Annotated in this window: 35 protein-coding genes and 1 pseudogene; 35 read left to right on the forward strand and 1 reads right to left on the reverse strand. The window is 38.2% G+C overall.

The genetic code is table 11. The annotated features are described in order from the left end of the window. Positions 1-2,284: type VI secretion system Vgr family protein (locus I6F48_RS18580; protein WP_197120034.1), on the reverse strand; the 2,284-nt coding region annotated here is incomplete at its 3' end. Between the two features lie 336 nt (positions 2,285-2,620). Here I6F48_RS18580 and I6F48_RS18585 point away from each other — a divergent pair. The 35 genes and pseudogenes from I6F48_RS18585 to I6F48_RS18760 form a co-directional block, all read left to right on the forward strand. Further along, positions 2,621-3,055: a hypothetical protein gene (locus tag I6F48_RS18585; RefSeq protein WP_165729448.1), complete on the forward strand. Its 435-nt coding sequence runs from the start codon at positions 2,621-2,623 to the stop codon at positions 3,053-3,055. A gap of 21 nt (positions 3,056-3,076) precedes the next feature. Next, positions 3,077-3,544 carry a type VI secretion system lipoprotein TssJ gene (gene tssJ, locus I6F48_RS18590; protein WP_197120035.1) on the forward strand — a complete coding sequence of 156 codons (468 nt, stop codon included), beginning with the start codon at positions 3,077-3,079 and terminating at the stop codon, positions 3,542-3,544. Further along, on the forward strand, positions 3,544-4,884 hold the full coding sequence (gene tssK / locus I6F48_RS18595; protein ID WP_165729450.1) for a type VI secretion system baseplate subunit TssK: 1,341 nt from the start codon (positions 3,544-3,546) through the stop codon (positions 4,882-4,884). Before tssJ ends, tssK begins: the two co-directional genes overlap by 1 nt. Before the next feature lie 15 nt (positions 4,885-4,899). Continuing rightward, positions 4,900-5,622 (forward strand): type IVB secretion system protein IcmH/DotU, encoded by a 723-nt coding sequence (gene icmH / locus I6F48_RS18600; RefSeq protein ID WP_007584493.1) that lies wholly within the window; start codon positions 4,900-4,902, stop codon positions 5,620-5,622. A gap of 8 nt (positions 5,623-5,630) precedes the next feature. Next, on the forward strand, positions 5,631-9,302 hold the full coding sequence (tssM, locus tag I6F48_RS18605; RefSeq protein WP_197120036.1) for a type VI secretion system membrane subunit TssM: 3,672 nt from the start codon (positions 5,631-5,633) through the stop codon (positions 9,300-9,302). Between the two features lie 11 nt (positions 9,303-9,313). Beyond that, the gene (gene tagF / locus I6F48_RS18610) at positions 9,314-10,306 is read left to right on the forward strand and encodes a type VI secretion system-associated protein TagF (RefSeq protein WP_007584486.1); all 993 of its coding nucleotides are present in this window, start codon (positions 9,314-9,316) and stop codon (positions 10,304-10,306) included. Further along, complete coding sequence (locus tag I6F48_RS18615; protein WP_197120037.1) at positions 10,303-11,871, forward strand: TssA family type VI secretion system protein; 1,569 nt, start codon at positions 10,303-10,305, stop codon at positions 11,869-11,871. The genes tagF and I6F48_RS18615 overlap by 4 nt, the downstream gene beginning before the upstream one ends. A 76-nt stretch (positions 11,872-11,947) precedes the next feature. Further along, complete coding sequence (gene tssB, locus I6F48_RS18620) at positions 11,948-12,469, forward strand: type VI secretion system contractile sheath small subunit (protein WP_165729453.1); 522 nt, start codon at positions 11,948-11,950, stop codon at positions 12,467-12,469. A 10-nt stretch (positions 12,470-12,479) separates the two neighbouring features. Continuing rightward, on the forward strand, positions 12,480-14,006 hold the full coding sequence (tssC, locus tag I6F48_RS18625; protein WP_024594497.1) for a type VI secretion system contractile sheath large subunit: 1,527 nt from the start codon (positions 12,480-12,482) through the stop codon (positions 14,004-14,006). A gap of 178 nt (positions 14,007-14,184) precedes the next feature. Then, a complete protein-coding gene (locus I6F48_RS18630; RefSeq protein ID WP_197120038.1) occupies positions 14,185-14,493 on the forward strand; it encodes a hypothetical protein in 309 nt (102 codons plus the stop codon). Continuing rightward, on the forward strand, positions 14,486-14,977 hold the full coding sequence (locus tag I6F48_RS18635; protein WP_165729454.1) for a hypothetical protein: 492 nt from the start codon (positions 14,486-14,488) through the stop codon (positions 14,975-14,977). The genes I6F48_RS18630 and I6F48_RS18635 overlap by 8 nt, the downstream gene beginning before the upstream one ends. 144 nt (positions 14,978-15,121) lie before the next feature. Beyond that, positions 15,122-15,607: an Hcp family type VI secretion system effector gene (locus I6F48_RS18640; protein ID WP_007584479.1), complete on the forward strand. Its 486-nt coding sequence runs from the start codon at positions 15,122-15,124 to the stop codon at positions 15,605-15,607. Between the two features lie 56 nt (positions 15,608-15,663). Further along, entirely contained in the window at positions 15,664-16,068 is a 405-nt protein-coding gene (gene tssE, locus I6F48_RS18645) for a type VI secretion system baseplate subunit TssE (RefSeq protein WP_197120039.1), read from the forward strand. A gap of 25 nt (positions 16,069-16,093) precedes the next feature. Further along, positions 16,094-17,812 (forward strand): type VI secretion system baseplate subunit TssF, encoded by a 1,719-nt coding sequence (gene tssF / locus I6F48_RS18650; protein ID WP_197120040.1) that lies wholly within the window; start codon positions 16,094-16,096, stop codon positions 17,810-17,812. After that, a complete protein-coding gene (gene tssG / locus I6F48_RS18655; RefSeq protein ID WP_197120041.1) occupies positions 17,809-18,792 on the forward strand; it encodes a type VI secretion system baseplate subunit TssG in 984 nt (327 codons plus the stop codon). The genes tssF and tssG overlap by 4 nt, the downstream gene beginning before the upstream one ends. An 18-nt stretch (positions 18,793-18,810) precedes the next feature. Next, positions 18,811-21,546 carry a type VI secretion system ATPase TssH gene (gene tssH, locus I6F48_RS18660; protein ID WP_197120042.1) on the forward strand — a complete coding sequence of 912 codons (2,736 nt, stop codon included), beginning with the start codon at positions 18,811-18,813 and terminating at the stop codon, positions 21,544-21,546. A gap of 25 nt (positions 21,547-21,571) precedes the next feature. Beyond that, positions 21,572-23,593: a type VI secretion system Vgr family protein gene (locus tag I6F48_RS18665; protein WP_197120051.1), complete on the forward strand. Its 2,022-nt coding sequence runs from the start codon at positions 21,572-21,574 to the stop codon at positions 23,591-23,593. A 17-nt stretch (positions 23,594-23,610) separates the two neighbouring features. Continuing rightward, positions 23,611-24,027 carry a hypothetical protein gene (locus tag I6F48_RS18670; protein WP_165729459.1) on the forward strand — a complete coding sequence of 139 codons (417 nt, stop codon included), beginning with the start codon at positions 23,611-23,613 and terminating at the stop codon, positions 24,025-24,027. Positions 24,028-24,031: 4 nt separating this feature from the next. Continuing rightward, a complete protein-coding gene (locus I6F48_RS18675; RefSeq protein WP_165739410.1) occupies positions 24,032-25,192 on the forward strand; it encodes a hypothetical protein in 1,161 nt (386 codons plus the stop codon). Next, positions 25,182-26,213 (forward strand): DUF2169 family type VI secretion system accessory protein, encoded by a 1,032-nt coding sequence (locus I6F48_RS18680; protein WP_165739412.1) that lies wholly within the window; start codon positions 25,182-25,184, stop codon positions 26,211-26,213. Before I6F48_RS18675 ends, I6F48_RS18680 begins: the two co-directional genes overlap by 11 nt. After that, on the forward strand, positions 26,203-27,102 hold the full coding sequence (locus I6F48_RS18685) for a hypothetical protein (protein WP_197120043.1): 900 nt from the start codon (positions 26,203-26,205) through the stop codon (positions 27,100-27,102). Before I6F48_RS18680 ends, I6F48_RS18685 begins: the two co-directional genes overlap by 11 nt. Then, on the forward strand, positions 27,099-28,217 hold the full coding sequence (locus tag I6F48_RS18690) for a DUF4150 domain-containing protein (protein WP_231615261.1): 1,119 nt from the start codon (positions 27,099-27,101) through the stop codon (positions 28,215-28,217). The genes I6F48_RS18685 and I6F48_RS18690 overlap by 4 nt, the downstream gene beginning before the upstream one ends. A 1-nt stretch (position 28,218) precedes the next feature. Further along, positions 28,219-31,254 carry a hypothetical protein gene (locus I6F48_RS18695; RefSeq protein WP_197120044.1) on the forward strand — a complete coding sequence of 1,012 codons (3,036 nt, stop codon included), beginning with the start codon at positions 28,219-28,221 and terminating at the stop codon, positions 31,252-31,254. Then, positions 31,247-32,314, forward strand: coding sequence for a hypothetical protein (locus I6F48_RS18700; protein WP_101163521.1), 1,068 nt, complete (start codon positions 31,247-31,249; stop codon positions 32,312-32,314). Before I6F48_RS18695 ends, I6F48_RS18700 begins: the two co-directional genes overlap by 8 nt. A gap of 346 nt (positions 32,315-32,660) precedes the next feature. Further along, on the forward strand, positions 32,661-33,434 hold the full coding sequence (locus I6F48_RS18705) for a hypothetical protein (protein ID WP_231615262.1): 774 nt from the start codon (positions 32,661-32,663) through the stop codon (positions 33,432-33,434). 151 nt (positions 33,435-33,585) lie between these two features. Continuing rightward, positions 33,586-34,560 (forward strand): transposase, encoded by a 975-nt coding sequence (locus I6F48_RS18710; protein ID WP_165741724.1) that lies wholly within the window; start codon positions 33,586-33,588, stop codon positions 34,558-34,560. Positions 34,561-35,033: 473 nt separating this feature from the next. Then, on the forward strand, positions 35,034-36,221 hold the full coding sequence (locus tag I6F48_RS18715) for a hypothetical protein (protein ID WP_197120045.1): 1,188 nt from the start codon (positions 35,034-35,036) through the stop codon (positions 36,219-36,221). 4 nt (positions 36,222-36,225) lie between these two features. Then, positions 36,226-37,149, forward strand: a complete 924-nt coding sequence (locus I6F48_RS18720) for a hypothetical protein (protein ID WP_197120046.1) — start codon at positions 36,226-36,228, stop codon at positions 37,147-37,149. A 58-nt stretch (positions 37,150-37,207) separates the two neighbouring features. Beyond that, complete coding sequence (locus I6F48_RS18725; RefSeq protein WP_197120047.1) at positions 37,208-38,194, forward strand: hypothetical protein; 987 nt, start codon at positions 37,208-37,210, stop codon at positions 38,192-38,194. Between the two features lie 184 nt (positions 38,195-38,378). Next, positions 38,379-39,548 (forward strand): hypothetical protein, encoded by a 1,170-nt coding sequence (locus I6F48_RS18730; protein ID WP_231615263.1) that lies wholly within the window; start codon positions 38,379-38,381, stop codon positions 39,546-39,548. A 101-nt stretch (positions 39,549-39,649) separates the two neighbouring features. After that, complete coding sequence (locus I6F48_RS18735) at positions 39,650-40,423, forward strand: hypothetical protein (RefSeq protein WP_197120048.1); 774 nt, start codon at positions 39,650-39,652, stop codon at positions 40,421-40,423. Positions 40,424-40,730: 307 nt separating this feature from the next. Beyond that, positions 40,731-41,516, forward strand: a complete 786-nt coding sequence (locus I6F48_RS18740; RefSeq protein WP_231615264.1) for a hypothetical protein — start codon at positions 40,731-40,733, stop codon at positions 41,514-41,516. A 184-nt stretch (positions 41,517-41,700) separates the two neighbouring features. Continuing rightward, on the forward strand, positions 41,701-42,870 hold the full coding sequence (locus I6F48_RS18745) for a hypothetical protein (protein ID WP_231615265.1): 1,170 nt from the start codon (positions 41,701-41,703) through the stop codon (positions 42,868-42,870). 335 nt (positions 42,871-43,205) lie between these two features. Then, positions 43,206-44,192, forward strand: a complete 987-nt coding sequence (locus I6F48_RS18755) for a hypothetical protein (protein ID WP_197120050.1) — start codon at positions 43,206-43,208, stop codon at positions 44,190-44,192. Positions 44,193-44,288: 96 nt separating this feature from the next. Further along, positions 44,289-44,811: pseudogene (locus I6F48_RS18760) on the forward strand (hypothetical protein); the annotation flags it as partial.

A 44,811-nucleotide genomic window follows, 5' to 3' on the forward strand; every position in this document is an offset into this window, starting at 1 on the left:
GTTGTTGCTCATCAGCTTGAGTGGTTGCGCGCAGCAAAACATCACTTTTACCTTGCGGTAAATTAGCCAAGGTGGCTACACCGTTTGCCAGTGAGCCGGTATGTTCAATGCCCTCATTATCTATAACGATATAGTCAATACCATCAACGGGTGAACCATCATCATAAAGATATTCAAGTTCAAGCTGAGCGAGTGAACCTGCGGATAGCGTATTGTCACCCAAATCAAACGCAGTCACTTGGCTAATACCGACAGGGCTTGCGGTGCTTGGGCTACTGGATGTTTGTGGGCTGGTTATGTCGTAATCAACCGGGCCATCAAAGGTTATAAATGTGCCATCGAGTGTGAGTACGTTAGTGGCGGTAATATCAACATTGCCTTGGCTGTCGAGTTTTATCTCGCCGCCCGCGTTGTGAATAATTAAATCGCCATTACCAGAACCCGTTATGCTTATATTATTGTTTGTTTGTAAAAACGTAGAGCCAGTAGGTACATTAAGCTTTAAGTCGCTGTTATTGGTTTTAAGGAGTATGTCGCTCTGTGCATGCACTTTTACTGCACGTCCGGTGAGGAGTGATATTTCATTCTCGCTCGTAAGGGTTGCATTTTTACCACTGAACGCCTGGCTGCCACCACTTTGATAATTTACATGGTTGTTAGTTGTGGTTTGCGATACGGTATTTTTAACATCAATAAATTGATTGTTTTTAATAACAAACTGAACATTGTTTTGTTCGGTTTCAAGGCACAGGTCGCGCCCTGCGTGTAAATTTATAGTACCGAGTTGACTTATCCATTGAATAAATTGGCGGCCTGATTTTATAGCATTTAATTCAATATAGTGCTCACTGGCGAGTGTTTGTAAGATGACTTTGGGTACATCTTTATCGTCATCAAACATGAGTTCATTTTGCGCTGCGCTTAATAAGCGATTATGCGTTGGGTTAGCGGCTGTAACTACGCTTGGCTGGTCGGCGTTTAGTGCAAAACCCATTATAAATGTATTATTTGGGTCGTTATTAATACACCCAATAAGTACCTCAGAACCACCAACGAGTGGAAAGTGCCAGCCAGTGGCTTGAGGTTGATTTTCACAAGCATATAGCGCTAGTTTTTTTAGTGCAGGGCTTGATTGAATTACTGGGCGAGCTGTTTTATCAAACTCGGTACGAATACGGTATTGGCCGTGTTCATCTACAAATGCATTACTTGTGAGAGATTCTACGGTTGCTGGAAATACCATAGGCTTAGGTGTATGAGGCTCCGGCATTGCTTTGTAAGGTGTGCCTCGCTCTATAAATTGCGCTACGCAGTGATAGTGCGTTTCACCTTCATGGCTGCTTTCGTCATTTGCTTGATTAAGGGTGTGCTCTATTGCAATGCATAGCAAATCACCACTAGCAAACCCCATATTATCGTCAAGCGAAATTGAGCAGCCTGCAAATACATCAGATACATTACCCGTAAGCGTAACCAGTTTATTGTGTGTGGCTAATGCATTGCTAAAGCTTTGTGTTTGCGCTGATGCTTCGGCGTCTGAGTTTGCAGCAGGCTCGAAAAAAGATTGACTGTTACTGGCTACTTTTTGAAATTGTCCATGGGCATTACTTTGCGCTGCATTATTATATAAGGTTTGTGTTACTTCACTGTGCATAAAGCCGACAAAGTTACCCCAGTACTGGGCGTTCATCCCCGCGTTTGCTTTAACTTCTAATACACCCGTACTTAAGTAGGGGCTATTGAGGTTGCTGTCACTTATAACAAGTGTTTCGGTGTTTGATTCACTTTCAATCCAGTAAAAAAGACCATGCTGAGACATCAAGCGATTAAAAAAGGCCCAGTCACTTTCCATTGCTTGCACACATTGCTTTAAATGCGGTAAGGCGGAGCTTGTCCTAAAAACGATTTGTCCTGATGAATAACCTGCTTTTTGTGCTAAGTAATTTAATACATCTTGTACGTTTACGGTAATAAAGACTTTACTGTTTGAGGTGTCTTTTAAGGTGGATAATCGATCTTGAATGTTTATTTTAAAGCGATGTAGATTGTTGAATACACCCATATTGGTTACAGATGTAATCAGGCCGCATTGCTCTCGATATTTTTTGTTTTTATTAACAAAAATCACACTGGCATTAGCAAGTAGTATATCTGTATTGATTTTTACTGAAGATTCAACGGTGAGTAAATAACTAAAGCCTTTATTAATTTTTTCGTAGCCATGTAGGTAAGTAACATTAAAGTCTTTGTCATTAACCTTCAAAAAAAAATTAGATTTAGTCAAAACGTTGCAATCCCTGCTCGGTAAAATTAGTGGCGTAAACATACCTTTTTGTGTGTTAATGATCAACTGGATAATTGTAACTCTAAAAATAAATTGAATTATCTTTTTGATTGTTTCATAAATGGGGATTGTTTTGTTTTATTGCGTATTATTCATTTATAACTGTTTTTTAGAGTGTTTATTCTAATTCGTAAATCGCATTAATATTCTAATATTTTAAACCTTATATAGGTTGACAATAGCGGTTAGGTGTTTGTATTATGCGCCAAATAAATGGATTTATTACTAGCCTTAGACTAAGAGTTTTTTAGTTTAACTGATGACAAGGAGCATGTTGTGAATAAAAAAGAGTTTATAAATCAAATAAATAGCTTGTACTCCTTAGCTTGGTCACTTACTGCCAGCGTTTCTTCGCTGCTAGATCAGGTAGGTATTCCTGCCCATCGCGTTTTTTCTGAAAATTCTATAGAACACTTTTTCTTTTTTTTAAATAATCCTCCTAAAAGCAATGAAAAAGTTACTTTAATTAACGGTGATGTTTCTGTTTATATAAAAGAGCTTTCGCTAATAAATACTAAGTTAATTATGTCTATAGATGATGTTGTTACGCAGTCTTTGCTAGTTGATTCTCAAGAAAAAAGCAGAAAGAAGACCTTGTTCGGATTTTTTAAAACTAATAAATGGTCTGATTGTGCGAATGTAAGATTCAATAAAGTTATTTGCCCAGTTTATGAAGCTACTCTTTGCAAAACTAATTTTAATTTTAAATAAAAATATTTATTGAGGTAAAAAATGCGCTTTATTTTAAATGCGATTATAGGTTTATCACTTTCTATAATGTTAGCTGGTTGTATGAGTACTAACGTAAGTTTAGATGTTAAGGCAACAGATAACTTAAATTTAAACCAATTTGATGAAGCGTTACCAGTCGTTTTAAAGGTATATCAATTGTCGGATATACAAACCTTTAAAACAGCTACGTTTGAAGAATTATGGAAGTCAGATAAGTCAGTTTTAGCTAATAGTTTAATTACATTAGAAGAGCGAACAATTCACCCTTCTGAACAATCTAAAATTAAGTTTGAACAGGCTGAAAATGCAAGATTTGTTGCTATTGTGGCTTTATTTAGAGACCGCAGTGGAGACAACTGGAAAGCGTATTACCCGCTTGCAGATGGCCCTGTTAAGTTATCTACATCATTAGATGTTTTGGTTACCAATAACGAAGTTCAGTTACCTGGCGTGGATAAGGCTGAGTAATGAATTTAAAAGCTCCCGCAAAGCCCGTTTGGGCTGAAGGTGTTTTGCTTGCCCAGCAACATTTTCAACTATTTGACGATTATCACGATCAAAATCAGGTTGTACGTCAAGCGCTAATATCACCGTTGGCATTTGGTTTACAGCATTTTGCTATTGATGAATCAGCACTTGCTCGCGGCATATTAAAAGTGACCAGTTTTAAGCTACTTTTAGAAAATGGCCGTTTGCTTGATTTCGATCGTCAACATCAAGATGATTTAAAACTAGAGCTTGATAATAACCACCAAGAGAGTGTTATTTATATTGCTATTGCTGCAAATAAAACAGTTAGCAATATTGAAGGTTATGCGGCGAGTGGGCAATTGAGCGCATATGAAGCGGATTATATTGATTTAGAAGATAATCATGATGCGTCGCGTAGTCGTGAGGTATTAGTTGCAAAACCTAAATTTATATTACTGTCTGACTCAGATGTAAAAACTTATTTTGACACCATTGCCTGTTTGAAAATAAGTCGCTCGGAAGATGGATCATTTGTTTTAAATAAACAGTTTGTGCCTCCTTTATTAAATATTAGTGCGTCTGCTTATTTGACTGAATTATTAAACAGAACTGCTAATTTAGTTAATGCAAAAGTTAACGTGCTGCTTAGTAGACGTAAAAATTATGGCTCAGTTACTGACTTTGGGCCAAATGAAATGAATACATTTTTGTTACTTAATGCAATGGCTCCATCAGCCAAGCGTTTAGATCATCTTAAAAACTTGTCATTGGTTCATCCGGAACGTTTGTATTGTGAGCTTGTTGATTTAATTAGTTCAGTTTCAATGTTTGAGCACAGCGATTTAGTTAACCAAGTACCACCATACCAGCATAAAAATTTAAGTAATGTATTCGGTCAGCTTGATGGCCTATTAACTCGTTTACTTGAAGGGGTTGTTCCTAAGAAAATGGTGGGCTTGAAACTTGAAAAAACCTCTAACGCTATTTATCAAGTTGCCACTATTGATTCTGCCACTTTTACAAATAACGACTTTTATTTAGCTGTGTATTTTGAATCTGAAGACACAAAATGGATTGAAACATTTAGTGACCAAGTAAAAGTTGGAGCAAGCGAAAAGCTCGATATCATGATTTCATCTGCTTTAGCGGGTGTACAACTAACGCATTGTCAGCGACCTCCGAATAAGCTGGCCATAAAAAGTGGGTATGAATACTTCAGGCTTGAGTCGCATGGTTTCATTTGGCAGCAAATTATTGAAGAGCAATCATTAAGCCTATTTGTACCATTTGGATTGCAAAGTGCACAAATTGAAATTGTTACCGTAGCACGTAATTAACGTTGAGTTGAAATTATGCAAGAAGCACAAAAAGAACAAGATTTAGTCGCGTGTATTTCGCCTGTAATTAATGCGCTAACACCATTAAAACTAAAGCAATCTACTAACTTAGAGCTTGAAGAGTTTAGAGAAAATTTACTAACTAGTTTTGATGACTATGAGCGTAATTGTTACTCGCAACAGGTAACAACAAGTTTAATGCAAGAAGTTAAGTTTGCTCTTACGGCTATGTGTGATGAATTTGTTATGAGTTCAGGTGCTCATTTTAGAATGGATTGGATGTCTCGACCGCTACAGCTTGAATTTTTTGGTAACAACCGAGCTGGTGAAGAATTTTTTGAACGTTTAGGTAAGTTGCGTACCGGCGGAGAGCAAAAGCTAGCTGCATTAGAGGTTTATTATATTTGTCTGCAGCTTGGCTTTGAAGGCATTTACAAAGTTAAAGGCATTGAGCAATTAAAAGCGTTAATTGTTGATGTTAGAGCTCAAATTGAAGATATAAAAGGAACACCGAGTTCTCAATTATCTGATAACGGTATACCTGCAGAAGGGTTTGCTATGAAGGTGGGGCGTAATATTCCTTATTGGGTGATTTTGGCTATTTGCTTGGGTTCTATTGCCTCATTATTTGCTGGATTTCATTATGTAATTAATAAGCAAGCAACGCAGAGTACTCAGGTAATAGACAACCAAATTGAAGTGCTGACTCAGCTCAATAAAACCAACGAAACACGATAGGTAACACAATGCAGGGAAGAGTTAATAAAAGCGGTTTAGTTCATTTTTTATTGGGCTTGGTATCATCGCGTGCAACGGGTCAACTTATTGGCTTTATAGCCGTTTTGAGTATTGTGTGGTTTGCCGGTCGCATGGTGGGTTTAGATACTACCGATAAAAAATTAATTGCGATGGGTGCTGTAACCGCTGTTTTTGTTTTATTTATTTTTATTCGTTGGTTATGGACTAAGCGCTCAGGCGATAAGTTAGCTTCTGAATTAGCAAGTCATAATGCCGGTTCGAGTGCTGAATTAAGCGAAATTAAAGAAAAAATGCAAGAAGCATTGGGGTCTTTAAAAGCATCTCATTTAGGTGCGGGTTATCGTGGTAATACCGCTTTATACGCTTTGCCTTGGTATATGATTATTGGCCCTTCGGCTACAGGGAAAAGTACTTTATTTGCAAATTCGGGCTTACATTTTCCTTACTCTAATTCGAGTGAATTGCATATCCAAGGTTTTGGTGGAACGCGCAATTGTGACTGGTGGTTTTCAGATCAAGCTATTTTAATTGACACCGCAGGGCGTTACACAACTGAGCAGTCAGAAAACAAAGAGTGGTTGTCATTTTTAGCGCTCCTTAAAAAATACAGGCCAAAGCTGCCTATAAATGGCGTAATGGTGGCTATTAGCGTTGCAGATGTATTAACTTCCGACAGTGAAGAAATCCGTCAACATGTAAAATTAGTACGTGAGCGTATAGAGGAGCTAATTACTCAACTTGGCGTTATCTTTCCTGTATATATTACTTTTACTAAAACTGACTTAATAAGTGGTTTTGAACCTTTTTTTAGCGACTTATCTGAAAAAGAGCGTGAGCAAGTATTTGGTGCTTACTTACTCGATATTAGTGAAGATCAAAAAAATGATCCTGCGGAAATGTTTGAAGTTCGTATGCAGGAGCTATATGAGCGACTGTGCGAGCAACGATTAAGTAAAGTTGCACGCGAGCGCAATGAGCATCGTAAGCAACTAATACTAGATTTTCCTAACCAATTTCAATCGGCTTCAACTAAGTTAACTGAGTTTGTTAACTTGCTGTTTAAGTCTAATCCGTATCAAGAAGTTCCTTGGTTTGCTGGTGTTTATTTTACATCGGGTACGCAAGAAGGAACGCCTATTGAACGCATTACTAATGGTGTACGAGATCAATTTGGTGCGGTTGTAGTTGACCAAAAACAAGAAAGTATTACTCAAAGTTATTTTATTAACCGCGTATTTAATGATGTTATTTTTAAGCTGCAGGATTTAACGCGAGGAAACAGAAAAAAACGGTTAGTAGGACGCTGGTTAAAAGGTTTAACCGTTACTTCGGGCTTGGCATCTATTGCCGCAATTACAGCACTTCTTATTACGTCATACACGAGTAATCAACTATTACTTAATCAAGGTGAGTCACGTGTAAAAGCTGTTGTTGAAGCTAATGTAAGTAAGGCTAAAGATGAGCAAAAGCTCGCGGCTACGCTAGCTTTATTTGAGCACTATGGTCAGCTTAAAACTTACGAAGATTCACTTCCGTGGTATTTTATATTTGGTATTTATGAAGGTGATGAAACCTTAAATAGTGTTGCAAATGTACTATTTAATCAAATGAATCAACTTATTACTTACCCAGGTGAAGAGCATCTACTTGCACAAATAAAGCAGTACGAAACTCAGTGGTTTGACAATGAAGATGAAGCAAAAGCAACTATTCGTCAGCAGTATTATGATGCACTAAAAATGCATTTAATGATGAGTACGAACCCTGAGCATATTTCAACGGAGTTTGCTAAAGAGCAATTGCTTAATTTTATTGCTGAGCATTTTCATATAGACATAAATGCACAAGAGCAAGCGCCAATTTATACACAACTGAGTAGCTTAGTTGATATGTACCTACAAAATATGGGTAGCGATATAGAGCAACCAGGTAAAATTGCATTTTGGCAAACTAACGAAACATCAATAGCACTCGCGCGCGATAACTTAAATACCCAGCCAGAGGCTTTCCCGTTATATCAACAAGTAATTACAAGTTTTGCTGAACGTAAAAAGCCATTGTTATTAAACGATTTTATGATTTCTAAAAATCGTGATGTATTTAAAAGTAAGTATAAAATCCCATATGTTTATACAAACTTAGGGTGGCAGGAATATGTATTCCCAGAGATTAAACGTATTTCACGTTTGGTATTCTCAGGTGACTGGGTTATGGGTTCAAGCGATGAAAATGGTCAAAATGTTGTTGACGAAGCACAAGCTGAAACCTTGGCAAAGGCTATGCGTGCATATTACTTTAAAGACTACGGCAATACCTGGTTCGCTTTTATAGATAGCATAAAAGTACCTGCATTTAGAGATCTAAACGATGCAAGTATTGATTTTGCACGCCTTTCATCGATGGACGGCCCTTTTAACGATTTAATGAAACTAATTAACGACAATATTACGCTTGCTGACGCGCCTTTGAAAAGCCAGGCTTCAATAGGTAAGACGGCTGCTGATGTTGCAAATAAATTAGCTTTAAATACACCCACAATTACTCAAATGAGTACGGTTAGAGCGCCAGAGCTTGAAAGCCGATTTGCTGATTTAAGACGTTTTGCGCAGCCTAATGAAGATAAAAACTCTTCTGATTACTTAAGGCAGTACATTAGTTCATTAAGTAGCATTCATTCAGACATTAAAGCTATGGCAGCGAGTAATGAAGATGATGCTCAAGCAATGATATTTGCGCAGGACTTGCTTTCAGGTAACAGCCAAAGTAATGCATTGCAGTCTTCGTGGATTATTATTGAGAGCCAAACCCGAGCATTAGACCCTCAAACTAAAGAAACGCTAGATAAGTTATTTAAAGCCCCACTTCACGGTGGTATAGCGACTGTCATGGCAAAAGCACGTACTCAGCTTAATCAAGAATGGGAAAACCAAGTTTATACTATGTACAACAGTAGTTTAGCTGGTAAATACCCGTTTAACTTAACAGGCCCTGATGCTGCTATAGCAGATGTGTCTGAGTTTTTGAATTCTGAATCTGGGATTTTATGGAGCTTTATTAATACCCAACTCAAACCATTTATGAAAGTACGCCGCGGTGTGTGGGAAGAAAAACAATGGAATGGTGTAGGTATTGGTTTTAGCGCGCAATTACTTGATGGTTTAACTAAAGCAAATAAAGTAACTCGTTCGTTGTTCTCTAGCGGTGCTGATAGTGCTGGTTTTACTTTTCAAATGATGCCGGTTCCACACCGAGGTATTCGTGAAACGTACCTAGGCTTTAGTGAGCAAGGTTATCGTTATCGTAATGAGCCTGAAGAATGGCGTAATTTTTCGTGGCCTGGTCGAGGGGCTGCAGAAAAAGCGGTTCTGTATGGTCTAGATAATAAAGGGCGTCGTATTTCTATCGAGCAAGACGGGCCTTGGGCACTACTAAAAGTACTTAACTCAGCCAACGTTAAATGGATTAAAGGCACGGAGTTTTTAGCAACCTGGGAATTAAAAGATAAATCTGAAAAGCCGTTAACGGTGCAGTTTTCTCTTAAATCAGGTCGCAACAGCGGTATATTTTCAAAATACATGCTTACGTCGTTTGCATTACCAAGCTCTTTGTTTTCGCAAAGCCCTAGTTTGGCTCAATCGCAATCGCGAACGATGCAATAGGCCGCCTAGCAATGTTTAATTTATTTACTAAAAAGAAAACACCGACACTGGTTAAGCAACACAGCTTTGGTTTTATGGGTAAAACACCAATAAGACCAGACTTTGTAAAGCTTAATATTTCATCTAGAGAATCGGTTGGATTTGATCATTGGTTGCAAGAGGGCTTTGCACATTTAAACCGTGGTAGAAAAACAACGGATACAAGCCACTTGAATGGAACTAAGTCGTTGTTCTTTATATCTGGCAATGCTGATGATGGTGGTTTACTTGGCGTTTTGCAGCCAAGTAAAGATAGCAGTGGTCGGTTTTACCCATTTAGCTCTTTTGTACATAGTGGGCTTGATACATATAAGCGTCACCCGGCTTTTCTATTTTTATTTGCAAGCCAAGTAATAGAGCACCTTTTAGGTGTAAATGAAAATATTAAACAAGCTGCCAGTATTAATGAAATGGAGCAAAAAGCACAAGATTATAACCGTGTAGCTGATGCACTTAAACAGCAACCAAACTTAACTCTAGAGCTTGATAAACTTAGAACTATTCCGATGAGCGTTTTTTGGCAGCATTTAGGCCTGAACGATATTGCTAAAAGAGCAATTTTAATTGAAGAGCTATCGGCTGTGCTTAAATCTATCGCTAATAGAGGGTGTTTAAGAAGTCAGTTTGGTATTCGCCTACCAATGCCTAGTTTTAGTCATGAAAGTGCCTTAGTTGCCGGGTTTTGGTTGCACTTAGTTGCATCTATGGTGGCAGATCATAATTGGCAGCCTTGGTTTTTTTATCAGTTAGGTGATGAGAATCAAGCGCCAAGCTTAACCATTTTTTGTAGACCTATTCCGGCGTCTTATTTTAATAGTGTGTGGGAATACGATAAAAAAACGAATGATATTGTTGATCTATGTAATTTAAAAGTAGAAAAGCAGCCGTCTTCACAAACACTTAATTTTGCTGATATGGATAACGTGAGTGTTTACGATGCACTTCGTCGTTGGTGTAAGTCATGAATAATACACCTCATACACATACCACCTGGATTGAATGGCTTGAAGCATTAAGTGCTCCTCTACCGGGGAACAAGTGTGGAGAAGATTTAAAGTACGAAGAAACGTTTAAAGCATTAAAGGCGTCTTCATCGGGTGTCGGGGAAGTTGATTTTAAAGTGATGTTTATACAAGCATCCGATTTACTCAACACTCAAAGTAAAGATTTACGCATAGTAAGTTATTTAGCACTTGCGGCAACAAGTGAGTTTGGAGTTACAGGTTTAACACATACGTTATTGTTGTTTAATCGTTTGTTGACTACTTATACGGATGAGGTTCATCCCTTCAAAGCGAGAATGCGCGCTGCAGTCAATACATGGTTTTTGCAACAGCAAGAGCGTTTAAAAGGTGTTGCCCAAGGCCATAATACAAACGCTGAGCAATGGCCTGAGCTTATAGCTGCTTTAACCCAATACAACGAGCAGTGTGTTGGGTTGCTAGATAACGAATCTGGTCCTTTATCGACTTTGAATGAGTGGGCTAAAGAACAAGAAAAGCGAAACCCAGTGCCTGTCGCGACACCAGTGCAAGAAGAAAAAGCGATTAGCGCAGAGCAAAAATTAGCTGATAACTCAGTTGTAACTGCTCCAAAATCAGAAGCTAATAATACTACACCAGCCCCAGTTACTAACCAGGTTAGTATTGGTAATGCTGATATTGCCTCAGATACAGCGTATTTAAGTGCGGTTAGGCAGCTACTTAATTTTGATAAAGAACAAAATAACATTGAACGAGTAGTAAAGTTATCGCGAGCTGCACGTTGGACAAGATTGGCACTACCCGCTAACGAAAGTGGAAAAACGCGTTTACCCGCTCCAAGAGCTGCAGCATTTGCTCCAATTGAAAATGCATTGGCAAGTGATCAACCTGAACAAGCTTTAAATTTAGCCGAAGGGTTATTTATGGAAGGAGCTATGCAATTTAATTTAAACCTTCAAGTACTTAGTTTAAATGCATTAAAAAAATTAAATAAATTGCCGCTAGTTCATTGGCTTGAACAACAATTAGTGAATTTAAATGAGCAGTTTCCTGCTTTAGTTTCCCTACAGTATGACGATGGAAGCCCGTTATGTTCATCTGTAAATAAAGAGTTTTTAAAAGAGTTATCACATTCTGCAAAAACAGAGTCTGTTAGCTCCCAAAGTAGTGCGTTTGATGAGCAATATAGCGAATTAATACAAGACGTCGAAAAAGGGCAGTTATCGACGGCATTAATTAAAGTCGATCAAATAAATATTTTAAACGATTTTGACAAAGCTCAAGCGCAATTATTAAAGGCTAAGTTATTAATAAAAGCTGAGCATTACGAACATGCTTTAGCGTTGTTAGGGGTGTTACTAAAACAAATAAAAGCGCATGATTTAGCGCAATGGCAACAATGTTTTTGCATGGAAGTATGGCGATTTTCCAAGCAGTGTTATGCAAGTTTGTCACAAACGCCAGAAGATGAAATGAGTTTAGCTGCTAAACATATTAGTCAGCAAATGATGGTAACTAACCCTGCACAAGCATTAGCGTGGGTTTAGTTACAAGGGCTTGACTAATATGTCGAGGTTTAATTGGAATTGAGTCGGTAGATAACCAAACTGCAAAGGAAAAAACATGAGTGATACATTTCAAAAAGAGATCCCCAGAGCTCGGATCAATATTTCGTTAGAGCTTGATACAGATGGCGCTTCACAAAAAAGTGAATTGCCATTAAAAATGCTAGTAATTGGTGACTACTCAAATGGTCAAAATAGCCAAGAACTATCTGAGCGTGAGCGCGTAACAATTAATAAAAATAATATTGAGCAAGTGCTTAAAGATATGGCGCCTAAAGCGAACTTTCAGGTAGCAAATAAAATTAAAGGTGAGGGCGAAATTAGCGTAAACCTTGAGTTTGATTCTTTTAAATCGTTTGACCCAGAATCAGTTGCTTCTCAAGTGCCAGAGCTTAATAAAATGATGGCTATGCGTAATTTACTTCGCGACCTTAAATCTAATTTATTAGATAACTCATCACTTCGTAAAGAATTAGAGCGTGTATTACAAAATCAACCAGAGCTAGATGAATTAAAAGCTAAACTGGATGAAATTGCGCCGCTGGCTTCTGAAGATGAAAAACAACCAATAACTGAATAAGGAGATTACCATGTCAATGCAAGAACAATTAAATGTTGCCGCGCATACCACGGAGCAAGCTCCTTTATCTACTTATGAAAATATATGTGGAATGGTTGATATTTCTCCAGTTTCAGATGAAATCAAACTTGATTCATTTAGAGATGCAAGCAACCTAGCTGAAACACGTGCAAATGAGCGCTTAACAGCAGCTATAAATGTATTTTTAGATATGGCTAGCAGTAGCGGTCAAGAAGTAACGCGAATTGATAAATTACTTTTAGATGATTACATCGCAAAAGTAGACATTATTATTTCTCAGCAGTTAGACCAAATTTTACATCATCCAAATTTTCAAAAAATGGAATCAGCATGGCGCTCGTTACGCTACTTAATTAGCCGTACGCCTAACAACGCTAATATTAAAATAGAAATGCTTGATGTAGATAAAGAAACTCTAAGAGATGACTTTGAAGAGGCGCCAGATACAACGCAATCTGCACTATACAAGCATGTATATACCTCAGATTACGATACGCCAGGTGGTGAGCCAGTATCTACAATGGTTTCGAACTTTGAATTTGATTGTTCGGCACCCGATGTATCGTTACTGCAAGAAATATCTCGTGTATCTGCAGCTGCGCATTGTCCGTTTATGGGTAGTGTAGGTCCTAAGTTTTTTCTTAAAGACTCATTGGAAGAAGTGTCTAAAATCCAAGATTTGGGTTCTTACATGGAACGCGCTGAGTTTCTTCGTTGGAAAAACTTCCGTGAATCAGAAGACTCTCGTTACATTGGTTTAGCATTCCCACGCTTTTTACTACGTCTGCCTTACGGTGAGACAAATCCACTTCGTAACTTTAATTATCAAGAAGATGTAAGTGCGCAGCATCATGAGCGTTACTTATGGGGTAATGCAACATTTGCATTTGCTGCAAACATTATCCGTAGTTTCCATGATAATGGTTGGGCTGTAAATATTCGTGGGCCGCAATCAGGTGGTAAAGTTGATAATCTTCCGCTGCATTCATTTGAAGCTGGTAAAGGTGTAGAAACTAAAATACCGACTGAAGTACTGATTTCTGAAACTAAAGAGCTTGAATTTGCTAATCAAGGTTTTATACCGCTTAGTTATTATAAAAATTCAGATTTTGCATGTTTCTTTTCAGCTAATAGTGCCCAAAAGCCGCAGGTTTTTGAAACAAATGAAGCAACAGCTAATGCAAGAATTAACTCACGCTTACCATATATTTTCTTAGTATCGCGTATTGCGCATTACTTAAAAGTTTTACAACGTGAAAATATTGGTTCAAGCAAACCTCGTCATGAATTAGAGCAGCAGCTTAATGATTGGCTTGGCGCATTAGTAACTAAAATGAACAACCCAGATGAATCTCTTATTGCTACGCATCCGCTAAAAGATGCAAAAGTAACTGTGGCAGAGATTCCAGGTAACCCTGGTTATTACAGAGTAAGTACGTACATTGTACCTCATTTCCAAGTTGAAGGGATTGATGTTCGTTTAGCGCTAGTAGGGCAAATGCCTGGCGAAAAATGAACTGCTACGCCGCCAATGAAACGGATTTAAGTACTATCAAATGCGTCTATTTGGTGAGTAGTTGGCTGGTGTACATAAAGGATTAAGACTTATAGTCTAAAAAATTGCCCCAAGTTGGTTGCAACCAACTTGGGACATTAAAAGGAGTTTAAAAATTAAGTGCCCAAATTTAAGTGGATTGGAGTTTTCTAAAAAAAATCTAGAGTATTTAGATAAAGCTAGAGAACTTACTAGACATACAGATCAACTTACAAAAGCACTAAGCTTCGGTAGTCTAGCTGCAATTTTTGTAGGTAATGGGGCCTTGGTCGCACAATTTAATATATCTAATACAGATTTTGCTTTGATGGCTGAGTCGTTATCCTCAGTGTCAAAAATTAAAAGATATGAGCTACAAAAAATTTCATATAGTGCTTATAGAAATAGTAGTTCTTATAAAGAGCGAGAATTTTGGAAGGCAATGATAAATGGTTGTAAAAATGATTAGAATATTGTGTATGTTCAGCTTGTTTTTGGTTTGCATTGCAAACGCAGTGGCCAGTGATAATAAAGTTTTTTTTGCGAAGAAAAAGCTACAGCTAGCAACAGTCGCATTTGAAAAGCAGATGGATAAATGTTTTTCAAATGCGAATAAAGTAAGCAGTACTGAGTTACAAAATGATGGTATTAGCTTAGAGATGACAAAGACAGCTATTGATTATATGCATTATTCTGCGCTGAGTACTTGCATGAAAGTTCAGTACGAAAATTATTTAAAAGCAGGTTACTTTTACAAAACAGTTACATTAAGTAAGGATATTGGTGATATTGATAGCTTTGTTTCAAATACTTGGGTATCTGAATTAGACGCAGAGTATAAGTTTAAGCAATTACCTAAAAGTGTACAGCAACACTTCGAAAAGTTAGCTGTTTTGCAAACTCCATTTGACGCGATGTCGTTAATACTAGAGTTAGATAATCCGTCTTTGTAAAAATTGCCCCAAGTTGGTTGCATCCAACTTGGGACATATTCCCCAGTGGCATGAAGCAGAGGGCTTTTTGGGGGGCATAAATATTACTATTTATGCCAATGCCAACTAACAGGAAACACTTCATTCTAAAAGGAGAATAATGAAATGGCAATTCCAGCGTACATGTGGTTAAAGGATGACCAAGGTAATGACATCAAAGGTTCTGTAACTGTTGCAGAGCGTGAAGGTTCAATTGAGATCCTACACTTTGATCATGAACTTCGTATTCCTACGGATAACGATACAGGTGAACTTACAGGTACTCGTAAGCATGAACCTTTTGTAATTACAAAAGCTGTTGATGCGGCTACGCCGTACTTGTACAAAGCGTGTTCAAACGGTCAAACACTTAAGCAATTAGAGCTTAAATGGTACCGTATTGATGACACAGGGACTGAGCGTGAATATTTCTGCCACAAGTTGGAAGATGTAAAAATCACTTCGATCTCACCAACAATGCATAACGTTAAAGACTTAGACAAGGAGCGTTACCCGCACCTTGAAACAGTTTGTCTACGTTACAAACGCATTACTTGGACTTACTTAGATGGCAACATCGAGTTCTCTGACTCTTGGACTGAAGGTCGTTAATTAGTCAGTAATTTTGAAGGATATGCGCAAGCATATCCTTTTATTGAGATGTAGATATGGCGTTATTCGATTTTTTAACTCAACCAGTTACACGCAATGGCCATCATGGTTTTCAAACTGATGAGCAGGTTAGTGTGTGCAAGCATTTAAATGAGCTTTTAAATGCAAGAAGAGGCGTGTTAAAGCACTTGTCTGACTATGGTTTGCCCGATGTAGAGGATATTTACGAGGGGTTACCATATTCACAACACACGTTAGCGTTTGAGGTTAAAAAATTGATAGAAAAGTACGAACCACGCGTACGATATGCAAATGTAACACCTGTTGAAATTAAAGAAGATAATTGTGTAATAAGGCTAGATATTCAAGCGTTTTTAACGAGCGGACAAAGTATCAAGCTAAACACTCGATTTGAATCTGGCGGTAAAGCAGACGTTATGCAACATGCAAAAAAACAATAATTAATATTATTTAAAGGATTGATGAATGCAGCAATATTTTGATGCACAAATGCGCTTGTTAACCCAAGCTGGTAAGCAGTTTGCTCAGTTTTATCCTGAGCATGCAGGAATGCTTAACATTGATGCATTAAAAGATAGAGACCCTCATATTGAGCGCTTATTAGAAGGCGTGGCGTACTTAACTGCCCATACTCAAAAGCGTTTAGATGAGTCAGTACCTGAAGTTTCAGAGCAAGTGCTGCGTCAACTGTGTCCAATACTCCTAAGTTATTATCCTTCTAGTACTGTGGTGCAATTTAAGCCTAAATTGGCTATGCAAAAAACACACTCTATTTCAAAAGGTTTACAGCTTAATCCGCCTAAAGCAAAGGCCGATAATAAAAAAATAATTTTTAGCACAACTCACGGTTTAGACGTTGTCCCATTAGATGTTGAGCATGTTCGATATCAAGAGTCGCACTTAGGTGCAGAGCTACGAATAGGGCTTAAGTTTGTATGCCAAGGTGAACGCAGTAATTTTGATTTATCTAAACTAAACTTTTATTTACGTGGCGATACACCATTATGCAGTGCCTTATTTCAATTATTAAAAACACCTAATAAACAAGCAGAACTTGATTTTGGTGCTAACCATTTTGAGTTCAATAAAAAGTTAAAAGCAAAAGGTTGCAGCGCTACTTATTTAGATATAGATGGCGCTTTACTGCCTAGCGCGGCTAAAAGTCATCCCGGATATGCACTTTTACTTGATTATTTTAATGCAAAAGATAGGTTTTATTTTTTAACATTTGATGGTTTAAAAGACGAAGAGTTTCCTGAGCATATTGACCGTTTTGAAATCGTATTTAGGGGGGATAATAAATTACCGCCGGGTCATCAGTTAAGTAAAGAGAACATTTTAATCAATTGCGTGCCAGCAGTTAATTTATTTAGCCAAGCTGCAGAGCCAATTAAAATAGAGCCTAACCGTACTGATTATATGATAAGTGCAGATCAGACTCGTTTTGACCACGTTTTTAGCTACACGGTTGATGCAGTTGCCGGTCGAAATTCTGTAACGGGGCAATCGTATGATTATACGCCTCGTTATCAAAGCGTATTTGAAGACGAGAAAAAGCTATTTACTGTGCTCACTAAAGATGTAGGTGCAGCAGCCCCAACTCATTATTTACAACTCCCTTTTAATTTAGAAGATGAAAAAGAAACTCTATCAGTTGATTTAACCTCTTTTAATGCTGGTTGGCCTCGTCAGCTTTTGCAAGAGGGAGACTTGAGCGAAGGCGGAAAAGATATGCCGAGCATCGTTGAGGTTAAAAATGTTATACGCCCAACTAATTATTTAGCATGTCCAAGTCAGCCAAAGCATTGGCAGCTTATTAGCTTGTTAAATGTAAAGTTTTCGCAAATTACGCAAGTTACAGAGCTAAAAAGGTTACTTGTGTTGTTTGATTGGTCTGATAAAGCTGAGAATAGATTAAGAATTGAAAGCATTTTAAAAATAACAGCAACGCCAATCAGTCAAATTAAGCGCGGAATATTTATCAAAGGTGTTGATGTACTTATTGATATTGATGAAAGCAAATTTGTTGGTGATGCCGATTTATATCATTTTTGTAATGTATTACATGAATTCTTTTTAATGTATGCCCCTATAAACGAAAGCGTACAAACGCGTGTTAATGCAATTCCTAGTTATAAGTCATGGAGTTGGGATATTGAACCAGGTAAGAGCTATCAGCTATGAGTTATGCTGAGAAAAGCCATGCGCATCCTGTTTGGTCTAAGTTACCCGCCCCAATAGAGCTACTTATAGAGCAGCCTTGGCGGTTTAACTTATTTAAAGCGATGAGCTTAATAGAAAAACATTGGGCCGCACCTCAAGAGTTAGAGCAAGGGATTAGTAACAGAGTTGTTTTTAAACCTTTTAAAGAGCTTGGTTTTCCGGCTACTGATGTACGCGAATGTGTATTAGAAAACGACGGCAGGGGAAGATTAAGCTTATCGACCTCTTTTTTAGGCTTGTATGGTGTAGATGCACCCATGCCACATTATGTATTAGAGCAAGCAGCAAGCGATGAACAAAGCGGTGATCGCGTTCGTCAGTTTTTAGATATATTTAATCATGTACTTTATTGCCAACTTTTTCAGGCCTGGAAAAAGTCGCAGATTAATATAGCGGGTAGAGGCGCGAGCCAATTTGATGGGTTAGTTGAATCTATTTTACTGGGTAAAACAGATCAAAAAATTCAGTGTGGTATTGCCAGTTTAAAGCAAACTAGTGCAGCAGGCTTAGCGCAGCTTCTTAAACATAGCTTAAATATAGACACGCTAAAAGTTGACGACACACGAGCTAATTGGCAAAAAATAGATACGCCAAGTGCAATAGGCGAAGAGAGCCAAATGGTTTTAGGTAACTCTGCAGTACTTGGTACACAGGTATTGGTTAGCGGAAGTATTTTAACAATAGATATAGGCCCAGTTAATAGTGATACAGCCATGAGCTTAACGCCAAGAAGCGAAGAAGGTATAAAAATGGCTGCACTTCTGACTGCCCATTTACCAAGTAATGTAGAGTGGGTTTGCCAAATAAAGGTAGCTAATGAGGCGGTTGCTGAGCAAGCACTTGGTCAGCAACCGTTAGTACTTGGACACAATTCATATTTAGGGGCTGCAGCTGCAAATACAACAACACATAGCTACAGTCATCAACAGTATAAACACTAAGGAATTAAGGATAAAAAAATGGATGCTAAAGGTATAAAACAACTCATAGATAAATTAAATGGCCACACCGCAACAGCACTTGAATCAGCCGCTGGCTTTGCGAGTAGTCGTAGTCATTTTGAAGTGCTTCCTGAGCATTTACTTATTAAGTTGATGGAAGAAGGAAGTAATGGTGACCTTGAGCACATTTTTCATTTTTTTAATATTAATCAAGATAAAGTATGGCATGAGCTATTAGACTTTTTAAATAAACAGCCTGCCGGTAATCAAAGTAAACCTACATTTTCTCGCCGTTTATACGAATGGCTAGAGCGTGCATGGTTAAGTGCTAATGTTCAGCATAAAAGTGATTTTATAACCGGTGCTGCACTTATTGACTCATTAACAGAGTTATTACCTTACAGCCCTGTACTTCAATTACCTGCTTTACTGGATAAAATAGATTCACGTTTTTTAGCTGAAAACTTAGATAAAATTTGTCAGCAATCTTCAGAACGTTTAAACCCAGTAGCTAAATCAAAGTCTGTAAATCAAACAGATTCATCGCACGGTACAGCTGCGCTTGATGAGTACTGTGAAGATTTAACTGAAAAAGCAAAACAGGGTAAAATCGACCCGGTTCTCGGTCGTAATGACGAAATTCGTATGATGGTCGATGTGTTATGCCGTCGAAGAAAAAATAACCCTATTTTAGTGGGTGACCCAGGTGTAGGTAAAACAGCAGTGGTTGAAGGTTTTGCCCAGCGTATAATTGATGGGCAAGTACCAAGTGATTTGCAAGGCGTACGCTTATTGGTGCTTGATATGGGGTTATTGCAAGCAGGTGCCGGAGTTAAAGGTGAGTTTGAGCGCCGCTTAAAAACAGTAATCGACGAAGTTAAAAATTCAACAACGCCAATAATTATGTTTATTGATGAAGCACACACTTTAATTGGTGCCGGTGGTGATGCAGGCATGAGTGATGCGGCAAATTTATTAAAGCCAGCATTAGCGCGCGGAGAATTAAGAACCGTTGCTGCTACAACATGGAGCGAGTATAAAAAATATTTTGAACGTGATGCCGCACTAGAGCGCCGTTTTCAGCTTATTAAAGTAGATGAGCCAACAGAGCAAGCTGCTCAATTAATGCTAGCAGGCTTAAAAGATAAATATCAAGAGCATCATAATATTCAAATTACGGATGATGCTATAGAAGCTGCTGTTGTTTTATCGTCGCGCTATATAACAGGTCGCCAATTACCAGACAAAGCTATTGATGTATTAGACACCGCAGCGGCAAGAGTGCGTATGTCGTTTGCTACAGATCCTGCTGCTATTGAGTCTGAGCGCGAGCACATTAATTATTTAGAAACCAGAATTAATAGCCTTAATATAGAGCTAGGCCAAGGTTTAGTTGTTGATAAAGATAAGCTTACCCATTTAGTTGAAGAGCTGGTTATTGCACAAAATAAATTGGCGCAACTTACTCACTCGCGTGAGTCTCAAATTTCGACTTTGAGTCAAATTAACGAGATAAAGCAGGCAACTGATCAAGAGCTTGATAGCGAATCATTACTGACACTTCGCCAATCGCTTAAAGAGCAAAATACACAAGACAACGGCTTATTTAGTGAAGTAGATGCAGATGCTGTTGCACAAATTATTTCACAGTGGACCGGTGTGCCTGTAGGGGCAATGGTAAAAGATCAGATTAGTAATTTAATTAATCTTGAAGCCACAATTAGCCAAGAAGTTATAGGGCAACAGGCTGGATTGGCTAAAATAGCGCAAACACTAAGAGTGAGTAAAGCCGGCGTAAGCAACGATGAAGGCCCGCTAGGCGTATTTTTATTGGCTGGCCCCTCTGGTGTAGGTAAAACAGAAACCGCTCGCTGCTTAGCTAAACAATTATTTGGTGGCGATAAGTTTTTAACCACTATAAACATGAGTGAGTACCAAGAGTCGCACACTGTATCGCAATTAAAAGGTTCACCTCCGGGGTATGTTGGTTATGGAGAAGGTGGTGTATTAACCGAAGCGGTAAGGCAGCGTCCATATTCAGTAATTTTACTTGATGAGGTTGAAAAAGCGCACAAAGATGTAATGAACATGTTTTATCAAGTATTTGAGCGTGGCACCATGCGTGACGGTGAAGGGCGTGAAATAGACTTTAAAAATACTGTAATTATCATGACATCTAATTTAGGCTCAGCAGAGTTAATCGATGCGTGTACACCGCCTACAGTTATAGACCTAAGTCCTCAAGATGATGAGGAAGAACAGGTACAGCAAAGCGAGCAAGAAGCAGCTATTAACGAAGCGCTAAATCCAACGCAAGCACCTATAAATGAAGACGGAACACCTTGGAAAGTACCATCAATCGGTGCGCTTACTGATTTAATTAAGCCGCAGCTACTTGCTTTTTTTGCGCCTGCTTTACTTGCCCGTATGCAAGTTATACCTTACTTAGCGCTTGATTCTGAAGCTCTACAGTCTATCGTCAGCTTGAAACTTGAAGCCATTGCCACACGTTTGCACGAAAACCACAAAATGCAGCTACGAGTAGATGCCAGTGTTTTAGAAAAGCTGACTACTCAATGTACGCTTTCTGATAGTGGTGCACGTATGGTAAATGCGGTTATAGAGCAGCAAATACTCCCTGGTATCGCTAAATCAATTTTAGAGTTTATGGCAGAAGAAGACATGCCTGATATTTTAACGCTGGCTGTTGACGAACAAGACGAAATTACAGCGACATTTGCAGATAACGCTTAAATAAAAGGATGTAAAAATGGGATTCATGGACATATTTAACGAGCTCAAGGCCAATAAAAGTCACTTTAGTGTTGCTATACAGGGCATGCCTGACGGGATGGTATATGTAACTGACTTTGAGTCTAAAGACGATCGTTTATGTGAAGACTATGAATTTAAAATCCAAGTATTGAGCCCTGAGCATCTAACATCTGAAATGCTAATAGGCAAAGATGTATCGTTATCACTAGTGTGGTCAATGTTAGATCGTACTATTTCAGGGTTAATTAGTGGTTTTATAGCGCATGGTCAAAGTCATCAGGGGTATCACTATACTTTGATCATGAGTTCTCATTTAACATTACTTAAGCATCAGCATTCTAACCGTGTATTTACTGCTATGGATGCAGGTAAAATTATTTCGAGTGTGTTTGAAAAAGCAGGTTTTCCCGCGCAAAAGTTAAATGTACAAGCAAGCTCAACCATGCTCGATATGACCGTGCAGTACAACGAAACTGATTACGAATTTGTAACACGCTTAATGCGTAAGCACGGTTTTGTATACAGCTTTGTAGAGCAAACTAGTGGTGAATGTACATTGTTTATTTGCAATGATTCTAATGGTATAGCGCAAGAGTTTGATGAAATAAACCTAAGCTATGTACCGCCATCTGGGCAAGTAAGAACGAGTGAGTCAATTTTTGCTATAAGTAGACAGGCCCAATTATTTCCACAAAGTACGCACTTAGATGATTACAACTACCAAGCTCCGGGTAATTTGCAAGTTTCAAAAAATAACAGTGCGTCAGTTATTGGTTTTGGTGAAGATAGTCATTACGGTGATAATTACGGGCAATCAAACGAAGGCCAAGACTTAGCAACTATCAGACAGCAAGCGTTTGATTGCCAACGTGAGCAAATAATAATAGATACAGACTGCAGGGCGCTTCGCCCTGGTATGCGTTTAAATATTTATGACCATCCAGAGCATGATGGTCAGTATTTAGTGACGCGTGTAGAGCACAAAGGTAGCCAAAGTGCTTCGGTTGAATACGGCTCAAATGTGAAGGGTTTAACGTATAAAAACCAGGCTTATTTAATTAGTGTTAATCAGCCTTATAAAGCTCCATTACGCCCAGCGAGGCGTGTGTTTGCAACGTTTAATGCATTAATTGAGCAAGAAATTGATGACAAAGGAAATTACGTAGTAAAACTACCATTTAACCAAGATGGAGAAGGCCAAGAAAGCCGTCCAACACGTTTAATGCAACCTTACGGCGGCAGCGGGCACGGTATGCATTTTCCACTAACGCAAGGTACAGAAGTGCTCGTTTGTGGTGAAAATGGTGATTTAGACAGGCCTATAATTTTAGGCGCGCTTTATAATGAAAATGCTCCAAATCCTGTTACGAGCGAAAACCCAACTGAAAACAAATTAGTAACTAAAGCTGGGCACAGCTTTGTAATGGATGACAAAAAAGGCGAAGAGAAGATAAGCCTTGCCAATAAAAACAATAAAAACCAATTAATACTCGATGCAACAAATGGTGCGCACCAGGCAATGTTAAAGTCTGTTGATGGTGATGTTAAAATTTCAGCGAAAGAAAACCTTCAGTTTGTTGCCGAGAACGACGCAAACTTTACAGTCGCTAATAATTTTACAACCCGAGTAGAAAACAATCTGCAAATTCAAACCCGCGAGGGAGATATTACAGTTACCTCGGCTGCGGATTTAACTCTAAGCTCAGCCTCAAATAGTCGTATTCAAGCGGCTGACGGTAACTTAGAGCTCACAGCAACTGATGAGCTTAAAATGCAAGCGCAGCAAGACATTAGCGTTTACTCGGTTGACGGCAACCTTGAGCTACAAGCACCTCAAGGTGATTTAGAGCTAAATAGTGGCGGTAACATCACTATAAAAGCAAATGGGCAGGGTTCAATTCAGTTAAGTCAAGGTGGCGCAAGTATAGAAATTGATGCTGCGGGTAACCTCACAATTGATGCCACTAATATAACGTTAAGTGCCACTAATATAGCAATTAAAGGCAGTGCAATTAGTAATAACTAAGTTAAAGGAGTAATTTAATGAACGCTAAAGTTAAAAGTATATTTAATCACGATCAGCAACTTGCACCTGTAAGTAAAGTTGATGAATTTGGCCGAGTTAAAGGCGTTACAATAAATAACGACGAACATAATGTGGTAGCACAAGCGGCGCATATAACACCATGCCAAGTGGGCGACACAGTACTGCTTACCCATACTGCACAGGGCTTTATAGTAACAGGCCTACTTGCAAATGAAGATCAAGCACCCGCTGCATTCATTCAAAATAGCCAAGGCCATATTGTTATTGAAGCTCAGCAAAGTATTAGCCTTCAAACGGCTAAAGGGACGATAGAAGTATTTGCCGACGGGACGATAGTGCTCGAAGGGCGAGATATAACGGCTAATAGCGAGCAAGATCTTACTTTGGCTGGCTGGCCAATTAGGCTCAATTAACACTATGTTTGCTCAAGTCGCTAAAGTTAAGCAGCATCAGCAGCGTTTAACTACTCTATTAAAACACAAACAAAAGTTGCAAGCGCAAGGTGTTTATCCGCTTGCTCGACTCAATGTAATTGAAAGCCAATTACTAAATCATTTATACACACTCAGCGATTTAAAAAGTGATGCACCCACAGATTACTTTGCAGGTAAAAATTTAACACAAGTAAGTCATTTAGCGCTTAATGAATTTATTACCCTTGCGATAGAAAGCCCAGAGCACCACAGTATCTACACGCTATTGCTACAAAGTCTTAATTTAAAAAGTGAACTTAACAGCGGCGAAACTTTTTTAGCTTTAAAGTCGGATAAACATTTAAGTTATTACAGTGTATTACAGCACTTACTTGGTTATTGGCAGTTAGATGATAATAAAGCACTGCGTAATAGTGTACTCAACGAAAAAGAACAGCTTGATAGTAACGCGATTACTTTACTTTTTTCACAGCACTTAAGCGAAACAGAGCTTAGCCATGCCATGTTACATACTAACTTTGATATTGCTTATGCAGCACTCGTGAATGCCTATTGTAATAAAACAAGTAACTTATCAGACATACTATTTAAAGTATTTGCTAAAACAAATGATGACGACAAAAAAGCAAAATTACTTGCCCTAGCAGGGCTTACTAACGATCCGCGCTGGGATGAACCTTGCCTACTTTTTTGTAAAGCTAACCCCGGGCTTTGCCAGCATGTACTAAGCCACTTTGTATATAAGCGCGCATTGCCTTTATTTATTAATTTAATGGCGCATGGGGTAACTCAAAAACCAGCTTACGCAGCATGGCTAATTATTACTAACAGAGCGCTTGCCCAAGCAAACAAAGTAACTGTAGTAGAACCAAATAACGAAAAAAATGTACACAGCGGCATAAACCTTGATGATGCAGAGCATGCAAGGCAAGCGTTTGCATTAGTGCCTGGGGATCAATTGTTAAACGGCGTTAGCTTTGTGTGCAGTAATGCAAAACAAAAATTAAAAATGCTTGCAGGTGAAGTTGTGCAACGCGTTGTAGCACCACATTATTCTTTGCAAAAGGCCTGTGGTTTGTACCATGTATTACTGAGCGCCAAACAATGGCAAAGTGTTATAGCGGAGAGCCCAAGTGCTGAATAACTTTTCTCCTTGGCAGGCTAGCTTTTTTGATGGTTGGTTGAGTGACCGTACGTTGGCTAAAGTTGTCCTTGTAAAACAAAACTTTGAATTTGACGAAAAAGGCAATGTAACACCAAACGAGCCCGGCCCCGATATTGTTTTAGCAGATGACTACGATGGCGACCCCGCATATACACCACTGAGTGAAGTAAACGAGCAAGTCGCCTTTAAAACAGGTTTTGAAGTGTATGGCGACTTTACAGCTTACCCACCCAAAGCCAAACAAGCACGAGTGATTGAAGTAGAGCTTGGCCTTCATAATAAAACGCAGCCACTATTTAAAAAGCGTTTACGTGTAACTGGCGCACGCTTTTGGAAGCGCTCTTTACTTGGGCCTGTTGCAACTGATCCTAATATTATTGAGCCTACACCCATTAATTACAGTAATGCCTTTGGTGGAAAAGACTTTAACGATGAGTCTAATTATCTGCTTGAAAATCCGATAGGGAGAGGGTTTAAGCTTAAAAACAAACAAGCAAAAGGGCAGCAATTACCTTGCATTGAATACGCAAACCAACTACTTCGTAAACCGAGCCATACTACCCCAGTTGCAAGCTTTTCAGCTATACCATCACATTGGTCACCGCGTATAGAGCTTATGCCCGACATTGATCAAAAAGCACTTATGGCAGGCAATTACCCGTTTAAAACAGTACTTGATGAACATTTTAACAATATGGCACCGCTAGATCAGCGAGTAAGAAATGAGTTTACACAAGGGTGGGCTTTTTCGCTTTCTGGGTTATACCCGTTACAAGCTTATGGGCAGCATCAGCGAGTTGAGCTTCCATTTGAAGAGCCTATTGTTCAGCTAGTTAACACATTAAACAGACATACCATTAGTTTGCGCTGCGATACGTTGGTTATTGATTCTGACGCGCAGAGTTTTTCTTTGTTATGGCGCGGTTATATTGACGCAATACACGTAGGCGCAAATAGCCAGTTAGTTGTGGCAAAAAAGGAAACTAACAATGAAGTTTGATGTACTTTGCCATATAAATGCTACAGGGTGTACACCAAGTAGCTTGTATACCGCTGTTGCAAATCAAATGTTGTTTTCTAAACCGAGTAAAGCGCTAATACGTTGCGATATAAGCTTAGATGCCCCCTACATAATGGTAGAAATAGAAGAGCTTGCTCAGCTTGATAGGCAAACCAAGTGCTTATTGTTATTAAGCCAGCTGCTCGAAAATATTGATATTACAACACTTAGAAAAACATCCCGCATAAGCCAAATAGTGTTTGTATTACCACAGGATGAGTCAAACAACCCAGTAATAAGTGACGATACACTCAGTGAGCTTTTAGCTGAGGTGATTTCGCAGCAAGTCCCTGATTTTGAACAAACTACAACGCTTGATTTAAAAAGCATAGCGCCAGATACCCTCATTATCGCCGTGGATTCATGCGTTAGTTACCAGTATGTGAGTACTCAAGCAAAAAATAATGTAGTGCAAGTTTTAAATGGCCCCCCAGGTATAATTAATGGTGAAGGTGGATGTGCATTACTTACACATGGGCAAGGTGGGCTAGAAGCACAGCTTTTTAATGGCGAATTAAGTGAGCAGCTTAACCAAGCAGAAGCTCGCGTTAATGATACTTACTTATTTGCAGGTAAACAGTCGTTAGCATGGCAAAAAAAATGGTTTGCTAATACACAAACGCTATATACCCCAGAAGATGAATTACTAGAGCTTGCAGACTTAAACAACACAATAGGTTATCAAGGTGTTGCTAATAACCTAACAGGGTTAGTACTTACGCATAGCTATTTAAATAACCCATTAAATGAAGGGTTAAATCATGTGTTTTTATTATTTAATTCACCCAATGAGCAATTAATAAAAATTTCAAGGAGTGAAAATTCATGACATACATTAATGCAGCCGCAGGTAAACAAACAGGTAGTGTTCAGTACGACATCGACGGGCTAACCGCCGATGTGCGCTCAGGTGGATCGTTAACATGGCGACACAACAACCCAACTTTGTTAGGACTTAATAATAGCGCACGAAGTAACGGCGCATTAGGTAAAGCCAGCAATGTTGCTATTTTTGAAGACAGAGAAGCCGGTGAAGCTGCTTTTTTAGATGAAATAGCACGCCCTAAATACCGTGAAAAAACACTCGGTGAAATGGTAAACACCTTCATACCCGACTACATAATTCCACCCCCGCAATGGGATGATGAAAAAAACGAACCTATTTTGCCGTGGAACGAGCCACAAACGGGTATGGACGTTAATAAACCTATTACCAATGCCCAAGCATTTCTAGATTTAGTGTCGAGTCACTTAGGGTGGCAAGCCGGCAGCCAAGAGCAATTAAACAAAGATACACAATCGCAAGCAGCGCAAGTAGCCACAGTATCAGGGCAAAATGTATTAATTAATGGCCGCACCGCAGTGCACCAAAGTAGCGGCGGCAAGCTAAGCACTATTGATATATGTTTAACAACGGTAGGCCCAAGTGTTATCCCAATTCCTTATCCAAATATGGCTGCAGCAAGCGATGTAGCAAGTGTGGCGGGGTCAGTAAAAATAAATGGTAACGGTGCTGCCAATATAAAAAGTAATTTTTCAAAAAGTACGGGTGATATGCCAGGTGATAAAAAAGGCCTAATGAGCGGCACTAACGATGGTAAAGCTGAATTTATTATAGGCTCATTTAATGTGCTCATTGAAGGCAAACCCGCAGTGCGCCAAGGCGACTTAATGATTTCAAACTCAAAAAACACCCCGCCTATGCCGCTAGCGCAATCAGGTGGCGCATCACCTAGAGGGTTAAGTGTGGAAATGAGGGATAGTTTAGATAATGTTGAAACAACCCATAGAGCGAGTGTCCTGGTAACAGGGGTCGATAGTAATGATGCAACGTTAGGTTTAGTAAAGGCTTCGCAGGGAGCTGCAGAGCAAAAAATTCCTTTAGCTGATAAGCAACATATAAGTGGTAATAAAGCATCTCTTAATTTTACGGTAGGTGGTTAAAATGGGGCTAGTTAAATTAGATTCTGAGATTAAAGGTGAATGTGGAAATATTAATATTCCTTTTGGTTATGCCGATGTTTTTTCTCTTGATAGTCAGCCTAATGATGATAACAAATCTTTGTATATTTCAGTAAAGCCAAAAGTTTTTACTGAAGCTTCATTAGATAAAAATAAAACAAAATCTGCACAATTTCAGGTTTTGGGGAATGACGAAAAACCTGTCAGTAATTTAAATGGTTTTTATTATATTTTTGTAAATGGCTATTTATGGCGTGAAATCGCAGCTGTTGATAACGGTTGTTTATCTGAGGTTGATTTGGCAAATGAATTTGGCAAAAACGAACGTTCATATTCAGGTTTAGTCACTCAAACTATCTTACTGCCTAAGAAAATAAACGGCTTAAATTGTGAGCATGGCTCACTCTCCGAACCCACAGTACAGGTTGCTTTTTCCATCGCACAATGGTCATGGCAGTATATTGTGAGCCTCGGCGGACTTTACAAAGATGATCCACGACAAAAAAGTGTTAACGCTAAAGCACCTACGTATGTTGAAGACCAAGGGTTAGCTGATTCATTGCGAAACGCTCGCTGCCAACAGATTAATTTAGCCGCAGCAGAGAGTGAAGGCCAAATTACAATCCATGACCCAGGTGGGATTGCGCTTTCTTTATTAAATAAATGCCAAATGATTTTCTTGCAATTACAGATTGAGAATAAAAAGCTAACAGATAAAAAGCACTATGATTCTGGTGTTCTTGCATATCAAGCAATGCTAAATGATGAATTACATCAACTATCAGAAAAAAATCCAATCTATTACCCTTCAAAGTATGCAATGCCGAAGCTTAACTATATAGATAAAAGCTCGGGTGCAGGATTTTTACGTAGTGGAGCAAAACACTTAGATAAAGATTATTTAGAAAGCTACCTTTCAAGTGACAAATTAGAACAACTACTTAAAGAGTTGCCTATTGCACAAAAAGAGTTTGTTGATTTTTTACAAGACTTAAATAACGATTCGGCTTTAACGTCTAAGCAAAGTGATTATATTGGTTTAGCTCCAGTAATGAATGACTGGGTAGCTCTTGAAAATGTAGACTACTTATTTGGCTTTAACTTTATCACTAATGTATTAAATATATTGAGTATCGACGATGTTTCAACTGGTGTATTTAGGCCTTGGAAAGAAAAGTTACCTGCTGAAAACGAGCGTAAAAATAATATAAATAAAGCCACAAGCGCAATTGAAAGCTTTTTAAAAAACACGTTTGAGAAAGGCAACTGGCTATCTGAGTGTTTTATGATCCCTGAAGGACACTTTGATATAAGTATCCCCGGTAGTGTTGTTTTAAAAACCTTACCAAAAGAAAAGAATAACGGTGAAGCTAAATTTAGATTTGAAGAGTTTAAGCGAATTCATAAAAAGTTAATCGAAGAAAAGCAAGAGCAAGAACTCCTGCTTGCAAATAAAGGTTTAAAAGAGTTTTTTGGTAAAGCTAAAGATGCGGTGGGCTATTTAACTGCCGCCTGGGGGCGAGTTGCGAGTCAATATCAAAATGGCGTTTTAAAACCGCATACTCTAAAAATTAGAAATTTGATGGTCTCTTATAACAAAGCACTTGGTATTAGTGACTTTGCAGATATACATATAAAACAGGCTGGGGCTGTGCTAGGCGATAACCCATCAGTAATTGGCATTACCAATTATAAACGCACGCAAAACAATAGGCAGCAAAGGCGTGCAATGCTACGTGAAAGTGTGAAAAATCCGCCACCCAATGCAGTAACTATCTACGATAGTAAAGAAAATGTAATTGCCTCTGAAGACCCTAAATCATTCGGAAGTAATAAAGGCTATTTTAATCCAGAAAATTGGATTTATTACAATGACTTAATCGGTAGGTATGATTCGATCGAGGGTGAGTTAGTTGTAGTACCTAAAGCGCATCGGTATGCAAAAGCATATGATAATCCTGACTTTAAGCTAGGCGCAGTTGATACAGTTAAGCTCAAAGGTATAAGAGTATTAGAGCACAACTTACCAATGGTGATATTAGCGTTTGAGATGTTTAATGCTAACGAGATGATTAAAAGGTTTAAGGCAGGGGATAAAGTTACAAGTAAAGTTAAATTAGAAGTTATTAATCTAGTTTATAGTTTAGCTACTTTATCTCTTGAAGTAGCTTCTTTTAGGCTTGCATCAATAAATAATTTATTAAAACTATCTGTTAGGGTGTTTAGTCGAACTGTGCTGCTTTCCAGGCTATTGGGTTCAATAGGGTTAGTAATTACAGTTTTTCTATGTGGGTTAGACACATATACATCAGTCAAAAAGAACGATTTGGACGCTGCATTTTTTCATGTTTTGAGTGGTGTTGTAGCCGTCGCAGGTTTTATTTATCTAGGAGCAGCATTGTTAACCACACCTTTAGGTTGGGCAATAATCGCTATCGGTCTGCTCATTGCAATCATAGCTATTTTGGTAACGGATAATGAATTAGAAACTTGGACTAAAAATGGTCCCTTTGCTAAAGATATTGATGACCGCTGTACTGGTAGTTATAATAAATGGCGCACTCAACCAAAAGAGTGTTATGCCGCATTGGTAGGCACATTGATGAACCCAAATATTACATTAGGGGTCAAAAAGCTAACTAGTTCCCATTGCCAATTAACCATTGATATAGACACACCAAACTTTGCGTTAGGGCAATCAGAGGTGTTTGTTCAAGTTTACCAAATTGAAGATGAGGGCATTTTGCATTTTGAAAATGAATTTCGTCACGACCATAAAAATTGGCAAATAATCCAAAAAGAAAATACTCAATCAGGGATTATAAATGGGTTTCAATATATTGTCCCGATTTTATCAATGTGGCCATTAAACTTTGACGTTGATTGGCAAGTAAAAGTGCAGTATCGGTTAGATAAAAATGTGACCTTGCCTTATGTGGACATTGACGAGCGCAGTGACTGGAAAACCGGCGAAATACCAGACAAAGCATGGATAATAAAGGAAATAAAATATGCTTGAAGAGTATGCTGAAACTGTTTACAGAGGCAAGCAAGATACAAAGTATAGAGATGGAATAGCGACTGATGAGCGTGACTCTATGTATTGCCGTTACCAAAGTAAGCAAGCGTTATTTCCTAGAGGTGATGTGTTTGGGCACTGCTTTGATAACTCTCAAAGATTAGAATATAAATTGAATATAAGTGGTGCAGCAAACCAGCATCGAAGTATTCTTAGTCAAAATGAGAGCCGATTGGAATTACCTTTGGCTTCTAACCCTGTAAGTCTCATAGACACTTTAACTTTCGCTTGGGGGATATTCCACATATCAATACTGTTTCTTTTGCTAGCTTTTCCTATTACTAGTTTTTTGCTTGGAGATATTGCTGAAGCATTTGATAGTTACACTGTGTTGTTATCTGTTTGGTGTTTTTCAAAAATTTCAAACTGGGTAATATGGCCATATTTTAGATCTAATTTTAAATTAGCAGTTATTTTCGAACGTAAAACAGGTGTAGTTAAAGTACCCAAAAGCGATGCAAAGAGCTTTGCTTATTTAAGCTTTGAAGAATTTAATGCTCACTACAAAGCTACACATAATCCCAAAAGTGGATTTCCACATAGAGGGCTTACGCTTCTTCATTATAAAGAAGATCAGCGTTATGATGTTGCTTACAACAATGAGATAGCTTGCAGTTTTCAACATTGGGAATTATTACAAAACTTTATGGATGTTACTCAGCCATTAGCAGACATCCCACAATTTGAATATTACCGAGAGTTTGATAAAACCACTGCTGAATTTGATAAAGCCAATGGTCGCCCTAAGTACTTTTGGTATCGCGTTGATAAGTCATTTTTAAAGAAAATGAATCAAGCTGATGATGAGCTTAGAAAAGAATTTAATGATGAAGAGCAGCTTGATAACTTATTGGCGGGAAAACCTATTAAAAAGCTAACACCGCCAGATATTTTTAAATTTCCATGGAAATACACAGATAACATTAAGCCCGAGAGTGAAATTAAGTTTGGGAAAACCTTGTGGCAGAAATTCACTTCATTTTTGATGGTTGATTTGTAAGCTGTTGAAAAAATTAAATACAGCTTTCTATTTTTCATGAAGAACCAGGGTTTTAAATCGGTTAACTAACCGTAGTTCTTTAACAATCATAAAAGGAAGTTAAACCTAGGCAGCATTAGTGCTGCCTAGGTTATTTAGTGAAAATAGTATGAGTTTATTTAAGTACTTAGGTGGACCATTACCTAAAAAAACAATTTTTAATCAATTCTATGAAGAAGGCGATACGCTATATCTGCGGAAAATGTTTAATGGGTTATGCTTTTTGGCTAGCTGGTTATATGATGATAAATCGGTTTTTAGTAGTAATCCCTAGCGCTTTCAAGTCCATTCATGCGGTAATGACCCCATGAGAGCACTTATCTTTGGTCCAATGTTTTTGGGGTTTTGTGGTAGCTTAGTCGTTGCACTTTTTTTATTAGTAGCTCCTTTTTCAGACGAGCCCTTCTCATGGTGGTTTCTGTATTTAGTACTCGGCTTTAACCTTACATTTTTAAACCTTCAACCACTCTGGGATAGGATGGCGCCTCCTAAGTTAGCGTACTTTGACCGTCAAATAGGTAAAGTCGGTTACACCTTTGATATCCCAGATTGTGAAGCACGAGATGAGTTTGGTAATTGCTGTTTTGATTGGCGAGATATGCAATGCTCATTAATAAACGAAAGCACCTCGCAGGCATTTTTTCCAAGACTCTCCCATAAAAATATAGATAAATACCCACAAACAAAAATGACGATTGTAGTGACAGAGTTAGCACAAAACCCAATTTATTGTTTACTGTTTTGGGAGCGCTTAGTACGCTTTATGAATAACACAAAGCCATTACCTGATATACCTGAATATGAGGGTTACAGGCACCTAGATTCAATTACCGCTGAGTTTGATAAGCACAACAATCGCCCTGAGGTTTACTGGCGTGACATGAGCTTTGCACAACAAACAGAAATCTATGATGAGCTATATGCTGAAGCATACAAAATAGATTGGTACAGCGACGAGCCACACCCTGAAATCACCAAACCATGGCAACGCTGGGCGCCTGAGCCCGAGCGAAAACAAACACTTAATTGGAAATACAAAGCGAAACGTTTATTTATGCAATTAACGTGTGGGATACCTTAAGTACCTTTTATGGCGGGATTTAGTTTATATAATAAGAATGGCTGTCTAGTTTTATTATTAAGCGAATTAACAAGACACTCATCCTAAATTTTGCACTTTTCGAAGTTAGAGGCTAGCCTTTGTTTAGTGCAAAAAACAAGCAGGGTGTCACATGGCTATTGCAAGAAAGCGTCAAGTAAGTTTGGTTGATACAAAATATTATCATTGTATTTCACGGTGTGTTCGTCGAGCCTTTCTGTGTGGTGAAGACCACTTTACGGGGAAGTCTTACGAACATCGACGAGGCTGGGTTGAAGATAAGCTACTTGAATTAGCGAAGGTATTTTGTATTGATGTGTGTGCTTATGCTGTCATGAGTAACCACACGCACTTGGTGTTGTATGTTGACGATAAAAAAGCCAATCGGCTGAATGATAAAGCGATTGTTATTCGGTGGCACAAGCTTTGTAAAGGTACGTTGATTACACAAAAATACATCCAGGGCGAAAAGTTAAGCAAAATAGAACTTATATTTTTTAATCAAACAGTAAAGCAATACCGAGAGCGCTTATCAAGTATCAGCTGGTTTATGCGCTTATTAAATGAAGGTATTGCGCGCAGAGCGAACAAAGAAGATAACTGCACAGGACGGTTCTGGGAGGGACGCTTTACGTCTCAAGCATTACTAGATGAAGCATCCCTTGCCGCCTGTATGGCGTATGTCGATTTAAACCCAATTAGAGCTAAAATGGCTAATACCCCAGAAGAGTCAGACCATACCAGCGTCCAAAAACGTTTAACACACGCAAGAGATGGTAAACAACCAAAACAACTACTTCGCTTTGCAGGCATGCCACGTCAAATAATGCCAAAAGGGCTCCCGTTTGAGCTTAAATCGTACCTTGAACTTGTTGAATTAACAGGACGTTGTATACGAGAAGATAAGCGAGGGTATATTGAAAGTGCACATTTGCCTTTACTAGAAAGAGTGAATATATCACCAGAAAACTGGTTAAAACTCACCACACAATTTACACGCGTATTTCATGGTGCAGTAGGCAGGCCCACTTCACAAGCAAGTTACTGTGAAAATTTAAACAGAAAACGGCGAGCGAACATCAGTAACTGCCAAAAGCTTCTCGCATAAACTTAAACTACTCAGTAAAATTATTCAGTAATAAATCACAACTGCATCATGCAGTTATTTTTGTGCATGTAATTTAAGATTAACAGCGGTAATGTTTTATTTAATGAATTAAATAAAAGAAATAGATAAGGAAAGGTAAGTTTTTAACATAAAAAGTAGATTTTATGGCACAGTTTAGCTTGCACAATTAGAGTGGCTGTCTAGTTTAATTCTACAATTAGAGTGGCTGTCTAGTTTAATTCTTTATTGCATTAAAAGAAACGGTTGCTGCAAAGCAACTAAATGTTACATCACTAAAAGGTGAAATTGCGCAATTAAAAAATAATGAATTAAAGTTAGCGGATGATGTAAGCACCAGTCGACGTTTAAATCAAAAACTAGCTGAACTTGCAACGGCGACTGAGCATTTAGCGAATCAAAAATTTTTATCAAATGCATCTGTTAACACTCTTAGTAGGGCTAATGTTGGTATTTTGGGCGCAGTTGGTTTATTTGAACTACTTAATTTAACCCGAAGTATTGAGCAGTTTGAGCTTTCAGCTAAAGGTGCAAAAGTATTTGCCGGTGGCGCACTCGATTTTACTGCTGTGGTACTGACTCTCGTTCGTGAAGCGTATGTAATGAAATACGGTTTGCCAACAGAGCAACAGCTTAGAAGACTGAGTAAAGGTTTAAGTGTTCCCAAAGGAGTCGATAGGGTTTATTGGTACTCTGTATATATGTATGCCGCGAATATTGCTGCGTCAATTTACAGCGGTATTACTAGTTTTATAGATGGCTACGATGCTATTAAACGTGGCGATAATGACGCCGCGTTTGGTCTATTTACCATGGGGGTGGGCTTTACTCTGATGATGGCGGGTGATGTTATCGCGTTAAGAGGCCTCCTTTTAGGTATTCAAGTGGGCTCACGATTAGGCTGGATTGGCCTGATTATTGTGTTGGTTGGCGCTGTTATTTACTATTTATTTGTTGATGATGAAATAGAAGCCTGGATGAAAATCAGCCCGTGGGGCACAGATGCCTATGGCGATGATAACAGTAGTAGTTGGAAAACACGCCCTGATTATGCCCTACAAGATTTTGCGCAATTAACCATAGCGCCACAAGTACACAGTGATAATGTAGAAAAAGAGCAAGATATACATACTATTGCAACTGAGCGAGGTGCTATTACTACCTATGAAGATCCCACCGAAGCATATTTAATTTTAACCTGCCCAACAAACACGGTGTTTAATTTCATTGATGTTGAGCTTGACGTTAAACAAAGAGATAAAAAGAATGATGAATACCAAAATCTCGTTTTAGGTGATAGCGTTGGGCAAGGTCAAAATTGGCGACAAACATTTTGGGATAATGTGTTAGTGACTGATTTATCAAGTGGGCAAGGTGTACGGCTCGATGTAAATCAGTATAACTGCGCCGCCATCTTTAAAGCACTCAACACAACCAGAATCACGTTTAGACTGCGAGTGAAAACGTATCCAGAAGGTAAAGGTGCGTCAGTGAGCACTGCTTTTGAAGATAATAAATTTATTTTACCAGTATCAAAACGCGATGAGTACGGCGAGCTTGAAAAACCAAATAAATGGCTCACAACAGAAGTGAATTTATCACTATGGAATTATGCGCTAAAAGAAGAATTAGGACTTGAATAACATTATGATAAACACCGAACAAGTATCAGAATTACGCCCCCCTAAAAAACCAACTAACATGGGAAAGTATTACCGAAAAGTAGACGTCAATTATGACAACCTGCTAGGAGAAAAAGATGAGATTGGGGCTGATGGCCGTTATTATGGCCTATTACTAATGGGAAGTATGAGGGATACTTTCCAAAAAGCTACTGTAGCATTGATGTTAACATTTTTTGGGATTTTGACAGTAATGCAAATACTTGGGTTATTTAAAGCAAAAAGTTTACAACACTTCTTAGACTCATTTCTTTTTCACCCTTTGTTTATCCTAGGGCAAGTTTTGTTATTAATTATTGCTTTTATTTACCATCGTAAAGCAAAAATCCCAAGAGCAACCTCCGTCGTTTTTGACCGAAAAACCGGCAATGTAAATTTCCCTGCATTTGGTGGTAACCCTGAACTTGTGATCCCATTCGAAGAAGTTGAGATGTATCGAGGCTCGTTAGGCTTTAGCTTAGGAAGGGGAATGCCTGTTACAAGTTTAATCCCAAAAAAATACCCTAAACATGGTAAAAGGGATTGCCAATACATAGTCGCGTTTGCTGATAGTTACGATCAAGCCTGTAATTTATGGACGTTATTAAATGAATATATGGATAAAAATAAACCTATCCCTTACGCAATGTTACCTTCAGTTCAATACTATCTAGATAAAGGGTGCAGCACAGTTTGGAAAGGCGATAAAATTGGCCCCTATATGAATAATTACCAACTCGATCCTGAGATAAAAAATAACTATAAATATGTTTTTCATACGGATATTGATGGTGAAAAAAAATACCCGATGGATGATGTTAATTATGTTATTGCTCCCTTTAGTGATGACCCTGAGTTATTAGAGAAAAATATAAAACGTGCTTATGAGCTTAATATTTTACTTTTGTGATTAAGAAAAATAAAGGGCAACCCTACATACCCTAACCCGTGGGTGCTACAGGAATAATATGTCTATTTATAATTACTTAGGTGGCCCGCTGGCTAAAAAAACAATTTTTAATAAATACTTTAATGCTAAGACAAATAAAAGTCTTACAAAACAATTTGGTGGATTATGTATTCTTTATGATTGGCTATATATCGATAAGTTAGGCCTAAAGGCACAACCACATCGCTTTCAAGCCCATTCATGCGGTAATGATCCCATGAGAGCACTTATCTTTGGTCCCATGTTTTTAGGGTTCACAGGTAGTTCTTTTATAGGGTTATTTACATTATGGTGGCTTCCATTTGGTTCGGAACCTTACCCGCTGACTCTATTATCCTTGGTGCTTATAGGGAACCTTATATTTTTAAATCTCCAACCACTCTGGGATCGGATGGCGCCTCCTAAGTTAGCGTATTTTGATCGTCAAACAGGTAAAGTCGGTTACACCTTTAATATTCTTGGTTGTGACGAGCGCGATGAATTTGGTAATTGCTGCTTTGATTGGCGAGATATGCAGTGCTCATTAATAAACGAAAGTACATCGCAGTCGGGCTCGCGAGCATTTTTTCCAAGACTCTCCCATAAAAACATAGATAAATACCCACAAACAAAAATGACGATTGTAGTGACAGAGTTAGCACAGAACCCAATTTATTGTTTATTGTTTTGGGAACGATTAGTACGCTTTATGGATAAAACAAAGCCATTACCTGATATACCTGAATATGAGGGTTACAGGCATCTAGACTCAATTACCGCTGAGTTTGATAAGCACAACAATCGCCCAGAGGTTTACTGGCGTGACATGAGTTTTGCACAACAAACCGAAATATATGATGAGCTCTATGCTGAGGCATACAAAATAGATTGGTACAGCGACGAGCCACACCCTGAAATCACCAAACCATGGCAACGCTGGACGCCTGAGCCCGAGCGAAAACAAACACTTAATTGGAAATACAAAGCGAAACGTTTATTTATGCAATTAACGTGTGGGATACCCTGAGTACCTTTTATGGCGGGATTTAGTTTATATAATAAGAATGGCTGTCTAGTTTTATTATCACAATGAGAGTGAAAAATCAGGGCTGCATTTTTTAATGATGACCGCAAGTATAGCCATCGCATTGGTCAAGTGTTCAGCCAAGCAGTAATTAATTTATAAGAAGTAGATTGTTAAAGGAGTAACTATGAACATAGATGATAAAAACGCAGAGGAAGAAAGAATATTCAATGAGCTAGCTGATCGCCTCATTGCTGAAGAGGAAGACGGTTTAACTCACGAAGAAAGAAAAAAAATAATAAGAGAAAACCGTATTAACTCAATTAAACAGTGGTGCGCTGAAAACCCAAATCGAGACCCCGCTAGAGCAAAAGATAAAACCATAAAGCAACTGGCTTTGGATGAAAAAGCGGTGGTGCGAAGAGAAGAGTTTAGAAAAAATAACCCCGAGAAAGTGGCTGAAATACGAAAGCGAACTAGAAACGAAAGAAGATACCGTGATAATAGAGCAACCTACGAAGAGCAACTGCCAAGAGACTACTTACATAAAGACAGTTATGAAACGCGATTAAAAAGAGCCGAAGCACTCAATGGCTGCGGGTTTAAAACCCGTACGTTTAAAAGTAAGCGTTTTACTGATGAATACGCAGCAGAGCTCAAGTCGCCTAATCGTGGCTCAACGCTTGAGGGTCACTGGGTTCGCACCGATGGGCAACAACTTGCTATTTCATGGTTTGGAGGGTGGTCGAACTTATTTACTATTATTGGCTTTGGTTGTACGAGCCTCGCATTACTCGTATTTGGTTTCCATATTCTTGCTCTTATCATGGACGGGTTTGAATATTTTTGGGTGATGGTTTCAATCTATGTGGTGCTCTTTGGTTTAGGAGTGTTTACGTTAAAACACCGGGCTATTTTATCGCACCGAGATAAGTTTTACTTCAATCGCCATACTGGGCTTGTAAAAACACCGCATACTTTATTTAGAAAACCGTTTTATTTACCTTACGAAGACATTGTTTGCTATGGTGCAAATGAGCGTAATGTCGGCTCAGCCCGTGGTGGTTCACGTGTATTTGTGTCACTCATGGTGCCGTTAAAATACCCTAAACATTATCGCTTTACCAAGCCTACTTTTTATGTAGGTGGTTCAAATCGTGAATGGGATTCACTGGCATACGCCACAGCCATGACTTTTATGGATACATCAATCCCACTTGGCACGCATTTATATCAATCGATAGAGCATTACTTCAAAATCGATAAAGATATAACTGAGAAACACACTTTTCCTGAGGAGCTAAAACCTTATTTAGACCCTGATGACTGCCAAGTAAACAGACATGAAGTTTGGTGATGTAAAAAAACAGCGCTGAGCATAAATAGTAGCTTTACTTTATTAAAACCAACTTTAAACAATAGAGCTTTTATTGTTTAAAGTACTTTAAAAGGATTTTTATGAATCGCTTTGCATTTAAAATTTTATCATTCGCAATGCTTATGAGTTTTTTTGTCGAGTTTTTATTGAGTTATAATTCATTAAACTCAAGACCCATTTTAAGTTTTAATAGTACTACATACGATAATAATATATGCAGCACATTATCTGGAGTATGTTCGAGTTTAGTACCTTGGGATTCGTTTTTTTTATTGCCATTTGTAATGTCTATAGTGTTTTTTTTAGTATTAAAAACGACTGATAAATTCAACCTCTGTGTCTATTTTGTTTTGTCTAATTTTTTTATAGTTGTTAATGGTGATTACCCTTATGTTTTTTATTACTTGATTGAGGGTGGAGTGATTTTGTCATTGTTATATTTCTTTAATTCGAAACAGAATAAAGATAATAAAGATAATAAAGATAATAAAGATAAAAAAGAAAAGAATAAAAGTGAACGTTTTTATAATTTTCGAAACTATTTAAATACATTAGATAAAACAGGCGTATTTACTGGCATGGCTGATAAAAAAGAACTCCTATCATTCTTTTTTATCAGTTTTTTAATCTTATTTTCTTTAATAATTATGATCTTATTTCCTTTCTTAAGTCTTTATATTAAAGGTGAAATAGATTTTAATACACTGAGTTTTATATCAGCTTCTTTTATTAAAAGCGCCTTTTTAAATTCACATATAATTTGGTTTATTTTAATTACATTACTTTCCCTTTTGTCGTTGCTATACCGTAAAGTATATGGAATTAATTTAGCTAAAACTAACAATGAGCAATAGCTTAGCGCAGTAGTTGTTTATGGGCATACCTTAAGCGCATTACAAAAGCTGCTTTATAACTTAAAGGAAGTTTGAGCTATGCATAGTTTGAGTTTGTTACAGGAATAATATGTCTATTTATAATTACTTAGGTGGCCCGCTGGCTAAAAAAACAATTTTTAATAAATACTTTAATGCTAAGACAAGTAAAAGTCTTACAAGAAAATTTGGTGGATTATGTATTCTTTATGATTGGCTATATATCGATAAGTTAGGCCTAAAGGCACAACCCCAGCGCTTTCAAGTCCATTCATGCGGTAATGACCCCATGAGAGCACTTATCTTTGGTCCAATGTTTTTGGGGTTTTGTGGTAGCTTAGTCGTTGCACTTTTTTTATTAGTAGCTCCTTTTTCAGACGAGCCCTTCTCATGGTGGTTTCTGTATTTAGTACTCGGCTTTAACCTTACATTTTTAAACCTTCAACCACTCTGGGATAGGATGGCGCCTCCTAAGTTAGCGTACTTTGACCGTCAAACAGGTAAAGTCGGTTACACCTTTGATATCCCAGATTGTGAAGCACGAGATGAGTTTGGTAATTGCTGTTTTGATTGGCGAGATATGCAATGCTCATTAATAAACGAAAGCACCTCGCAGTCGGGCTCGCGGGCATTTTTTCCAAGACTCTCCCATAAAAATATAGATAAATACCCACAAACAAAAATGACGATTGTAGTGACAGAGTTAGCACAAAACCCAATTTATTGTTTACTGTTTTGGGAGCGCCTAGTGCGCTTTATGGATAACACCAAGCCATTACCTGATATACCTGAATATGAGGGGTACAGGCACCTAGATTCAATCACCGCTGAGTTTGATAAACAAAACAATCGCCCTGAGGTTTACTGGCGTGACATGAGCTTTGCACAACAAACCGAAATATATGATGAGCTATATGCTGAAGCATATAAAATAGATTGGTACAGCGACGAGCCACACCCTGAAATCACCAAACCATGGCAACGCTGGACGCCTGAGCCCGAGCGAAAACAAACACTTAATTGGAAATACAAAGCGAAACGTTTATTTATGCAATTAACGTGTGGGATACCCTGAGTACCTTTTATGGCGGGATTTAGTTTATATAATAAGAATGGCTGTCTAGTTTTATTATCACAATGAGAGTGAAAAATCAGGGCTGCATTTTTTAATGATGACCGCAAGTATAGCCATCGCATTGGTCAAGTGTTCAGCCAAGCAGTAATTAATTTATAAGAAGTAGATTGTTAAAGGAATAACTATGAACATAGATGATAAAAATGCAGAGGACGAAAGAATACTTGATGAGCTAGTTGAGCGCCACATTGCTGAAGAGGAAGATGGCTTAACTCACGAAGAAAGAAAAAAAATAATAAGAGAAAACCGTATTAACGCAATTAAACAGTGGTGCGCTGAAAACCCAAATCGAGACCCCGCTAGAGCAAAAGATAAAACCATAAAGCAACTGGCTTTGGATGAAAAAGCGGTGGTGCGAAGAGAAGAGTTTAGAAAAAATAACCCCGAGAAAGTGGCTGAAATACGAAAGCGAACTAGAAACGAAAGAAGATACCGTGATAATAGAGCAACCTACGAAGAGCAACTGCCAAGAGACTACTTACATAAAGACAGCTATGAAACGCGATTAAAAAAAGCGGAAGTACTCAATGGCTGCGGGTTTAAAACCCGCACGTTTAAAAGTAAGCGTTTTACTGATGAATATGCAGCAGAGCTTGAATCCCCAGATAGTGGCTCAACACTTGAGGGACATTGGGTTCGCAACGATGGGCAACAACTGGCTATTTCATGGTTTGGAGGGTGGTCAAATTTATTTACTGCTCTAAGCTTCTTGTTAATGGTCGCTGCAGTTATGTTCTTTTTCGTTGATTTGGTTGTTATTGGTTTTGTGTGGGAGGATTATCGGTGGGTGCCATTTGCTATATATGCACCTATGTTTATTGTTGGTTTTTATATGCTGAAACACCGAGCTATTTTATCGCACCGAGATAAGTTTTACTTTAATCGCCATACTGGGCTTGTAAAAACTCCGCATACATTATTTAGAAAACCGTTTTACTTACCTTACGAAGATATTGTTTGCTATGGTGCAAATGAGCGTAATGTCGGTTCAGCCCGCGGTGGATCACGTGTATTTGTGTCTCTTATGGTGCCGTTAAAGTACCCTAAACATTATCGCTTTACCAAGCCTACTTTTTATGTAGGTGGTTCAAATCGTGAATGGGATTCACTGGCATACGCCACAGCCATGACTTTTATGGATACCTCAATTCCACTTGGCACTCATTTATATCAATCGATAGAGCATTACTTCAAAATCGATAAAGATATAACAGAAAAACACGCCTTTCCTGAGGAGCTAAAACCTTATTTAGACCCTGATGACTGCCAAGTAAACAGACATGAAGTTTGGTGATGTAAAAAACAGCGGTTAGTGTGAATCGCTGTTTTACTTTATGAAAAATCAACTTTAAAAACACAATTAGAGTGGCTGTCTAGTTTAACTTTCGGTCTAGTTTAACTTTCGGAAGGTACTAAAGAATATTTATGTGAATTTGATGATAATAGCCTGAGCTTAAATGCTGCAGTTTATGAGTTTGAAATTGAATCTCCTAGTATTAGTGTGTTTGATGTTGAAATAACACCAATACTTATATACAACGAAAATTTAACCTTACCAATAGATTTTGATGCGTTTGAAAAGCCAATTGAAAATGCCTCACCTGATTTAGCAATTGCATAAGGAACTTGATGCAAAATAATAATTACTTCGGTGTTGGAATAATGCCAAAGAAAACGAAGTTTAATCGTTTTTTTGAATACCGTAGTATAAAAAATATTTATCACGAATTCAAAGGCCTCAGTTTTTTATATGATTGGCTTGATACAAACAAAATATATGAAAGTAATCGCGAAAAATACAAAGTAGTGCCTTGCGGCAATAACCCTATAAAAGCTGTATTATTTGGGCCCATGGTTATAGGAGGGGTTCTAAGCCTTATTACTTTTATTAGTGTTTTATCACTTCCATTTTATGGCGAAGGTGAAAAGTTTCAGTGGTGGATTCCACTTATTACCTTTTCTTGGAATTTACTTTTCTTAAATTTACTGCCTATTCTCGCTAGGTACATACCAGATAGGGTGATGTATCTCGACAGGCAAAATCAAACAGTCGGGTTTACTTTTGATATACCAGGTTGTGAACAAAGAGATGACTTAGGTAACTGTTGTTTTAAATGGGAGGAGATTGTTTGCAGGTTAACCTCGAAAATGGGTGCGCCGGGTGTAATGAATTACTTTCCAGAAATTAGTCATATTGATCAAGAAAAGTACCCTGAAACAATAGTAACCGGTTCTGTTGTTGAGCTTTCAGCTAATCCTGTGCATTGTTATTTATTGTGGGAGTGTTATGTACGTTTTATGGATTTAAGTAAGCCATTGCCCGATGTGCCTGTATATGAACAACACCGTCATTCAGATCCAATTACAGCAGAGTTTGATAAACAAAATAATCGTCCTTCAGACTTTTGGGTAGACTTTTCAATTGAACAGCAAATTGAAATTAGGGACGAAATTTTAGAAGATGCTTTTCCATATGATTGGCTAAAAGGTAGAGAGCAGGAAGAAGTAATCAAACCTTGGCAGCATTGGAAAGCAGAGCCTGAGCGCATAGAGCAATTAACGTGGAAATATAAAGTAAAGCGTTTATTGATTCAACTTTTTATCGGCTTTCCGTGAGACTGTTTAAGTTTCAGAGTCCATGATACTTTAACAATCAGAAAAGGAACTTAAGCAGAGGCACCTTAAAGTGCCTCTGTTTATCAAAGGAATCTGATGCAAAATAATGACTACCTAGCCGTTGATATCATGCCTAAAAAAACGCGGTTTAATTGTTTTTTTTACCCTGAGAGATTAAATAGCCTCAAGAAAAAATTCAAAGGTTTATGCTATTTATATGATTTACCTGCAAGAAAGCAAAAAGCAATACAAAAACATCCAGAGCGATATAAAATAGAAATGTGCGGGAATAGTCCCGCTAGAGCTTTGCTTTTTGGTCCTATGGCTATTGGCTTTGTTTTAAGTTTGTTATTTTTATTCTCTTGTATTGTGATGACTTACTCCGAGGAGCCTTATCATTGGTGGGTGCCGGCACTTACTTTTTCGTGGAATCTGTTTTTTCTTAATTTACTGCCACTAACAGACAGTTACATCCCCAAAAAACAAATATACTTTGACAGACAAAAGCAGCTAGTAGGCTTTACTTATCCAATCCCTGGTTGCGAAGCACGTGATGAGCAGGGTAATTGTTGTTTTAAGTGGGCTGATATTGTATGCCATTTAGATATGGTTGCAACAC

This window comes from Pseudoalteromonas sp. SWYJ118, from assembly GCF_015864505.1.
Classification (GTDB): domain Bacteria; phylum Pseudomonadota; class Gammaproteobacteria; order Enterobacterales; family Alteromonadaceae; genus Pseudoalteromonas; species Pseudoalteromonas arctica.

What these genes read in the sequence shown, in the direction of transcription:
- tssJ (WP_197120035.1), top strand. Translation starts at nt 3,077, where the DNA reads ATGCGCTTTATTTTAAATGCGATTATAGGTTTATCACTTTCTATAATG.
- tssK (WP_165729450.1), top strand. Translation starts at nt 3,544, where the DNA reads ATGAATTTAAAAGCTCCCGCAAAGCCCGTTTGGGCTGAAGGTGTTTTG.
- icmH (WP_007584493.1), top strand. Translation starts at nt 4,900, where the DNA reads ATGCAAGAAGCACAAAAAGAACAAGATTTAGTCGCGTGTATTTCGCCT.
- tssM (WP_197120036.1), top strand. Translation starts at nt 5,631, where the DNA reads ATGCAGGGAAGAGTTAATAAAAGCGGTTTAGTTCATTTTTTATTGGGC.
- tagF (WP_007584486.1), top strand. Translation starts at nt 9,314, where the DNA reads ATGTTTAATTTATTTACTAAAAAGAAAACACCGACACTGGTTAAGCAA.
- I6F48_RS18615 (WP_197120037.1), top strand. Translation starts at nt 10,303, where the DNA reads ATGAATAATACACCTCATACACATACCACCTGGATTGAATGGCTTGAA.
- tssB (WP_165729453.1), top strand. Translation starts at nt 11,948, where the DNA reads ATGAGTGATACATTTCAAAAAGAGATCCCCAGAGCTCGGATCAATATT.
- tssC (WP_024594497.1), top strand. Translation starts at nt 12,480, where the DNA reads ATGTCAATGCAAGAACAATTAAATGTTGCCGCGCATACCACGGAGCAA.
- I6F48_RS18635 (WP_165729454.1), top strand. Translation starts at nt 14,486, where the DNA reads ATGATTAGAATATTGTGTATGTTCAGCTTGTTTTTGGTTTGCATTGCA.
- I6F48_RS18640 (WP_007584479.1), top strand. Translation starts at nt 15,122, where the DNA reads ATGGCAATTCCAGCGTACATGTGGTTAAAGGATGACCAAGGTAATGAC.
- tssE (WP_197120039.1), top strand. Translation starts at nt 15,664, where the DNA reads ATGGCGTTATTCGATTTTTTAACTCAACCAGTTACACGCAATGGCCAT.
- tssF (WP_197120040.1), top strand. Translation starts at nt 16,094, where the DNA reads ATGCAGCAATATTTTGATGCACAAATGCGCTTGTTAACCCAAGCTGGT.
- tssG (WP_197120041.1), top strand. Translation starts at nt 17,809, where the DNA reads ATGAGTTATGCTGAGAAAAGCCATGCGCATCCTGTTTGGTCTAAGTTA.
- tssH (WP_197120042.1), top strand. Translation starts at nt 18,811, where the DNA reads ATGGATGCTAAAGGTATAAAACAACTCATAGATAAATTAAATGGCCAC.
- I6F48_RS18665 (WP_197120051.1), top strand. Translation starts at nt 21,572, where the DNA reads ATGGACATATTTAACGAGCTCAAGGCCAATAAAAGTCACTTTAGTGTT.
- I6F48_RS18670 (WP_165729459.1), top strand. Translation starts at nt 23,611, where the DNA reads ATGAACGCTAAAGTTAAAAGTATATTTAATCACGATCAGCAACTTGCA.
- I6F48_RS18675 (WP_165739410.1), top strand. Translation starts at nt 24,032, where the DNA reads ATGTTTGCTCAAGTCGCTAAAGTTAAGCAGCATCAGCAGCGTTTAACT.
- I6F48_RS18685 (WP_197120043.1), top strand. Translation starts at nt 26,203, where the DNA reads ATGAAGTTTGATGTACTTTGCCATATAAATGCTACAGGGTGTACACCA.
- I6F48_RS18690 (WP_231615261.1), top strand. Translation starts at nt 27,099, where the DNA reads ATGACATACATTAATGCAGCCGCAGGTAAACAAACAGGTAGTGTTCAG.
- I6F48_RS18695 (WP_197120044.1), top strand. Translation starts at nt 28,219, where the DNA reads ATGGGGCTAGTTAAATTAGATTCTGAGATTAAAGGTGAATGTGGAAAT.
- I6F48_RS18700 (WP_101163521.1), top strand. Translation starts at nt 31,247, where the DNA reads ATGCTTGAAGAGTATGCTGAAACTGTTTACAGAGGCAAGCAAGATACA.
- I6F48_RS18705 (WP_231615262.1), top strand. Translation starts at nt 32,661, where the DNA reads ATGAGAGCACTTATCTTTGGTCCAATGTTTTTGGGGTTTTGTGGTAGC.
- I6F48_RS18710 (WP_165741724.1), top strand. Translation starts at nt 33,586, where the DNA reads ATGGCTATTGCAAGAAAGCGTCAAGTAAGTTTGGTTGATACAAAATAT.
- I6F48_RS18720 (WP_197120046.1), top strand. Translation starts at nt 36,226, where the DNA reads ATGATAAACACCGAACAAGTATCAGAATTACGCCCCCCTAAAAAACCA.
- I6F48_RS18725 (WP_197120047.1), top strand. Translation starts at nt 37,208, where the DNA reads ATGTCTATTTATAATTACTTAGGTGGCCCGCTGGCTAAAAAAACAATT.
- I6F48_RS18730 (WP_231615263.1), top strand. Translation starts at nt 38,379, where the DNA reads ATGAACATAGATGATAAAAACGCAGAGGAAGAAAGAATATTCAATGAG.
- I6F48_RS18735 (WP_197120048.1), top strand. Translation starts at nt 39,650, where the DNA reads ATGAATCGCTTTGCATTTAAAATTTTATCATTCGCAATGCTTATGAGT.
- I6F48_RS18740 (WP_231615264.1), top strand. Translation starts at nt 40,731, where the DNA reads ATGAGAGCACTTATCTTTGGTCCAATGTTTTTGGGGTTTTGTGGTAGC.
- I6F48_RS18745 (WP_231615265.1), top strand. Translation starts at nt 41,701, where the DNA reads ATGAACATAGATGATAAAAATGCAGAGGACGAAAGAATACTTGATGAG.
- I6F48_RS18755 (WP_197120050.1), top strand. Translation starts at nt 43,206, where the DNA reads ATGCAAAATAATAATTACTTCGGTGTTGGAATAATGCCAAAGAAAACG.